This window comes from Flavobacterium filum DSM 17961 (genome assembly GCF_000425465.1).
Taxonomy (GTDB): Bacteria; Bacteroidota; Bacteroidia; order Flavobacteriales; family Flavobacteriaceae; genus Flavobacterium; species Flavobacterium filum.
Genome location: NZ_AUDM01000003.1, coordinates 173,014 through 230,684, shown reverse-complemented (window position 1 = coordinate 230,684; position 57,671 = coordinate 173,014). Strand labels below are relative to the sequence as shown.

Here is a 57,671-nt window from a genome sequence, read left to right as displayed (position 1 = left end):
ATTTGAAATTGATTTTATAACCAAATTTTGAAATCACCGTTTGTAAATTGATTAATTTATCTTCATTCGGTTCATCGTGAATTCGGTAAACAAAGGTTTTCTTTTGTTTTCCTATAAATTCTGCCACTTTTCGATTGGCCAACAGCATGAATTCTTCAATTAAATGATTGGCATCTTTGGAAATTTTAAAGAAAACACCAACCGGTTCTGCTTGTTCATTCAAATTGAATTTTACCTCTACTTTATCAAATGAAATCGCTCCGTTTGCCATTCGTTTTTGACGCAAAATTTTAGCTAATTCATCCAATTTTAAAGTAGCTTCCACCACATTTTCATCTACTTTATAATCTTTTCCGGTTAACGAAATTTCAGCCGGAATAACATCTTTTTTGGTTTCGATAATATACTGAGCTTCTTCATACGCAAATCGCTGATCCGAATAAATCACCGTTCTTCCAAACCATTGATTGATTACTTCTGCTTTAGGTGAAACTTCAAAAACAGCAGAGAAGGTAAATTTATCCTCATGTGGATTCAATGAACACGCATCGTTACTCAACACCTCCGGAAGCATCGGAACCACACGATCGACTAAATAAACCGACGTAGCTCGTTTATACGCTTCATCGTCCAAAATGGTTCCTTCTTGCAAATAATGCGAAACATCGGCAATGTGAATACCTATTTCGTAATTTCCATTGTCTAATTTTTCAAACGATAACGCATCATCAAAATCTTTAGCATCTTTTGGGTCAATCGTAAACGTTAATGTTTTTCGCATATCGCGACGTTTAGCAATCTCTTCTTCAGTAACTGAGGTATCAATTTTATTTGCGTATGCTTCTACTTCAATAGGAAAATCATACGGTAAACCATATTCAGCTAAAATGGCGTGAATTTCAGTATTGTGTTCGCCTGGTTTTCCTAACACTTTAATCACTGATCCAAACGGACTATCGGCTTTTTTTGGCCAATCTTCCATTTTTACCAAAACCACATCACCGTGTTCCGCATCGCCAATTTTATTTTTTGGAATGAAAATATCCGTGTACATTTTAGCATTGGCAGTAGTTACAAACGCAAAATTCTTTTGAATATCAATCACACCCACAAATTCGGTTTTAGCTCGTTCCAAAATTTCTAATACTTCTGCTTCGGGTCGGCGAGAGCTTCTTCGGTTGTAGATATAGGCTTTAACTTTATCGTTATCCAACGCATGATTCAAATTGATAAATGGAATAAAGACATCTTCTTCTAATTCATCACAAATAAAATAACCGGTTTTTCGAGAAGTCATATCGATGGTTCCTTCGTAATATTCGGCTTTAGAAACCATTTGATACTTACCAATTTCGGTTTCATGAATTTTATCTTGTGCTTTTAAAATTTTTAAATCTCGTATAATTTCATTTCTACTTTTAGTATCCGTTAATTCTAAAACAGCAGCTATTTGTTTGTAATTGAAAGACTTATTGGGTTCTTTGGATAAAATTTTAAAAATCTGTGCGGTAAAATCTTTGTTCTTTTTACCTAATTTTCTGGGTTTCTTACTCATAATTCTTTTCTAATAAAGTTGAAAATTACGAATAAGATGGGAGAAAATAGAATTTAGAAAGTAGATTTATTGAAAATATAACTTTTGTATCTTTATACAAATTTGCAAAATGAAAGACTTTGTTACCGTAGCCGTTTTCAATTTACCCTCTGAAATTTCAGTTTTAAAATCCGTTTTAGAAAACGAAGGTATTCCGTATTTTTTTGAAAATGAAACGATAGTTTCGATTGATCCTTTTGCGAGTATTGCGTATGGCGGAATTAAATTGAAAGTGCATCGCAATGATGAAGAACTGGTTCGAAGTATCTTAGATAATTTAGAAAGTCATCTTCGGATTGTGGAATAAAATTTTCTCCCAGAAAACACTAAAAGAACAGAATTACTCTTTTTAAAATTTAAGAACACAGATTTATAAAATTTGAGAAATCTTTTAAAATAAAAGGAACGCTGATCCCGATTACTATCGGGACAGATTAGCTTTGCTAAACGCGGATTTCTACTGATTTTCTTGACTCGATGTAAAAATATTTTAAAATTTAAGAAAGCTTAAAACCTTTTACCAATTACCCTTCACCCATTACCTTAAAATCTAAATAGTTTTCAACATTCTTTAAAAACATCAAAAAGAAATTTTAAATTAATTTTAATTTTATGATGGTTATTATAGCGTGTTAATTTGTAGAAAAACTTTTTTGAGAAATAATTTGAAATGCGGTTTCAATTAGTTTTACAAAATTATCAACACCTTTTTGAGAATTTAAAAACTTGAAAATGACCATTTTTTTAGTTTTTATTAACAGTTGTTAATATACAATTTTTAATTAAAAGTATGAATAAGTTTATTGTGAAAAACTGTTGAAAACCGAGTTGAAAAAGTTGATAATTTTAAAGTAAAAAATCAAAACTAAAGTTGATTTATTCATTTCAATTTTTGATTAGAAAAAATTTCTTTACTTCATCAAAATACTTCTAAAATTCTATCCGAATTTATTAACAACCCATGTTAATTTAATGTTATCTGAATATCAAGCGATTATGAAATGCTGTTAACAATGGAAAGATTTAACGTTTATTACAGTTGTCTGTTATAGGTTATCCGTTGTCTGTCAACCGTTTACACAACGGATAACCGACAACGGTCACACCAACTTCCTCAAAGCCCGAAAAGTAGCTTTAATAAAAACCCATTTTGGTAACGTTAACATCACTTTTAAATCAGAGAAAATAGTTCCTTCTTCGTTTAAAAATGTAAAGATATTTTGAATGGAATTTTTTTGAAAAAGTGTTCCAAAAAGTTGAGCTCCCAATTCATTATTTTGATGTAAAACTTCCAACAAAATTAAATCATACAACCAGTATCTATTTTTTTGATGAAATTGGGTTAGGTTTTGATTGGTTTTTAGAAATTCCACCAATTTTTCCGATTGTTTTTTACTGTTGAAAAACGTAAAACCGGTGCTGGCTTTTGTCCAACCACCTGCCGTTCCGATGAATAAAACCCTTTGTGAGTTTTGTTTGTGAAAAGGAAAACACGTCATCGGAATGTTTCCGGCTTCTTTTTCAACAATTTCATAATCAGTGATACCGAGATTTTCAAGATAATTTTGAATGGCTTTTTCGTATTCAACTTTTTCTAATACATCTTCAGAAAACAAAGTATATTCAAACAAAGCTTCGGTTTTTGAAGTCGGCAAAACATACATAAAACGAGTGTTTCCGTTTTGTTCAATCGTAAAATCCATGAATTTTACTTCTGAATCATCAAAAATTTCCGCTTTCGTTTTGATGAACCAACCAATGAAATGTTGTTTTAAATAAGGATAGTTGGTTTGGTTGAGAAGCGGATTGACATCGAAAAAACTATTCAATAAAAAATGACCGGAATAGGATTGATTTTTTCCTTGTATTTCAACAGAATTTCCAATCGTTTTCCAATTTAAAATTTCATCATTTATAAAAGTAAAATTGGATTTAGCCGAAATAGTATCGAACACCAATTGATAAAAATCACGACTTCGAATCATTTTATACAAATACGGTTTCATTGGAAAAGATTGTTGAAAATCCTGATTTCCTATAAATGCTTTTTCCCAAGTTTTGGATAGGATGGAATCAAATTCGCCGTTAGGTTCTTCCCAAAAACACCAGGTTCGATCGTTTTGGTTTTTGATTTCTTTATCAATAATTAATATCGATTTATCATCAAACCAGGCATCATTTGCCATCCGATATGCCGAAAGCAAACCGGATAAACCTGAACCAAGGATGATGTAATCGTATTTTTTTGACACAGATTTCACGAATTCACACAGATTTTGAATTTCACAAAGCTACTTATTAAGTTTATTTTAAAAACATCAAATTGAGCAACTATTTCACCGTCTCGTCTCCCCCTCCTTTGGAGGGGGTTGGGGGGAGGTTATTTTTTGCCACGAATTTCACTAATTCCACGAATTAAGTAAATTTATAAAATTTGTGCTAATTCGTGAAATCCGTGTCAAAGACTAAAATCTACTCTTAAAATTCTTAAAATCCTCATTCAACCCTTTAAAGTCCAAAACACCTTTTCTGTTTTTCAAATGCTCTAAAATAACAAACGATTTTTCAATTCGAAGTTGCGAGCTTTTGTATTTATTGACCACATGAATCAACGTTCGCTGTTTTCCGGGTGTGAGTTGGTGAAATAAATCGCTCCCATCTGGGTCGCTGAAAAGTACTTCTTCCATTTCTTCAGAAAGTGGCATACCGTATTTACTTTCGTCTTTCACTAATTCCACTTCAACATCATCATTCAAATGTAAATTCAGTTTTTTGCAGATGGCTTTATTCAATAAAATATAGTGAAAAGTACTTTTTGGCAACATTGCACAATGAAAAGAGAAAGTTCCGTTTAATGTGCAAACCACGCGTTTGTCTTGTGCTTCATAGCTTAATTTTTCAAAAACAGCAGGAGGAATCGGGATATGTAATTCCCAATACAAATCATTCTTATCAAACGAACAAACCTGACCGTTAAATTTCATCCTAACCTGATTGAATTTGATTATTTTTGTAAAGATAAAAATAACAACACAACAACACATGAAAATTTCAATTGGAAACGATCACGCCGGCCCGGACTATAAAAAAGCCATCGTTGATTTTTTAGAAAAACAAGGGCACGAAGTCATCAATCACGGCACCAATACTACTGATAGCGTGGATTATCCCGATTTTGGTCATCCTGTTGCCACCGATGTCGAAACCGGAAAAGCCGATTTAGGCATCGTTATTTGCGGCAGCGGAAACGGAATCGCCATGACTGTCAACAAGCACCAAGGCATAAGAGCAGCTTTGTGTTGGACCAAAGAAATTGCTGCTTTGGCCAGACAACATAACGATGCCAATATTATTAGTATTCCGGCTCGATTTACTTCGATTCCGCAAGCGGTGGAAATGGTGGATACGTTTTTGAAAACGGATTTCGAAGGCGGAAGACATCAAAATCGAGTGAATAAAATAAGTTGTTCCTAACAATTTAAACCATTAAGAAATTAAGTGTCATTAAGTTTTAGTTTCTTAATGACACTTAATTTCTTAATGGTTTTAAAAAATAAAAAACTAAATGTCCACCAACCCTAAAATCCACAAACACAACGTAACTGGAAAAAATCTGATTCTTTCCATTTTACTCAATACGGTTATTACTATTGCTCAGGTAATTGGCGGAATTGTTTCCGGTAGTTTGGCCTTAATTTCGGATGCGTTACACAATTTTTCAGATGTGCTTTCACTGATTTTTAGTTTGGTGGCACACAAATTATCCCGACGAAAAGCGTCCATCAGTCATACATTTGGTTATAAAAGAGCGGAATTAATTGCAGCGTTTATCAATGCTTCCACCTTAATTATTGTGGCGTTTATATTGATTTATCACGCGATTTTAAAGTTGATGCAGCCCGAACCAATTGAATCTAACCTAGTGATTTGGTTGGCTCTTTTAGGAATTGCTGTTAACGGATTTTCAGTATTATTACTTCGTAAAGATGCCGCTCATAACTTGAATATGAAATCGGCTTATCTGCATTTGTTAACCGATATGATGGCTTCTGTGGCGGTTTTAACCGGTGGTTTGTTGATGAAGTATTATCAAATTTATTGGGTAGATAGTGTGATGACCTTGCTAATTGCTTTGTACCTCATTGTGGTTGGTTTTGATTTGTTTATAAAATCCACCAAAATGTTGATGTTGTTTACACCGGATACCATCGACATTAAAGAAATTGTTCGCGAGGTACATCAAATCAAAGGGGTTGGGAAGTTGCACCACATTCACGTTTGGCATTTAAACGAAGAAGAACTGCATTTAGAAGCTCATCTCGATTGTGCTGCCGACATCAAAATGAGTGAATTCAACGATTTATTGCAGGAGATTGAAGAAGTGCTTTATGATAAATTCAACATCAATCACGTGAATATTCAACCGGAATTTCAGAAGGTTGATCCGAAGGATTTTATTGTGCAGGATTAGAATTATAATTCGTCTATTTCATTTATTTTTTTAAATGATTTTTCATATTTTCCATCAATAAAATAAATAAAACTTCCCTCTATTGATTGATTTGACGTTATCCCTGAAACAAATAAATTCATGTATTTTTCAGTTAGATTGGTGTTGTAGAATTCAACATCAATTCCAAATAACGGTTTTTTTAGAAGATAATCAGTATCCATTAATGCAGCATCATAATATTCCGCTACTACAAATAATTCGATATTATTTTGTAAACATCTATTTTGTACAATATTCAAAGCGTAACAAAATTCACTTTTACATTTTGGTTTCCAAATATAGATGAGCGACTTAGGGTATTGTTTCAAGCAATTTTTTATATCCTCATGATGTATAACAATTACTTTTTTTGGGTTTTCAAATCGACATGCTTTCGCCGCATCATATTTTTCAATTAACGATGGTTTCGCTTTTTTTGTTGAATGATAGTAACTGTAAAGTCCCTGAAAACTTCCGTTTATTTTACAGGAAGTGAGGGATAAAAGTAGTATTATGAAGATATTTTTTTTCAACGTTAAATCTACTTCACTATCATTTTCTTTATCATGACTTTATCATTATCAAATGTAACTTTTACCAAATAAAGCCCTTTTGAAATCCCATTTATATTGTATTCATTTGAATTATTTTTATTTTTAAAAACAAGTTTACCCAACATATCAACTATTTCTACCGTTTCTATTTTGTCAAATGATGAAATCGAAAAAGAACCATTGTTAGGGTTTGGGTATAAATTTACATCAGCAATAACGGCATCGTTCAATGACAAAGGATTAGGATCAAAACGAGCAATGAACGTATTGTCAATTGATAAGGTGGTCCAAGGACTGTTGTTATATAAAAAATTAGGTTGTAGAGCACCAGAAGTAGTAATACCGGATTGACTTTGGGTTCTACCAAGAAAAAAAAAGCTATCATTTTTAAAGAGTACATTCAAAATTTGGTCATTTAAATTGCCCCCAAAATAACTACCCCAATCTCTTTGCCCATCGGGTTTAAATTTCACTATAAAGCCATCGTAGTTACTGTTTTTATTAGGTTGAATAGAATTTAAAGTACTTATATTACTTTGAAGTTGAGTGTCACCAAACAAATAAACATTGTTGTTAAATATCATAACACTACATGGAAAAGCATTGCTACCATTTGGATCTGTAGGGTTTTCTCCAACATAAGTTCCCCATACTCGTTCCCCATTTTCAGTAAACTTTACTAAATAGTTAGTCAATGAATTTCTTGTGGGTTGAAAAGAATTAGGGGTTGCGATGTTTGTGTTACTTGATGTTTGGCCACAAAAATATACATAACCATTATCACATTTTAATCCATTATTGTTTAGATGTTCAGTAGCAGTTCCTCCATAATAAGTACTCCATATTCGTTGTCCATTAAAAGAGAATTTTGAAATAAAGGTATCACTACAACTTCCTGGAGAAGGTTGATGGCAATTAGGTGTTGCAAAATAAGTATTAGGAGTAAAATTAGGTGGACAATCTACTGATCTTCCGCTAACATAAATTCCTGATTGGCCTACATCTATTGATTTTATTAAAGAGGCGTTTGTTCCATAATATGTTGCCCAAATAGGGTTTCCAGTATCTGTAAATTTTGCTATAACAGATGGAGCATCATTTTTAACTTCTTGAAATACACCAGCTGTTGCTAAGTTTGTGTTTGTTGTATCAAAAGCTACATAAAAATGGTTAAATTGATCATTAACAATTGATTTATATATATTTCTTAAACCAATATCTGAGGTATTAAATACGACGTTATTTCCACCATAATAAGTACTCCACATAATATTCCCATCTGGATTAAATTTTGTGATAAAAGATGAAGATGCATTTTGCATTTGTGTTTGATAAGCATTGGGTGTAGAAATGTTTTGAGTGCTATTTGTAGAACCAATGCAATAAATATTATCATATTTATCAATAGATATTGCCTCAATATAATCAATGCCATTGCCACCTAAATAGGTTGCCCAAAGTAAATTTCCTTCTTGATTGAATTTAGACAAAAAACCATCAAATTGACCTCCACCATAGGTTGTTTGAAATGCATTAGGTGTAGCTAAATTAAATTGACCATTAGTATTTATAAGAACTCCACCCACAAAATAGATATTTCCTTGGCTATCCATTTCACTATCTATTATTTTCATACTCTCATCCCCGAAATAAGTTGCCCATGTTTTTAGGTAATTAGGTTGAGAGTAAAGAAAGTAAGGAAGTAAAAAAAAAATAGATTTAAGTATTGTTTTCATTTTAATAGAGTTTAAACCCCCAAATGATGTTAATCATTTGGGGAGAAATTTAAATTAATTATCATAAATAACTATTATGCCACCGCCAACTGTCATTCCATTTTCTTCATAAGAAGCTTCCCAACCAATTCCATCTAAAAATACAGGGCCATTATTACCATCAAAAGATAAATTACCACCGCCAAGCGAGCCATTAGGACCAACTTGAAACTTAATAAAATTAAATCTTTGTGGTAAAGCCAAAGCATTATTTAAGTTAGTACTTAGAAAATTAGCCCAAGTAGCACCGGCAGTAAATTGTCTTTGCCAAGCATTAATATAAGGCACACTTGTGGGAGAATAAAACGGAAAATAATTTACATTTGGGTTTTCTAATGTATAGGTAGTACCTGACGGAACATTGATAATTCCTCCTGAATAATTAGTTCTAAATCTAGGATAAGAGGAAGTAGCGGTTGATCTTGTTTGAATTTCTCCAACCTGAACGTTATAGCTGGAAAAATTAAAAATATATACTGTTTTTTGAGCAAAAGTAGTGATGCTTAAAAAGAAGGCTAAAAGTAAAATGATTTTTTTCATGTCTTTGTTTAGTTAGAGGTTACAATTTTGGTTTTTTCAGCATAAAGTTGCAATGCCATTGTAATGATAGAGGCATTATCGTCTCTTTTTTTTGACGCTTCAACAGCTGATTCTAATCCATTTGCTATTAGAAGTAGCTCTGCATTCTCTAATAAGATATCATTTTTGGTTTTTTCTTCTTTTTCAGCGTTAACATTTATTTTAAAACTGGGTGAGTTTTTAATTTTTAACCATTCAATCATTGAGTTCCTGAAATTTGTCATTTCAGGGGTTTTTGCCGCCTCTGGCATTTTACTCGTTGTTGATGTTATTTCTTCTTCTGAGGCACAAGCAACAAAAAAAACGGCAAAAATCAGTAGGAGGTAATTTTTAAAATTTTTCATAAATTTGCATTAATTAAATTAATTGCAGTCTTACTATGTCGTCGAAAACATATAAAAAAGTAAGGCTGCTTTTTTGTGTTTGTTTGGTCGTTCAAATTGTTGCTCAACAAACTTCAATAGTCAACAATTTGTTTCTAAAAAGTACTTACAAAAAACTAGAAAGGCATTTTTTGTATTGTGTCACAAGTGGGTGGTTAGTCCTTTTAAACCCTTAAAAATTTGATTATTAACTTGATAATTCCAAATATAAGGAGTTAAAAACAATAAACCTAGTCAGAATCTGACTAAAATTAACACTTAAAATTTGTAGGAATCATTTTTTTTTTTTCTACTTTTGTAAAACCCAAAACAAATTAGCCTAAAACAGTTATTCATGTTTTAATGCAATGCTATGTCTTCTAAAACCTTACAAAAAATTCGTCAACTCAGAAACGATAAAAACCTTACACAAGAATTTGTGGCAGAACAGATTGGTTGTTCCCAAAGTCATTATGCCAAACTGGAAAATGGAAAAGTGAAGTTAAATTTAGTAACCATAAACAAAATAGCTTCTGTATTAGAGGTAAACGTCAATGAATTAATGGATTAAATTCATTTTATATTGTTTGATATTTATATATTTTCGTTAATCCCGTCAATAAACTGACTCAATTTAGCTAAATTCCGTCAACAAACTGACGGAATTTACATTTTTTTACTATCTTTGTTCTTTCAATGCTAATTCAATTTTGAAAATGAATTATTATAAAAGAGCTGTGTTAGCTGATTTTCAATCCAAATTAAAACCGAATAAAGTATTAATTTTATTGGGAGCAAGACGCGTAGGCAAAACGCAACTGATAAAAAAATATTTAGAAAATGCAGATGAAAAAGTACTTCAACTAAATGGAGAAGACGTAAACGACGCTCGTTTGTTGGAAGAGAGAAGTTTGGCTAACTATTCAAAATTATTGCAAAATATTTCCCTATTAGTTATCGATGAAGCTCAGAATATTACAGATATTGGTCTGATTTTGAAATTCATAGTAGATACCATAGATGGAATAAAAGTCATTGCAACCGGTTCGTCTATGTTTGATTTAGCCAATAAATTAGGTGAACCATTGGTAGGAAGAAAAAGCACATTGTATTTATTTCCGTTGGCACAATTAGAGTTTTTACAGTTTGAAAATTATAAACAAACTACTGAAAATTTAGAAACCCGATTACTTTATGGCGGCTATCCTGAGTTGACTCATTATGAATCATGGGATGAAAAAAAAGATTATTTAAAAGAAATAGTGAATGCTTATCTGTTGAAAGATATTTTAATTTTTGAAGGTATTAAGAACGCAGATAAAATTTATGATTTACTGCGATTGATTGCATTTCAAATTGGCAAAGAAGTTTCGTTGCAAGAGTTAGGAAATCAATTGCAAATGTCTAAAAACACGGTAGAACGTTATTTAGATTTGTTGTCTAAAGTGTTTATTTTGTTCAAAGTAGAAGGTTTTTCAAGAAATCTTCGCAAAGAAATAACCAAATCAAGCCGTTGGTATTTTTATGATAATGGTATCCGAAATGCCATTATTAATAATTTTACTTCGTTGAATAACCGAACAGATGTTGGCGATTTATGGGAAAATTATCTCGCTTCTGAACGAATGAAAAAACAAGCCTATCAAAAAATGTCAAAACATAATTATTTTTGGCGAACCTATGACCAACAAGAATTAGATTGGCTAGAAACCGAAGCTGAAACGATAAATGCTTTTGAATTCAAATGGAGTGAAAATAAGAAATCTAAAATTCCAATTGCTTTTGCAAAAGCTTATCCGGAAGCAACTTTTGAAGTAATTAACAAACAAAATTATTTAGATTTTATAGTGTAAAAGTATATCAACACGCATTGTTATTTTACTTTTTTGTAAAAAAGTAAAATAAATACAGTTGCTATTTTACTTTTTTGTATATTTGTATAATAACAGATGTTTTAATTTTACTTTTTTATGCAACATTTTTCATCGGGTCAAATAATTAATCAAGGCTATTATAAAAGTTTTCAACCAAGTTTTATCAATAGAGATTGGGAAGTTAATGATATGAGTGTTTTACAATTATTAAGTAAAGCAGATAGACAACTCGGGCGGTTAGATATGTATTCTGAGTATGTAAATATTAACTTGTTTATTCAAATGCATATTGCTAAAGAAGCCATTCAATCCTCTAAAATAGAAGGAACACAAACCAAAATTGAAGAAGCATTTTTGTCTAAAGAAGAAATTAGTTCCGAAAAAAGAAACGATTGGGAAGAAGTGCAAAATTATATTGCTGCCATGAATGAAGCAGTTAAAATGTTGCACACAATACCGTTTTCTTCACGCTTAATTAAGCAAACGCATAAAATTTTGTTACAGGGAGTAAGAGGAGAGCATAAAATGCCGGGCGAATTTAGAACTAGTCAAAACTGGATTGGAGGAGCAAGTATAAGCGATGCTGTTTTTATACCACCGATTCATAATTCTATTGCAGAATTAATGTCGGATATTGAAAAATTTGCAAACGATGAATTAAATCCTTTACCAGATTTGATTAAAATTGCATTGATTCATTATCAATTTGAAACCATTCACCCATTTTTAGATGGTAATGGTAGGGTTGGAAGACTAATAATTACTTTATATTTGGTAAACAAAGGAATTTTAAAACAGCCAATTTTATATTTATCTGATTTTTTTGAACGAAATCGTCAGTTGTATTATGATAATTTGATGCGTGCCAGAACACACAATGATATTAATCAATGGCTCAAGTTTTTTTTAACAGGCGTGATAGAAACTGCTCAGAGCGGAGTACATACTTTTGATGCTATTTTACAATTGCAAAAAATTATTGACAGCAAGTTGAAAAACATAGGAAGTCGAAGCGGTGATGCATATAAAGTGATGGATTATTTATATACTAAACCCATAATTGATGCACAAAAAGTGAGCATAATTACCGGAAAATCAGCAAGACCCTCTTATAATTTAATTGCTTTATTAGAAGAATTAGAAATAATTAAAGAAGTAACCGGTGGACAAAGAGGAAAAATTTACACTTTTAAAGATTATATAGACTTATTTAAAAAATAAAAATGAACAACATCCAATATATTCAAACTGCCACACAACTTCCCACTAATGGAATTGAAAACACTATTAACTTATTAAATGAAGACTGCACTATTCCTTTCATTTCACGATACCGAAAAGATCAAACCGGCAATTTAGATGAAGTACAAATCGAACAAATTTTCAAACTCAACAAACAATTTGAAGAAATCGTTAAACGAAAAGAATCCATTTTAAAAGCGATTGATGAGCAAGGACAATTGTCGGCGGAATTAAAGTTGAAAATTGAAAATTCGTTCGATTTACAAGAAATAGAAGATTTTTATCTTCCATACAAAAAAAAGAAAAAAACCAAAGCCGATGTAGCTCGCGAAAAAGGTTTGGAACCTTTAGCCAAAATCATCATGGCTCAAAACAGCGATGCTATTGAAATTATTGCTTCAAAATATCTGAATGATCAAGTTGCCAATGAAGACGAAGCGTTGCAAGGAGCAAGAGACATTATTGCCGAATGGATAAATGAAAATACGTTTATCCGTAAAACTCTCCGACGATTATTTCAACGAAAAGCGATTGTTTCTACTAAAGTTGTGAAAAGTAAAAAAGACGAAGAAGCGGCACAAAAATTCAATCAATATTTCGAATGGGCTGAGCCACTTTCAAAAACGCCATCGCACAGATTATTGGCCATGTTGCGTGCCGAAGCCGAAGGTTTTGTAAAAATGAATATCGAAATCGATCCCGAAGGTTCGGGAGAAGAAGCTCTGGAATTCATCGAAAATAATACGATTAAAAATAACAAAGAAACGGCACATCAACTGAAATTAGCCATAAAAGATAGTTATAAACGATTGCTCGAACCGGCTATTTCCAACGAAACACTTCAGGAGTTTAAAACCAAAGCGGATGCAAAAGCCATTGATGTTTTTGCCCAAAATTTGAGTCAGCTTTTGTTAGCTCCGCCTTTGGGTGAAAAGCGAATTATGGCTATCGATCCGGGTTATCGTTCGGGTTGTAAAGTGGTTTGCTTGGATGAAAAAGGCGATTTGTTGTACAATGAAACCATTTATCCGCATCCGCCACAAAATGAAAATGCCATGGCGATGAAGAAAATTCGTTCGATGGTAAACGCATACAATATTGAAGCTATTTCCATTGGTAACGGAACAGCTAGTCGAGAAACTGAATTTTTCATTAAGAAAATTGCATTCGATAAGCCTGTTCAGGTTTTTGTGGTTTCCGAAGCCGGAGCATCGGTTTATTCTGCCTCAAAAATAGCAAGAGATGAATTTCCGAATTATGATGTCACCGTTCGCGGTTCAGTTTCCATTGGAAGACGATTGGCCGATCCGTTGGCGGAGTTGGTAAAAATTGATGCCAAATCCATCGGAGTGGGGCAATACCAGCACGATGTGGATCAAACGAAGTTGAAGGAAGAACTAGATACGGTTGTCGTTCGTTGTGTGAATTCTGTGGGTGTCAACTTGAATACCGCCAGTAAATCGCTGTTGAGTTATGTTTCCGGAATTGGTGAAAAAATGGCCGAAAACATTGTGGCTTTTCGTTCCGAAAACGGACCGTTTGAAGACCGAAAACAATTGAAAAAAGTTCCTCGATTAGGCGAAAAAGCGTTTCAACAAGCTGCGGCTTTTATTCGTATTCAAAACGGAAAAAATCCGTTGGATAATTCGGCAGTTCATCCGGAAGCGTATGCACTTGTGGAAAAAATGGCGAAAGATTTGAAAATTTCGCTATCTGATTTAATCGGAAGTAAAGAAAAAATTGGGTTGATAAAACCCGAAAATTATACCAATGAAACCATTGGAATTTTAGGAATCAAAGACATTTTAAAAGAACTCGAAAAACCCGGACTCGACCCCAGAACATCGGCCAAAGTTTTTGAATTTGACCCGAATGTGAAAAAAATGTCAGACTTAAGAACAGGTATGATTTTGCCCGGAATTGTCAACAACATCACGGCTTTTGGCTGTTTTGTAGATATTGGATTAAAAGAAAGTGGCTTGGTTCATATTTCACAACTCAAAGCCGGTTTTGTCTCGGATGTGAATGAAGTGGTAAAATTACACCAACACGTTCAAGTAAAAGTCGTTGAGGTAGATGAGGTGAGGAAACGGATTCAGTTGACGATGATTCTATAAAAAAATCCCAAATTTCAACTAGGCAAAATTTAGGATTTATGTTTTAAACAAGAAGAAGTTATTTTTTGATAAATTTCTTTGAAAATTCTCCTTCTTCTGTTTCTACTTTTACAATATATAATCCTTCAGCTAAACTACTTACATTAATTGTTTCATTTGTAGCTTCTTTAACCAGTTTTCCTTGTAAGTCATATATTTTTACAGCATTAATTGTTCTAAAATTAGTTGATTGAATATGCAACACTTCATCTACAGGGTTAGGATAAATAACAAGTGTATTTGCATTATCAAAGCTGGTAGTCCTTAAACTTTGTTCTGTATGCAAAGCGATTAAAGAAGCGGATGCATTACTCCCTTTATATGTAGTAAAATCACCTCCTAAAAGAATTTTGCCATCGGGTTGTATTACGATTGTACTAATACCACCATTAAATCCTATTCCTGTCATAAAAGAAGTGTCTATGCTACCATCATTATTCAAACGAATAATACTGTTTTCAGTTGCTCCGTCGTAACTAGTAAAATTACCTCCTAATAGAATTTTTCCATCATATTGTAATGAAATTGAGTGAACTGAACTATTAAATCCAATTCCGGTGTTAAATGAATTATCTTTGGTGCCATCAGCATTCAAACGAATGATTCTGTTTACAGTTTCTCCGTTAAAAGAATAAAAACTTCCTCCAACCAAAATTTTACCATCATTTTGTGTGGCGATTGAATTAACAGAGCCGTCTATTAATGCACCTGTGTTAAACGAAGCGTCTTTGGTACCATCTGCATTCAAACGAATGATTTTACCTATAAATTCTCCGTTGTAATATCCAAAAAACCCTCCTACTAAAATCTTACCATCAGGTTGTATTACAATTACATTAACACCATCAAAACTTGGTGAACCTTCAAATCCTGTACCTGTGTTAAAGGAAGTGTCTTTGCTACCATCCGCATTTAAACGAATAATTCCGTTTTCTGTCAACCCGTTATAATTTTTAAAATTTCCTCCTACCAGAATTTTACCATCAGGTTGGATTACCATTGTCCTAACACCAACATTACTAGAAGTACCATTAAACCCTGTTCCAGCGTTAAAGGAAGTGTCTTTACTACCATCCGCATTCAAACGAATGATTCTGTTTTCTGTTGCTCCTTTGTAAACAGTAAAATAACCTCCAACTAGAATCTTACCTTCAGGTTGGGTTACAATTTCTGAAACACTTAAAATATCATTATTGGTATTAATAGGACCAAATCCGGTTCCTGTGTTAAATGAATTATCTTTGGTGCCATCAGTATTCAAACGAATGATTTTGTTTTCTGTTTTTTCTTTGTAAGCAGTAAAACCACCACCAACCAGAATTTTCCCATCGGTTTGTGTTGCGATTGTAAAAACGCCTCCTTTAAATCCTATTTCTGTGTTGAAAGAAGCGTTTTTGGCACCATTGGTATTCAAATTAATAATTCTATTAATAATTGCTCCGTTGAAAGAGGTGAAATTACCGCCTACCAGAATTTTACCATCGGATTTTATGGATATTGACATAACAACGCTATTAAATCCTATTCCCACGTTAAAAGATGTATCTTTATTGCCATTCGCATTCAAACGAATGATTCTGTTTTCAGTTGCTCCTTTAAAAGAAGTAAAACTACCCCCTACCAGAATTGTACCATCAGGTTGGGTTGTGATTGTATTAACTGTATTATTAAATCCGGTTCCTGAGTTAAAGGAAGTGTCTTTGCTGCCATCAGCATTCAATCGAATGATTCTATTTTCAGTTTCTCCGTTGAAAGAAGTAAAATAACCTCCTACCAGAATTTTACCATCGGTTTGAATTGTGATTGTATTAACCGTATTATTAAATCCGGCTCCTGGGTTAAAGGAAGTGTCTTTAGTACCATCGGCATTCAAACGAATGATGCTGTTTTCAGTTGATCCGTTGAATGAAGTAAAATAACCTCCTACTAAAATTTTACCATCATTTTGTGTTTCGATTGAATAAACCGAGTTATTAATTAATATTCCTCCTGGTGTAAACGTGTCGTCTTTGGTTCCATCAGCATTCAAACGAATGATTCCATTGTTTCCAGTTTCACTGTTGTAACTAGTAAAAAATCCTCCTACCAAAATTTTACCATCAGATTGTAATGCAATTTTGAAAACGGAACCATTAAACCCAGTACCTGAATTAAAGGAGTCGTCTTTAGAACCATCGGAATTCAAACGAATGATATATTTTTCAATCACTCCATTATAAGTAATAAAACTGCCTCCTACTAGAATTTTACCATCAGGTAATGTTACAATTGTATGAATAACGGCGTGAGATTGTGTGCCTTCAAATCCTGTTCCGGTGTTAAATGAAGTATCTATGGTGCCATCTATATTCAAACGAATGATTCTAATTGCAGTTGCTCCGTTATACATAGTAAAATTACCACCTACCAAAATTTTACCATCGGGTTGTGTTGTTATTACGTAGATAGCACCATTAAATTGTGGTGCTGAACCAAAATTTTGTGCTACATCACCAGGGTTTTGAGCAAAACAACTATATGTAAAAGCAAATAATAAACTTAAAAAAAGCAAATTTTTTTTCATGATAAGTTGATTTTCAACCAAAAATAAAAAAACTATCTTGTTTATGTTGCTTTAACACTAAAAATTTAGCGATACTTTTTTAATTATAAAATTAATTCAATCAAGTAAAAGTCGTTGAGGTAGATGAAATAAGGAAACGGATTCAGTTGACGATGGTTCTGTAAAAATAATTATCTTTGTTACAATGAAAAAGCCAATTACTATAGACGATTTTTCGCAACATCTTTTTTGGGATGTGGATTTAGCTGATTTTGACTTTCAAAAACACAAATCTCATCTCATTCAAAAAGTACTGGAGTATGGCATAATGAACGATTGGAACTTATTGAAAGAAGTATATGGTTTAGAAACAATTAAAGAAGTTTCACTTAATTTGAGAAGTTTAGATGCGGTTACTTTATCATTTTTGGCTACAATATTTCAAATTGACAAAAAGGAATTTAGATGCTACAAACACAAACAGTTGTTCCCGACATATTGGAACTCTTAAAAAAGATAATGGCCGAACCGCTATTTAGAGATTATTTTTTAGTTGGTGGAACGGCTTTAGCATTACAAATAGGACACAGAAATTCTATTGATATTGATTTGTTTGGCGATTGTGAAATTAAACAAGATCATTTTATAGAAATATTAAAAAATTTTGGAGAAGTAATTGTTACTCAAAGTTCTAAAAATGTACTAATTACAAAGGTTAACGGAATTAAAGTTGATTTTGTAAATTATAAATATCCTTTGCTCTCCAATCCAGTTGAAATAGATTCTATTAGAATGTTAACCTCAGAAGACATTTCTGCTATGAAATTAAATGCCATTGCAGGTCGCGGTTCAAAGAAAGATTTTATAGATTTATATTTTTTAATGAATCAATATACATTGGCTGAAATGTTAACTTTCTATAATCAAAAATATATAGATGGTTCCATATTTATGGTGTTAAAAAGCTTGTCTTATTTTGAAGATGCAAATGAGCAATTATCTCCAAAAATGTATCAGGATTTCAACTGGGAAACCTGCAAACAAAAAATCATCAACGAAGTCATTAAACTTCAATAAAAAAATCCAAACACAAATTCAAAATTCGTGTTTGGATTTTTCGTGTAAAGGAAAAAAAATTATTCCTTTTTTTCTTCTTCTTTTTTAGTGGCCGGTTGGTCGTCTTTGGCTGCGTTTTTAAATTCTTTGATACCACTTCCTAAACCTTTCATTAATTCAGGAATTTTTTTACCTCCAAAAAGTAATAAAACCACCACTACAATTAACCCGATTTGCCAAGGACCAATAACGCCTAAAAATATTGCTAAAAAATTCATGATTTCTAAAATTGATTCCACAAAGGTAAAAAGAAAATATCGTATTTGTTTCGCTTATAGACAATTCTTAACGTTTTTATTCGTTTATCAGGTTAAAATTTGGTAGTTGAATGGCAAAATTGTATTTCAAGCGGGCTAAATTTCTATATTTGTAATAAATTCAAAAGAATGTCTGAAAAGCGATTTAAAAGGCAACAATTAAAAAAGAAATTATTCACCAAAAGCAGGTTAATCATTTTAAACGAGGAAACATTTGAAGAAAAATTTTCTTTGAAACTAAACCTGATGAACGTGTTTGTGGTAGCAACTATTTCTGCTATTTTGTTGATTTCTATCACTACTTATATTATTGCTTTTACTCCTTTACGGGAATTTATTCCGGGTTATGCTTCTAATAAATTAAAAAAAGACGCCACAATTCTAGCTGTTAAATCTGACTCTTTGGCTCTTGAAGTGAAGAAAAATGAATTATACCTTCAATCCATCAAAAAAATATTAACCGGTGATTTAGAATATGCAAAATTGAATAAAGATTCACTTTTGAATACTGAAAATCAAGATGTAGCAAAACATACGCTCACACCTTCTGAAGCTGAAATGACGTTGAGAGAACAAGTTGCTTTAGAAGATAAATACAATCTTTTTGAAAAAGCCCAATCAAAAGTAAGTCTAGTAATGTTTCCTCCTGTTCGAGGACACATTACAGAGAAATACAGTGCGGCCAAAAAGCATTATGCTGTAGATATTGCTTTAGCAAAAGATACGCCTATCAAATCGGTTGCTAACGGAACCGTTGTTTTTGCAGAATGGACTCCGACAACCGGTAACGTAATTATCATTAAACACCGTGATGCTATTTTATCGGTTTATAAACATGCGGCTAGTTTAACAAAAGCTCAAGGCGATGTGGTACGAACCGGTGAAGTAATTGGTTTAGCTGGTTCTACCGGAAAAGAATCTACCGGAATTCATTTGCATTTTGAACTTTGGAAAGATGGTTTTGCGATTGATCCAACTCAATTTATAGATTTTGAATAACGATGCGAATTAAAGTATTAGCCGCTAAATTATTTGCTAAAAAAGTAGCAAAAGAAACCGAAAAATGGTCGTCAAAACCAGTTGAAACACAGCAAAAAGTTTTTAAAAATCTGATTAAAGAAGCTTCCAAAACAAAATTTGGAAAAGACCATCATTTTGACCAAATCAACACGTTTCAAGATTTTGCAGAGAAAGTTCCGGTTCGCGATTATGAAGCGTTACGCCCTTATGTTGATTTGGTTGTAGAAGGCAAATCCGATATTTTGTGGAAAGGAAAACCTATTTATTTTGCTAAAACGTCGGGAACAACTTCTGGAGCAAAATATATTCCACTTACTAAAGAATCGATTCCGTTTCATATTCAAGCCGCTCGAAATGCATTGTTGAGCTATATTCATGAAACCGGAAATGCTGATTTTGTGAAAGGAAAAATGATTTTTTTGCAAGGAAGTCCCATTTTAGAAGAAAAAAATGGAATAAAACTGGGGCGACTTTCCGGAATTGTAGCACATTATGTACCGAAATACTTACTCAAAAACCGAATGCCGTCTTGGGAAACCAATTGCATTGACGATTGGGAAACCAAAGTAAACGCCATTGTAGATGAAACAATTAAGGAAGACATGACGGTGATTTCGGGAATTCCGGCCTGGGTGCAAATGTATTTTGAAAAATTACAGGAAAAGTCAGGTAAAAAAGTAGGCGAGTTGTTCAAAAATTTTAGTTTGTATGTATATGGTGGAGTAAATTTTGAACCGTACCGAGCCAAATTTGAAAATTTAATCGGTCGAAAAGTTGATTCGGTTGAATTATTTCCGGCTTCGGAAGGATTTTTTGCCTATCAAGACAAGCAAAACGAAAAAGGAATGTTGCTTTTGTTGAATGCCGGAATGTTTTATGAATTTATAAAGACAGAAGATTTCTTTACAGAAAATCCTAAACGATATACGATTGGCGAAGTGGAATTGGGAGTGAATTATGCTTTAATCATTTCAACCAATGCCGGACTTTGGGCGTATAATATTGGCGATACAGTTCAGTTTACTTCTTTAAAACCACATCGCGTGATTGTTTCCGGTCGAATCAAACATTTTATTTCCGCTTTTGGGGAACACGTGATTGGCAAAGAAGTAGAACACGCCTTGAAAGAAGCGATGGAGGGAACATCAATCCGAGTAAATGAGTTTACCGTTGCACCTCAAATCACTCCAGAATCCGGTTTACCTTATCACGAATGGTTGATTGAATTTGATCCCGAAGCCTCGGGAGAGCCCGAGAATTTGGAGGTTTTTGCTCTAAAAATTGACAACGCTATGCGAAAACAAAACACGTATTATGACGATTTAATAGAAGGAAAAGTATTGAGAACATTAGTGATTACAAAAGTGGCACAAAATGGTTTTCAGGAATATATGAAATCCATTGGAAAATTGGGCGGACAAAATAAAATGCCACGGTTGAGTAACGATAGAAAAATTGCTGATTTTCTCAACCAATTTAAAAAAGCGTAACTTTGCGGGTTAGAAATTAAAAATAAATGAAAGAAATTAAAAACATATCCCGTTCAAGAGCTCAAGAATCATCGGCAGCTATTGAACGATTATATATCACGATGCGTCATTTGTTCAACCGGGGTTTTTATAAACCAATGGGTGTTTCGGGTGAAACTTTGCGTGAAGCTTTATTGCAATTGCGACCTGAAATTTATGGTTCAATTGCTGAAGAAAAAGTTGAATTAAATGGATTATTGTATGTGATTGAACGTCTTCCGGTTGGAATTGAAGAATGTCGTTACATCAATTTAACATCAGACGAAGGGTATTCTAAATCACATTTTCAAGCGATTGTTCCACCGAAAAGAAGACGTAATTGCTACCGCATCGATGAAGAGCAAATGAATGTTGAAATTACACGCGGACGCTCGGATATTTATGATATTTTGACGCATTTGACGTTTATTTTCATCGAGTCACATAAAATTAAAGACAGAGTTTTATTAGACGAAAATCAACTTGAAGTCACTCGCGATTGGAAAAAAGTAGAACACTATGTTTTACAAAGTAAAAAGTTATCACAAATTGATAAAGAAAAAGCTATTTCTCACGCATCAAATGTTTTAGGGAGAAGTTTTTCAGAGATTTTAGATATTTATGACGCTTTTGGCTCAACTGAAAAACCGGATCGTTTTTTACACATTGTTTATTGGTTAGGGAAATTAGCCATTGAAGAAGTAATTGACAATAACAAGCGTACCATAACGTTTAGTCCGATTTTGAGAGAACGATTAGGTCATCATATTCACGGTGAAATTTGGGCTACTCGAATAAAAGACGTGTTGAAGGAAAATGATTTATTGGATAGACCAATTCATATTATCAGTGCCAACATGCACAGTGTTATGAATTCTATTTTTGCAACACAAGTCTTAAAAACTAAGTTTAAAGACAAACCGGATTTCTTTATTTATGAAGAATTAAGTAAATCAGGAGCAAATGATTTACGCAATAAAGTGGAAGAATTTGCTCTTAAAAATGGTATGATTTCGTTGCTAGATACTTCAGGAACAAACATTGACGTTCAAGTTTTTGATACGGCAAAAATTGATTTTGCGAAAACCAATTTTTCTAAAGCAACTTTCAAGGGTCAAAAACCGGTGTTGATTGTCATGGATTATGCTTTTGGCGAACAGGCGTATGAAACCATCGATGAATTATTAAAACCGTATAAAGAAGGTAAAGCGAAACAAACATTTTTAAATGTAGAATCGGTTTCCATTATGGGAAAAGCGGGAATTTTGCAAGGCGGAAAAGGCGATATCATGATTCCGTCGGCACACATTAACGAAGGCACGGGTGATAATTATCCGTTTGAAAATGAGTTAACCGCAGCCATGTTAATGGGTAATGATATTCCGGTGTATGCCGGTCCGATGGTGACAGTTTTGGGAACTTCGTTGCAAAACAAAGATTTATTGAAGTTTTTCCATGAATCAACGTGGGGAGTGATTGGACTTGAAATGGAAGGAGCATATTATCAAAAAGCCATTCAATCCGCTTCTAAAATTAGAAAAAGCATACCAGAAAACGTAAAAGTGCGTTATGCCTATTATGCTTCTGATAATCCTCTAGAAACCGGTAGCACGTTAGCTTCAGGTGGTTTAGGGACAACAGGTGTAAAGCCGACGTATTTAATCACGATTAAAATAATAGAACAAATTTTTAATACTAACTAATTTTTATGAGTTCAAGTACACAACAAAATTCAGATAATCAAGAAATTGACTTAGGGCAATTGGCTCATAAAATAAATGGATTTTATGAAGGTTTTTTGACTAGAATTTTCAAGTTTTTATTGTTTTTAAAAAGAAATAGCCTGATACTATTGGCTTTTTTTATCATTGGAGCTGGTATTGGATTTTATTTGGACAAAAAAGTGAAAACGTATAATCATCAAATGATTATTATGCCCAATTTTGGGAGTACAGATTATGTTTATGCTCAAATTGATTTACTTCAATCAAAAATTAATGAAAACGACACCTTATTTTTAAAAGAAATAGGTATTAAAGAGCCAAAAAAATTAGGAAAAATTAAAATTGAACCGATTATTGATGTGTATAAATTCGTAGATAATAAAACAGAGAATTTTGATTTGTTAAAATTAATGGCTGAAGATGGAAATATTGATAAAATTATTGAAGAAAAAACGACAAGTAAAAATTATCCCTTTCATACACTATCATATTCTACATCAAAATTATCTTCAAATGAAAATACTGTAGAACCAATTCTGAACTTTTTAAATAGTTCTGTCTATTTTAAAGAAATTCAAAAAGAATATGTGCAAAATATTCAAGTAAAAATGAAAGAAAACGATTCTATTATCACTCAAATAAATGGTGTTTTGAATCAGTTTAAAAACAAAATGAATAATAATCAAGGGGACAAATTGGTCTATTTTAATGAGAATACTCAATTAAATGAAATTATTAAAACAAAAGATTTATTGATTAGAGAACAAGGCTCATTACGTTTAGATTTGGTTAATTTGAATAAAGTTGTTCGTGATATTAGTGTAATTATTAACCAAAAAGAAACTAAAGGAACAAGTGGAAAAATGAAATTTGTATTACCTCTCTTCTTCTTCTTTATGTTTTTGATTGGTAAAGGTTTAATACGATTTTATAAAACACAATCCTTAAAAAACAATTAGTTTTTTATGAAAGGAATAATTTTAGCCGGAGGATCAGGAACGCGTTTACATCCGTTAACATTGGCAGTGAGTAAGCAGTTGATGCCGATTTATGATAAGCCAATGATATATTATCCTTTGTCCACATTAATGTGGGCCGGAATATATGAAATTCTAATTATTTCAACTCCACATGATTTACCTTTATTTCGTCAACTTTTAGGAGATGGAAGTAAATTAGGCTGTCGATTTGAGTATGCCGTTCAAGAACATCCTAACGGATTAGCAGAAGCGTTTTTAATCGGTAAAGAATTTGTGAGTAACGATAAAGTAGCCTTGATTTTAGGCGATAATATTTTCTACGGAACCGGTTTAGCCGAATTACTTCAGGCTAATAACAATCCAAATGGAGGTATCATTTATGCTTATCATGTGCAGGATCCAGAACGTTATGGAGTTGTCGATTTTGATGCGGATGGGAAAGTGATTTCAATTGAAGAAAAACCTAATCAACCCAAATCAAATTATGCCGTTCCAGGAATTTATTTTTATGACAATAGTGTTTTAGAAATCGCGGCTAATATAAAACCAAGTCATAGAGGTGAGCTAGAAATCACCGATGTCAATAAAGAATATTTGAATCGAGGAAAGTTAAAAGTCAGTATTTTAGATAGAGGAACAGCTTGGTTGGACACTGGAACATTTCAATCGCTTATTCAAGCTGGCCAATTTGTTCAAGTTATTGAAGAACGACAAGGTTTGAAAATTGGTGCCATTGAAGAAGCGGCTTATAAAATGGGGTTTATAGATGCTAATCAACTTAAACGCATAGCAGAACCATTACTAAAAAGTGGTTATGGAACGCATTTGATGGGATTAATTTAAATTGACACATTGACGAATTGTCCAATTGACATATTATCACTATGAAATTCTCTGAAACCAAATTAAAAGGTTGTTTCGTTATAGAGCCAAAAATTATCCATGATGAGCGAGGCTTTTTCATGGAAAGTTTCAATGAACGAACTTTTCAAGATGTAATCGGTCAAAATCTACGTTTTGTTCAAGATAATCAATCTTTTTCTACGAAAGGAGTTTTGCGTGGATTACATTATCAAACCGGGGAACATGCTCAAGCAAAATTAGTTCGGGTTTTACAAGGAGAAGTGTTAGATGTGGCGGTTGATATTCGTCCAGGTTCAGAAACGTATGGCCAATATGAAGCTGTGATTTTATCCGCTGAAAATCAAATTCAATTTTTTATTCCAAGAGGATTTGCACACGGGTTTTTGGTGTTGAGTGAAACAGCAACAATTTTTTATAAGTGTGATAATTTTTACAATATAGCATCAGAAGGCGGAATCATTTATAATGATTTAACCATTGGGATTGATTGGAATTTTGAGATAAAAAAACTAATTATTTCCGAAAAAGATACTTTTCTTCCCACACTAAAAAACGCCAAAAAAGTATGGTAGTTTTAGTTACGGGATCGGGCGGACAGTTGGGTCAAGCTTTGCAATTTATTGCACCGAATTATCCGGATATACATTTTGTTTTTTGTGATTCAACAATTTTGGACATAACCAACTTAAACAATATTAAACAACTATTTCAACAATTTAAACCCTCTTTTTGTATTAATGCCGCTGCTTACACAGCCGTTGATAAAGCAGAAAGCGAACCCGAAAGAGCTCATTTAATCAATGTGGTTGGTCCAAAAAATCTGGCTGAGGTTTGTAAAGAATTTGACATTATTTTACTTCACATTTCAACTGATTTTGTGTTTGACGGAACCAAAGATTCTCCTTATACTGAAGATGATTTTCCTAACCCAACCTGTGTTTATGGACAAACCAAATTAGACGGAGAAAAAGCGATTCAGGAAACTTGGCAAAAGCATTTCATCATTCGAACGTCTTGGGTATATTCTCAATTTGGGAATAATTTTATGAAAACGATGCTACGTTTAGCTTCTGAAAGGGATAAACTATCAGTTGTAAATGACCAAATTGGAACACCAACATATGCTGTTGATTTAGCAGAAGTGTTGATTAGAATAATCCAATCACCCTTTACCCATCACCCATCACCAAACACCTTCGGTATCTACAACTTCTCCAACGAAGGCCAAAGTAGTTGGTATGATTTTGCTAAAAAGATATTTGAATATAATAATATTAAGATTAATTTGGAGCCCATTCCATCAATAAGTTTCCCAACGCAAGCTAAAAGACCAACTTATAGTGTTTTGGATAAAAGAAACATTAAAAAAGTGTTTGGTGTTGAGGTTAAATATTGGGAAGAAAGTTTAAAAAAAATCTAAAAACGACTTTAAATATTTTTTAGTTTTTCAGCTTTTAAGTTTTCAAAATATTTAAAATAACTCAAAAGGATTAACATAAAGAAGTATATTCCGTTTTGTCTGTAAAAATAATCTTCAATACAACACATAAGAAAAGTATTCACAATAAATACATAAAAAATAAATGAATTTAATTTTAGAGCAAAGTGTGTTACTTTGAAACAGAAATATAGAAACCCAATAAATCCAATAAATCCTGAACCTAAAAGAATGTATAGAAAATAGTTGTGAGATAAGTATTTGTGATTTTCATAAAAAGAAGAATGGTATTTTGATTCAAAACAATTCAAAAGTTGATTTTGAATATCATAAAAACCAACACCTTTCCAAAAATTATTTTTTATAATTTCCCAATCACAAGTATAAATAGCAACACGAATATTTGTAGAATCGTGTGCTACACCGGTTGGATTTATCCCAAAACTTGTAAAAATTTCAACAAAACGAATGTATAGTCCAGGAACATAAATCAAAGAAAGTATGAAGAAGAGGACAAGTATTACTATAAAAACTAACTTATTTATACGTGAAATCGAAGTATGAAATAAAAAGAATAAGCCCAACACCACGTTCATTAAAACAATATTCAATTTGGTAAGTAACAAAAAGGTGATAATGTATAAAAACACTAATATGATTAAATCGATTTTTTTTGGACAAAAAGTATACTTTTTCAATTTGAAAACCATACAAAAAATAACAACCGAAGTATAATAGGCAGGATGTATACTAAATATTTTCGTTTCACTATAAACGAAATCTCGGAACAAAGAGCTATTGTATTTGGTTTCTATTAAACTTGAAAGGGGATTGTTTAATATAAATAATAAGATATAGGAAATCCCCAATACCACACATATCCATGTGAGAAAATTAAAACAACGGTCTAAATTTTCTTTAGTAAATAAGCTAACAGGCGACAAGTAAAAAACTAAAGGGAAAAGTAAAAAAAGTAAAGCATGATTAATAGCATTACTACTTTCTTTTAATCTTCCATATAAAATAGCGTCTAATAGAATTATCCAAAACGGGATAGTAAAATAAAATATGCTTTTGTTTTTTTTTTCTTTAACTGGAAAACTAAACGAAGTTATTATAGTTAAAACAGCGAAAATTAAAAAAGTAAAAGAGGATAAATTTTCTTTTAATAAAGGAAAACTGAATAAAAGTAAAATAAAATAGGGATACCTTTTTACAATTAAACTGTTCATCTCTATAATTTTAGACATTGTAAAATGATATCCCTATGTAAGAATTAAAAAACAGATTCGTGTTTTTTAACTTGGCTATTAATCCAATCAAAAGTAAGCTTCATACCATCCAGCAAAGTCATAGATGGTTCCCAATTCAATTTTTCTTTAAGAAGTTTGTTGTCTGAATTTCTTCCTCTAACTCCTGTTGGTCCAGGAATATTTTTGATAGACAAATTTTTTCCTGAGATAGAAATCGCCATATTAGCAAAATCATTAATTGAAATCATTTCTTCTGAACCAATATTTACTGGACCTGTAAAGTTGGAGTCCATTAATCGTTTTATTGCTTCGATACACTCATCAATATATAAAAAAGAGCGGGTTTGTTTACCATCACCCCAAACTTCGATAGAATCACCATCTTTTGCTTCGGCTACTTTTCTACACATTGCTGCAGGTGCCTTCTCTTTACCACCTGACCATGTACCTTGTGGGCCAAAAATATTATGGAAACGAGCGATTCGAACATCTATTCCATAATTTCTATGGTATGAAAGATAAAGACGCTCACTAAATAATTTTTCCCATCCATATTCGCTGTCTGGATTCGCCGGATAAGCTGAGTCTTCTGAACATTTTGGATTATTTGGATCCATTTGATTATATTCGGGATACATACAAGCAGAAGAAGAGTAAAAAATTTTTTTAACCCCAGCCTTTTGAGCAGCACCTAAAATATTTAGGTTACATAATGCAGAATTATTCATTACATCAGCATCGTGTTCACCGGTAAAAATATAACCTGCACCACCCATATCTGCTGCTAATTGATAGATTTCATCTATTCCTTCAACAACCTTTTTTGCAACTACAGGATCTCTTAAATCACCTAAAATAAATTCGTCCGAGTTATTATTACCGTATTCGTTTTCCTTTAAATCAACACCTCTAACCCAAAAACCAGATGATTTTAATTTGTTTACTAAATGACCACCAATAAATCCACCAGCACCACAAACTAATATTTTTTTCATAAGAAATTAAATTTTAAGGCAAAAGTAATTTATTTGTATTGAATTAGAAAATTTCAAATTCAAATAAATTGATTAAGATTCATATGGTTTAGATTTGTATTTTAATATTAGACATAACAACTTAAAACCCTTCAAATATCTTGGTATAAATACTTTAGGTTTAGAAATACATCTTGCTAGCCACCCTAAATATAAATAATCAATCCATAGTGGCATTTTAACTTGTCTGCCTGTTTTAAAAGATATAGCTGCACCAGTACACATTATCGCTGGAGAAAAAGAAAGATTTTCTTTAAGGTATAGCCCCAATTTTTCTTGCGTTCCGCCGCCAATATTAATCATAATCCATTTAGGTTGAACTTCCTCACACATTTTCAGTAAATTATAATCCGTAACATTATTATTGTAAAATGGAGCAGTGTAATTGTAAATCGTATTGTTATTAAATCCGTTTATTTCTAGGTAATTTTTGTTAATACTACCATCTTCATCACTCGGATTTATAAGCATCAATCTGTGCTGATTTATTAAATTAGATTGTTTGGTAAAATACTCAATAAATTCCAAACCGGAAATTTTGTGAAGTTTTTTCTTTGAAATTATATTCCAAATCAAAATCATATATCCACTGTCAGGAATTATTAAATCTGATTTTAGTAATGATTCATAATAAGCTTTATCTTCTTTAATTGTAACTAAAGCCGGTGCGGCAGGTACCGTCATTAATCCTCCATTATGCTTTAAAAGGTTAAATGCATCTGATACTTTACCTTTAATGAATGAAATTCCTAATATTTGAACGGTAGGATTATTGCTTTTTTTTATATCCATCTAAAGGATTATTAATTTTTTTCTGTAAATTTTAACTAATTAAAATATCACTCATTTTTGGTCAAATAAAGTCTTTAAAACGAGTAACGTCAAAGAATTTCCAAAAATAATTTTTTTTTTAATTTTGAATAGAAAATATGTATAAATTTGTCCCGCTAATTTAATTTAAACATGAAAAAATTAATTTTTGTTTTTGCACTTGTAATCGTTTCTTGTGGAAGAGAAAAAAAAGAAGTGTCAGCACCCGTAAATGATAAGTTTAGCATCGTATTAGAAGCGGTTTATCAACTTGACGATAGTTTGTCTGTTGTAATAAAAAAAGATGGTTATTGGGATTATGAAAATCCAATATCTTTATCTGTTAAAGGTCAAGATTTAGCTCAAAAAATTACTGTTGATTTACCTGAACAAGTCTATTTAGAAAATTTTCAAGTTACATTAAGCACAAATAAAGAACAAAAACATTTGGATTTAAAAGGTGTAACTGTTTTTAATAATGAAAAAGTAATGCTAGAAGGTAGTGCACTAAAATATGTTCCTTATTTCAATGCTAATTCTGGAATGAAGTGGGATGAAAAAATGATGCGTAACGATTTAAATTTTAACGGTGAGTATCCTCCTGGATTTGTTGGAAATGAACAATTAGAATCGGTTTTGATGAATTAAAATAAAAGAGTTGGAAACAACTCTTTTATTTTTTTAAATCGTTATATAGTTCATTCCAAAGCCAGCCTTTTTTTTCCCAAGAGTATTCGTTATATGTAAATTCGGAAAGTTGATTTCCTCGGTTAATTCGTTCTTTAGTGCTCCAATGTGATGCCTCATTTAAAGCATGGGTTAAATCTTCTATTATGGGGTCAATTAATACCCCTCCGCTTTTATTCCAATCTTTTTTTAATCCGGTATTCCAAGTAGTTATTACAGGTGTTTTAAGAGAAGCAGCTTCCAAATTCACCATTCCAATAACTTCAGAATAAGAAGGATTCACAAAGGCTCTTGCTTGGCCAAATAGTTTCACTTTCTCATCTCCAATACATTCTCCAATACATTCAATTCGGGAATTTAAATTTTTAGATTCTATGAGTTTTTTGATGGTTTGTGAATATTCATTAGGAAATCCGGCTAGTTTGAGTTTAATTTTTTTATTTTCTATTTTTTCAAATGCTTGAATGAGCAATTCAATTCCTTTAACTTTATGAAACCTACCTAAAAATAAAAAATAGTCCTCTTCGGGAATAAATAAATCATTTTTATAATTTTCATCAATTGAAATTAAATTAGGGATTTCAACAATGTTTTTATGACCACTTAAACGGTATAGATTTTCTTTTTCATTACTCGTGATAGCATGTAAAACAGTTGTATTTTGAAGTAGTTTTTTTAAAATCAAATGGTAATACACTTGTTTTTTAAAACCTTTATCTTGAAACAAATACGGCTCTAACATTCCGTGAGCAGTTAATATAGATGGAGCTTTTTTGGTTTTTGCTATTTTTGAGGCAATGTATTGTGGATACATCCACACTCCATGCAGATGAATTATTGAATTGGACTGAATTGTCTTTTGTAAGTAGTTTTCCAAATCAGAATTGTAGTGCCATGAATTTCTTTTACTTTGAATTTCGTGAAAAGAGTCTGAAGCTTCTCTGTGAAGGGTAATAACTTTGGATTTAAAATCATCAGATGAATTTAAATAATGGTCAAGTTTTGAAATCATGGTTCTAAGACCACCGCTTTCATAAGTTAAGTCTTCAGCTATATGAAAAATTTCTTTAGGCTTCACGAGTTTTTGAGTTGGTGAAAATTTGTTTTTGTTCTTTTACACTAAAATAGAAAAGCCAAATAAATAAAAATAATTCTGGAGGGAAATAATGCCCATCTCGAAATAATTTTAGTAAAAAATAAATAAATACTCCTTGAGCAAAAAACAAATCAGGTCTTTTAAAAACGGTAGAACTGTAATACAAAAACAAAAATACTCCGATAATTCCAAAAAGGCCAAACTCAGAAAATAACCGAGTTGCTAATGAGTTGGCATCAAAAGAATTATCGGTATGTCTTCTTTGAATTCTAAGATACTCTGGAGGCCTCATTTCTTTCAAATATTTTTCAGTATGCATGTAATGATGGCTACCTATTCCACTTCCTAGAGGGTGATCTGAAATATTTTTTCTGGCAATATATAAATTCCCAATCATTACATAGGAACTCAAATTTGTTTTTTCGTCAAATTTTCCGGTTTGAATCACTTTCAATGAGTTGTAGGTATCATCAACTCTCATTTTGAAGAAGGTATGTTCACTGTAAATATAGTAAAAAACAGCTCCTACAATCGGTAGAAGTGCTACTAGATAACCCATTCTGCGTAAAGTTAAATTTGGCAGAATAAACATAAGTCCACAACCGATATAGCCTAAAGATGAATTTGATAAAATTAGTGTGCCAAAAATTATACTAAATTCCAGATATTTCTTTGATTTTAAATAATAATAGCAAGCCGGAATAACAACTACAACATAATGAGCAGGTTCTTTAAATATACTCATCAAGCGGTAGCGGGGTTCGTTGTAATTTATAACATAAAGTATGTATCCTATTACGGCTACATATAAACTCATCTTTATATAAACTTTTATGATTTCTGAGGTTTTAAAAAGAGATACCACATTGTAAAAGTAAGATCCCACTATCGCGATACCAATGATTTGCGAAAGCATAAAATTATAGGGAATACCTATGGCTGTGTAACAAACTAAGCCATGAATAAAGAATCCTAAAAGAATAAAAACAAAGTTGCGATTGAATTTGATGTGATTGATTTTAAGTAAGAGTAAAAAATTTGAAAGAACAATCAAATACAATAATTTCCAATCAATAATATAATTAAAGAAAAAGGCTTCTGTAAAAATGGCAAAAACCGAAGAGTAAAGAATATATTTTTTAATATTTATTTTCAAAAGCCAATTTTTTCAAATTTAAACCAATCCGGATTTGGTATTCAGAATTAGGGTTTGTAAAATATACCATCAACTTCGAGCTGTTTTCCAGTTTTTTTATCATAGAAACCGTTTTCAATAGCCATCAACTTAAAACCAAAGTTTTCTAATTTTTTTTTAATGGTTTCGTAGGTTAATGCACCCTCATAACTTGGAATAAAAGCCATTTCTATTTGAATTCCATTGATTTTACTTAGGCTATTTAAAGCACCTTCTAAAACTTTTTCTTCATAACCTTGGGTATCTATTTTGAGATAGATTTTTTTACCGTTTAATTGCAAAGAATCAAAAAGCGTATCAAGCTTCGCTATTTTTATTTCTTCTTGTGTGATAAAGGAGGCTTCGGGAGCACTTTCGGTTAGTTGTGGAAGGTTGTTTAGTAAAGAGCTACTAACAGAGTTTTTAGAAATATTAATAACCGCTACGCCATCGCGTTCGCCTAATGAAGAGTGGTAAACATCCCAAAGCGGGTCGTTTTTTGCATTTTTAGCCAATTTAGTAAAAGCCTCTTGCATCGGTTCAAAAGAAATGATTTGACCTTTGAATCCTAAATTTCTCATCTCACCTCCATACTGACCAATATTGGCACCCACATCTAAAATGACATCTATTTGATTGGATTGAATCAATTTTATACGTCTATCTAGTTCCGGACTCGGATATTTTGAAATTTCAATGCGGGTTACCGAATTAAATAAGCGTTTTAGTTTGAGTAGGAAGCTTTTATTTTGAAGTAGGAATGAATTCATTTTTATGGTTTATCTCTAGTCTTGGGCTTTCAACTTATTTATAGCTCCAAATGTACAAATTATTAAAGTTTTGATTGTAATATTTTATTTTTTAAAATATCTATAATATTCCTATTTTGCTTTAAAACCATCTTGAAAACTATCTCCTCTTAACTCAAAATCATCTTGATAAAACCAAGTACAAGGAAATTGGTCAAAACACTGGGAACGCTCTATAGCAGGGTAATATATAGTATGATATTCCATTTTCTTATTTGGAATTAATACAGAATTAAAAATTATTCTTTTTTTAAATTTCACATTGTAAACGTCATTTTGTAAATAGATGAATTTGTTTGTATTTGATAGAGAACGGTATTCTGTTTTAAATTTTTGATAACTTTCTTGTATTAAGATAAAAAACCCGAGAAACACTAAAATTTGAAATACATTCTTAAAAATTAAAACATATTTTTTAAATAAAGGTTCAAGTAGTAATAATGGTAGAACGCTTAAAAGCAAAATGAATGAAAAAGAAAAACGAAAATCAGGAGCAGTAAAAAACCAAAAAACGAAACCAAAAATAGAGATAAAGAAGACTAATAAAAGAGATTTACTTTTGAAAAAAAACAACTTTAAATTGGTTAAAATGAAAATAACTAAAGGAGATAAACATGCCGAAATTAAAAGAAATTTATTGGTTGTTGTTTGTAATTTCCACCATTTTGGAATCCATTCAGTATAACTTAAATTAAGCACTTCAGTTTTAGATTCAAAAGGTATTCTAGCCCAAGATGTAATCCACTCCCTTATACTAATTACTTTTTCGACTTTTATTTTCCAATCAAATTCAAAAATATCTAAATGTTCCATTGGGAATATTAAATATCCAGTTAAAATAACATTTCTAATTAACCAAGGAGAAACTAATATAAAGCTAATTATTAAAAAAGATTTAACTTTTTGAAAAATAGATATGTCTCTGTTAATTAAAGCAATAAAACTTAACAACAATAATGGAGCAGTTGATATTTTTAAAGTAAAACAAAAAAGAGAAACAACTACAAAGAGAATTTGTTTTTCGCTAATCGATTTAACATCTACAATAATCTGAAGCATTAAAAAGGCTACAAATATATTTGGTAATAAATCGGTTCCCGGAGACGAAATATCTGATAAATACTGTTTTGTAAAATAAAAGAAGAAAACAAATAAAAGTAAACCTTTGGACTTAGAAATATTAAAAATGCTTTTAAAAATCCATATACCAAAAACAAAATAAACACAAGAGTTTACCGGAAAAATGTATTGATTATATAGTTCGTAAAAAGAAAAACAGGCACTTAAAGTAAAAACACTTGAGTTTAATCCAAAGCGATCATGTAAATTTGCTAAGCCTGGAACAACCTTGTAGTTTTCTATCCATTGAATTGCGTTGATATGATACAGATAAGAGTCATAATTTTGTGGAACTAAAACCGATACTAGTAATGTAAGAATTAGTAAACCAACAATTAATCCTACGGTTTTTTTATTTCTTTTAAACCATTTAAAATTGTAAATCTGAAATTTCCCAATAAAAAAAGATTTGTGTTTGTAGAAGAAAATTACTGATGGAACAGAAATAAAAATTAAAGTATAAAATGTGATTGGACTAAAAACAGAAATGAAATTTAAAATAGTTCCAATAAAGCAAATCCCTATAAAGAAATGATCTATTAAACTATATTTAGTTCTTTGTTTGGTATCAAATAGTTTGAGAGCCATTCCTCCAAAAGATATCGAGAGAAAGATTATAACACTAAAACAAAAGAGTAAAATAAGCATTGTTTAAACTTTTTTGGATACACATATAACAGATAACCCTATTTTGTTTAGTATAATTTTATCTGCCCATCTAAAAACAGGAACCAATAAATTAAATAATCCCATTTGATTTTCTGGTATGGTTTTTTTCTTCAATATTGATCCAGATATATACCAACCTATAATCCCAATAAAATTAAAATAAAAAGAGTTGACAATTTCTAGATTATTTTCAGCAATTACAGTTTCAATTTTTTTTCTTGTATAACGTCTGAAATGTTCAAGTTCTTTGTCGAAGTTATTGAATAAAAATTGATAAGCAGGTACTAAAATAATGAGACTACCTCCTTTTTTTAATAACTTTTTACAATTAGCTATTGCTTGCCTATCGTCTTCAATATGTTCAATTACATTCAAAGCGAAAACGGTATCAAATGTTCCAATTATTTCATCATATTTCGTGTCAAATTCAGGATCAATTAGATTTATTTTAATAGTTGGATTTGTAAATTTTTTTGAAACAATTTCAAGGTAATTTTCTCTTAAATCGCTTAGAACAATATCTTGAGAGTCTTGTATAAAAAATTCAGAAATATTACCTATTCCACAACCAATCTCTAAGATTCTACCCTTACAAAACGGTTTTATTGTTTCATACATCCATCTGTTGAATTTATTCGCTTTTTCTATAACATGAAGGGTTTCCATTCCTTCAAGATCAATTTCTTTTAAACTCATAATCTTAATTTATCTTGAATAAACCATATTTTAAAATGCAATAAATAGCTCTAAAGCCATCTTTCCAACCAATTTTTTTTCCTTCTTCATAGGTTCTTCCGTAATAAGAGATACCCACTTCATAAATTCTAATTTTTGGTATTCGCGAAATTTTAGCGGTTATCTCTGGTTCAAAGCCAAAACGTTTTTCACGAAGCGGAATTTGTTGAATGATATTGGTATTGAAAAGCTTGTAACACGTTTCCATATCTGTAAGATTAAGATTGGTAAACATGTTAGATAAAAAAGTTAAAAATTTATTACCTATAGTGTGCCAAAAGAAAGAAATTCTATGTGGATTTCCGCCCATAAAACGGCTACCATACACTACATCGGCAAAACCATCTAAAACCGGTTGAATCAACAAATTAAATTCATTGGGGTCGTATTCTAAATCTGCATCCTGAATAATTAAATATTCACCTGTAGCTTTACTAATTCCGGTGTGTAGTGCAGCTCCTTTGCCTTTGTTTACCTCATGTTTAAAGTATTGAATCGACATATCAGGATGAGTTTCAATGTATTTTAAAATAGCTTCCTCAGTATTGTCTTTAGAACAATCGTTTACAATAATGATTTCTTTTTCAATGCCATTAGGTAATGTAACATTTTGAAGTTTATCTAATATAAAATGAATAGTTGGACCTTCGTTGTAAGCAGGTATTATTATAGAAAGTTTGTTCATTTAAGTTTGGTTTGTTTATTTAATTTTTGACTATGGTGCGGAAAGATATAGAAATTTTTTCAAATGATTTTGTGTGTGAGATTCTTTTTTACAATTCTGTATGATTCCCAGGGTTGTAAAAAGCACCAAATGAATACCAAAACTGCAGAAGCTATAGCTACTGAAGAAACTCCAAAATGAAATTGAATAAGAAAATAGGTGATGGGAATTTTTAACAAGACACTTACTACCAAGGTTAGGATGTACCTCTTTAATTCTCCGATACCACTTAGAAAAAAACCATAAAAAAGCGAATACAATCGAAATAAGGTTAAGAATCCAATTGAAATGAATAACGTTTGAGAATAGTTAAAATCAGGTGAAATCCAAAGAGGAAATATCCATGGAGCTAACAAAGCAAAAAATACAAATAATAAAGAAATAACTAAAAACCCTAAGTTGAATTTGCGAAAACCGTCAAGCAACCAATGGTATTCTTTTTCATAATATTTTTTAGCAAAAATAGACCATAAGGGAGACATAGCCGCCATTAAAACCATTAGTGGAAATTGAAAATATTTGGTCAAAATCTCATAAGAAACTACCTCGGTTGAACCAAAAAAATAACTGATTAAATAGGTGTCAGAATTAAAAATAAAAATAAAGCACACTTGTATAATCATAAACTTTATACCCATCAGGTAAAGTTCTTTCAAGAAATTTTTAGGTGATTTTGTTCTTTTTTGAAACGAAATTTTTTCACTTTTAAACAAGTGCATCGTATACCCTAAATGCACACCAATCCCTACAATACCATTACAAATAGAAACCATAAGTAATTTAGTATCTGCATCAAAATCGTTTCCCCATAAGTAAAGGGAAACCAAGGATATCAACAAAAAAATTTGATTAACGGCAATTGATTTTTCGGCATATTTTCCTTTTAAAAAACCTACGTAAAGAGACTTGTGAGTATTGAGAATAAATTGAACACAAAAAAAACCTATGTTTAAAACAAAAAGAAACTGAATAAATCCAAGTGAAAAACCGGTAATGTTTAAAATGTTCGTTATATCAAAAAAATAAATTAATACTGAAAAAATTAAGAAAGAAAAGAAGGCAATACCAGTTGTAATTTTATACGTTGATTTAATGTAAGCGTTTAATTGCGAGGGATTATTCTCTAATTTTAGAACCGGAATTTTGGTTTTGAGTACACTTGAAATACCCAAGTCCATTAATAGAATCCACTGAAACAAAGCAAATATTAGAACCCAAATACTAAAACTGTTTTCTCCCAAAAACTGTATTAAAAGCGGAATGGATATAAAAAGGGATAGACCTGATATACCTTTATAGACACCGCTTAAAAATAAATTGTTTTGAAATAAAATTCGAAATTTTTGCATCAAATGGAAAGGGGTTAAAATTCACTTATGCTAACACAATAAATTGATTCTATGTCAAATTTTAAATCAATTGGCAATATACGAGATTGAATGCAAATATAATCTAAAGTGTTATTTAATTACATTTTTGAGTAGTCAATAGTAAAAATTACCAGTATTATGAAAAAAATAGTACCTTGCAAAGGGTTTGAATTATTTTATTTCAAATGTAGAACATGTATAAAGCTCAACATTCAATAAATACTTTTTTTAAGGATATACTTTTTGAATCTAAAAATCACCATTCCTTTTTACCCATGGTATTGCTTTTGGTTACCTTGCCACTGCACAATGGATTGAACAATGTGATGCTAGTTTTGTATGCTCTATCTGTCATTTTCTCTTTTAAAAGAGAAAATGTGCATTGGGTTAAAAATTTATTTCCGCTCATAGTTTTATTTTTTATGACAATTCTTTCTCTGAGTTGGAGTATAGATTTAGAGAGGTCTTTAAGAGCATTACCCCGATTTACGGCTTTTCTTTTAGTGCCTGTTTTATTTATGCTTTCAAAGCCTTTCAGTAGGAAACAGTTGAGTCTAATTTTGAGAATTTACAGTTATTCTATTGTGATTTATTGTTTGTTTTTTACACTAAAAGCTTTCAGTCTTTTTATTATTTCACAAGATGTCTCCGTTTTTTTCTTTCACGGATTGGTTCCTAAAGAACTGAATGCGGTTCATGTCTCGGTATACGTTGGTATGGCTTTTTTCATTTTAATTCAGCAAAACCAAAGAAGTTATTTAACAACTCTTTCGCTTTTATTGTTATTTGTTTTTATGATATTATTATCTGCCTATGCTATTTTAATTACTTTTTTACTGCTTTTTATTGTTTATTTGTTTTATTTCACCAAAACAGGAAAACAATTGAGGCTTCGAAACCTAATAGTCTTTATTTTGTTTATTGGAAGTGTTTTTTTTACGGGTAAAATTCAAGATTCTGTAGAAAGTGAATTAAAAGCAAAGTCAGAAAAAAGTATTAATCATACCGTAATAGCAAAAGAGGAAGTGGGTTTAAGAATAGTAAGTATCAATGAAGCCTGGACAAACAAAGAGTTTTCACCCAATGATTTTTTTCCAGGAACCGCTTTTCGGGTTTATCAAGCTCGCTTATTTTATGAGTTGTTTCAAGAAGATAAAGTGTTTTGGACAGGTTTCGGCTTGAATGCATCCTATAAAAAACTACAAGAAAAAGCTAAATCATATAATGTTTTTCAAGGAAATGAAACACAAGAAGGCTACCAAAATAAAAATTTTCACAACCAATACATTCAAAATTTTGCCGAGTTAGGTTTTTTTGGTTTTTTGATTTTATTGCTTTTGGTTGCAATTGTATTTAAAAATGCCCTACAACAAAAAGATTTTATTCAAATTGCTTTTGCAGTTCTAATGATAAGTTTATTTTTGACAGAAAGTTTCTTATGGCGACAAAGAGGCGTTGTTTTTTTTACAGCATTTTATTGTTTGTTTACCGCCACGCAACTTTTGCCAACAAAAAAAGATTAATATGAAGAGAATTCTTATAACAGGAGCGGCCGGATTTTTAGGCTCGCATCTATGTGACCGGTTTATTGCAGAGGGCTATTATGTTATTGGAATGGATAATTTGATAACCGGAGATTTAAAAAACATCCAACATTTATTTAAAGAACCTCATTTTGAATTTTACCATCACGATGTAACGAAGTTTGTATTTGTTCCCGGAAATCTGGATTATATCTTACATTTTGCCTCACCGGCTAGTCCAATTGATTATTTAAAAATACCCATTCAAACTCTAAAAGTGGGTTCTTTGGGAACACATAATTTATTGGGATTGGCAAGAGTTAAAAAAGCCAGAATATTAATAGCTTCAACATCTGAAGTATATGGAGATCCTTTGGTACACCCTCAAACTGAAGAATACTATGGTAACGTAAATACCATAGGACCACGAGGAGTATACGATGAAGCCAAACGTTTTCAGGAATCCATCACCATGGCTTATCATACTTTCCATGGTTTAGAAACTAGAATTGTTCGTATTTTTAACACCTATGGCCCACGTATGCGATTAAATGACGGGCGTGTTATTCCCGCTTTTATTGGTCAAGCGTTACGCGGTGAGGACTTAACCATTTTTGGAGATGGCATGCAAACCCGATCTTTTTGTTATGTAGACGATCAAGTAGAAGGGATTTACCGTCTTTTGTTATCCGATTATCACATGCCGGTAAATATTGGAAATCCCGATGAAATCACCATAAAAGATTTTGCAGAAGAAATCATAAAACTAACCGGAACGCAACAAAAAGTAGTCTACCATCCTTTACCCATAAACGACCCCTTGCAACGCCAACCCGATATTACAAAAGCAAAAGCAATTTTAGGCTGGGAACCCAAAGTTTCCAGAGCTGAGGGTATGAAGATTACTTATGAGTATTTCAAAACATTATCTACCGAGGAACTTTTAAAAGAGGAACATAAAGATTTCTCAGGATTCATTCATTAAAAAATGGTAGCAGCTCAAAGAGGAAGATATTCTAAATATATTCGACCAATAAGTGTTTTTTTAGACTTGTTGGTTATCGTATTTTTAACTTTATTCTTTTTTGAAAATCTATCACTTGATTTTTTTTATTTTGAAACATATCTTGTTATTTCTTGGTCTTTAATTGCTTTTATTGTTGGTTTTTATGAAGTTTACCGCTTTACAACACCAGTTGAAATTTTATCTAAAATCCTCAAACAATTTGTAGTTTTTTGTTTGGTTATAATTGCGTATTTTCCGTTTGCTAAGGAATCTGTTTTTAGTGGAAAGGCTATTGCTTTCTATATGATTGGTGCGTTTATATTGATTGTTTTACTTAAATATTTATTGTTTTATTATTTAAAAAAGTATAGAATTATTACCGGTAGTAATTACAGAAACGCAATAATAATTGGTTATACAGAAGAGGCTAAAAATCTAAAAGAACTTTTTGAAAATAGAAATGACTATGGTTATCGTTTTTATGGCTATTTTTCTGACAAAAAAACAAATGAAAACATAAAAGGTAAAGTAAGTGATGTCAAGACATTTGTTGTAGAAAACAAAATAGACGAGATTTATTGTTCCTTAAATGAAATTACAAACGAACAACTCAAAGAGTTAGTAGAATTTGCTGATGAAAATAATAAAACCATTAAGTTTATTCCAGATACAAAACAAATTTTTTCCAAAAACTTGAAGATTGATTATTATGAAATGTTTCCGGTACTTTCATTGCAAAGAACATTATTGCATGTGCCAATAGTTAAAGGGTTTAAAAGATTTTTTGACATTGTTTTTTCGTTGTTGGTCATTGTTTTTTTATTGTCATGGTTAATGCCAATTTTGGCAATACTTATTAAATTAGAATCAAAAGGTCCTGTTTTTTTCAAACAAGGAAGACCCGGTTTGGATGAAGAAGAATTTTTTTGCTATAAATTTCGTTCCATGCAAATTAATTATACAACCGAAAAAGAAGCATCAAAAAATGACCCAAGAGTTACCAGAATTGGTCGTTTCTTGCGAAAAACCAGTTTGGATGAAATGCCGCAATTTTTCAATGTGCTAGTTGGTGATATGTCGGTAGTAGGTCCTCGACCTCATCTTTGGTCTCAAAATAAAGCCTATGGGAATCGAATCAAAAAATATATGGTTCGTCATTATGTAAAACCCGGTATCACAGGTTTAGCTCAGGTAAAAGGTTTTAGAGGCGAAATTGAAACAGATGAAGACATGATAAACCGTATTAAATATGATGTCTTTTATATAGAAAATTGGTCGTTTGTAATGGATTTAAAAATCATTTTTCAAACCGTTATAAACATCTTCAAAGGAGAAGAAAAGGCATACTAATGAATGCTTTAGTTTCTATAATTACTCCAACTTTTAATTCTGCAAAATATATTGCTGAAACGATTCAATCCGTTCAAAATCAAACGTATTCCAATTGGGAAATGATAATTGTAGATGACGCTTCGTCTGATGAAACAGTACAAATTATTGAAAGCTATTCCCAAAAAGATGTAAGAATAAAAAATATAATTTTTGAAGATAATAAAGGGGCTGGAATTGCTCGCGATACAGCAGTAAAAATCTCAAAAGGTAAATACATAGCTTTTCTTGATGCGGATGACTTATGGAAGGCTAATAAATTGGAAAAGCAATTGAATTTTATGAAAAAAAATGAATTATATTTCACTTTTTCATTTTATGAATGTATTGATGAAGATGGAGTTTTATTAAATAAACTTATTCAATGTCCTCAAAACTTAAGTTATCGGCAGCTTTATTTTTGTAACTATGTAGGAAACTTAACTGGAATTTATGATGTTGATTTTTTTGGCAAAATTTCAATATCACATGTAAGAAAAAGACAAGATTGGATAATGTGGTTAACTATTCTAAAAAAAATTAAAATAGCTTATCCTGTTCAAGAAAGCTTGGCCTTATATAGGATAAGAAAAAATTCAATTTCTTCTTCAAAATTAGATTTAATTAAATACAACTACAAAGTATATCGAGAGCATCATAATTGTAATGTATTTGTTGCAATTATAAGTATAATTATTTTTTTATTTATTCAATTGTTTGTAAAGCCTTCATACATCAAAAAAGAAAAGTGAAAGTTAAAAAGGGTTGCTTATAATTTTGGTTTAATTTCTAATACTTTTTTATTTAATATCAGTTTGAAATTGTTTTAACTTACCACTTTTTGTTCGTTCTAAAATTGTTTTTCTGTTATAAGTAAACGTTAAACCTGGTTCTAAATATTCGGCAATTGATTTTTCAATTTCTTTAATTTGGATTTCATTTAATTCTGTAGAACTTACATAATCTATTTCAAAGTGATCAATCTTTTTTTGTCTGATTATGAATTCTTTTACGTTGCCATCGTCTTTTATTATGCTTTTTGTCACATAATAAAAGGTTAAACCGGGTGATTTTTTACCACTTGGTAAGACAGCAAAATCATTAGTTCTCCCAATTAATTTTTTTAAATAAACATTTTTAAGTGTACTTTTTTCATCAATTATTCCAATATCGCCAATTTCATATCGAATAAAAGGATGTGCGAAATTATATAATGAAGTAATTACAATTTTACCTTCTTTCCCGTGTGGAACTGGCAAATTGTTCTCATCTAAGATTTCAACAAAAATAGTTTCAGTATTTACTTGCCATTCACCTTTTGGGTTTTCAAACGCAATTAAGTCTAGTTCTGATGCACCATATTCATTTATGATAGGAATGCCTAAATATTTTTCCAACATTTTTCTATCATCTTCAAAAAGCATTTCTGAAGTTACCATGCAAATCTTAAGAGTTGGACAAACATCAGTTAGAATGATGTTTTTTTCTTGTAAATATTTACCAAATAATACTATTGAACTAGTGTAGCCATTGATATAATTAAATTTTTTATTTTTAAATTGTATCAATATTGTATCCAAAACTTTCTCTGATAAATCGAATATAGGAAAACGATATCGATGACTTAAAAAATCCTTTAAACGTTCTTTATAATAACCATAAAAATCGAGAGGAATTCCATAAAATCGAGCTTGAAAGGAACTGTTAAAGTCAATTCCATACCATCCAAAACGATGAAGTATTGAAGCCCATGTAATTGCATGAGCTTTTTTATCTTTAGCAAAAATAAAAGGATCACCACTTGAACCGGATGTTTTATTTACAAAAACATTTTTTTCTAAATAACCATTGGAAAGTCTCTCCTTAAGAGGTTTTTGTAAGTCTTTTTTAGTTAGTACTGGTAATTCATTCCAAGAATTAAATGATTTTCCTTTGTTTAAAGTACAATAAAACGAATTGTTTTGTAAGTGGAATTCTACAATTTCCTTCTTTTTGTTTACAATATATTTTTCATAATCCTTTTCAGGTATTTTTACTATTTCCTCAAATTCTTTCATAGCTTTCTTTATAGGAAAACCACTCATTTTTAATGAAAGAAGAAATATATTAAACATTCAAAAGAAATTTCTTCAAAAATATAAAATCCAAAACCGATAAACTATTCAACCGTCTTTTTTTTTATCTCAAAACAAAGTATTTTTGTCCAACAACAAATTGAACAAGTAAGAAGTTCAACAAAAGCAACACAACATGACAATTTTACTCCTTGGTTCTGGCGGACGCGAACATGCGTTGGCATGGAAACTACTTCAAAGCTCAAAATGTTCCAAACTTTTTGTAGCTCCCGGAAATGCCGGAACTGCTTCCATAGCAACAAATATTTCAATCCAACCAACCGATTTTGAATCCATTAAAAAGTTGGTTGTGGAAGAAAATATTGAAATGATTGTCGTTGGTCCAGAAGACCCATTAGTAGACGGAATTTTTGATTTCTTTAAAAATGACGCTGAATTAAAATCAATTCCCGTGATTGGCCCTTCAAAAGAAGGTGCAAAACTGGAAGGGAGTAAAGAATACGCCAAAGAATTTCTAATCAAACATAAAATTCCAACTGCGGCTTATGATAGTTTTACGACAGAAACAGTTGAAAAAGGATGTCAATTTTTAGAAACATTATCGCCCCCTTATGTTTTAAAAGCAGATGGTTTGGCAGCCGGAAAAGGTGTTGTAATTCTTAATGTTTTGGAAGAAGCCAAAACGGAATTGCGAAACATGTTGGTACATCAAAAATTTGGTAATGCGAGTTCAAAAGTGGTGATTGAAGAATTTTTAGACGGAATCGAATTAAGTTGTTTCGTGTTAACCGATGGAAAAAACTACAAAATTCTTCCCACAGCCAAAGATTATAAACGAATTGGCGAAGGCGATACCGGTTTAAATACCGGCGGAATGGGTGCTGTTTCTCCAGTTCCGTTTGCAGATGCTGTTTTGATGGAAAAAATAGAAACCCGAATTGTAAAACCTACTATTGAAGGGCTTCATAAAGACGGAATTGAGTACAAAGGTTTTGTCTTCATAGGTTTAATCAATGTAAAAGGAGAACCGATGGTGATTGAATACAATGTACGAATGGGCGATCCTGAAACCGAAGTGGTAATGCCAAGAATTAAATCAGACTTGGTTGAATTATTTCAAGCGGTTGCTAATCAAACGTTAAATGAAATTTCACTTGAAATCGATTCCAGAAGTGCTACTACTATCATGTTGGTTTCGGGGGGTTATCCGGAAGAGTACGAAAAAGGAAAAATCATTTCAGGAATTGAAAATGTGAACGGCTCTATTGTTTTTCATGCGGGAACCAAACTTGAAAACGAAAACATTGTTTCAAATGGAGGAAGAGTTTTGGCTATCACTTCGTATGGTTCAGATTATAAAGAGGCCATAAAAAAATCTTATCAAAATATAGAAAAGCTACATTTTGATAAGATGTATTATAGAAAAGATATCGGATTTGATCTTTAAATTTAAAATAAGTAGAAGTTGGATTGATAAAAATCTGACTTCTGTTTTTTTACTTAAAAAAAGAATGAGCCGTAGTATCTTGGTTTTCTTCGTTGTTGGCTTTGTGTAATTTTAATTGTTTAATCCAATAAACAATTGCAGCCGAACAGATAATCATAAACAACCAGTTGATGGTGTTGGCTCCCCACCAATTTGATAATTCCAAATTTCTGAAAAAATCGTATGGAAGAAAAAGAAAATCTACAAATAATGATTGAATTCCCTCGAAAAATGCTTTCATGGTATAAAGTATTATATTTACAACCACAAAAGTATAAAATATCCTTATGATTGCAAGTATTTTTAGTAAATCAAGACCATTTAATTACATTTTAGTTGTTGTTACTTTGGTTTTGTCTTTCTTTATCTACCAAATTCAACAACAAAACAGCAATTCAACATCAAACGAAATTATGGGTTGGATGGCTAAATTAGGTATTTTATTGACGTTAATTGCCTCATTGTTTATTACCAATTTCATCACTAAACGTAACGGATTAAGTAAAGACAATAGCTATTCCTCTCTTTTTTTTATTGCTTTTTTACTATTTATTCCTAAGGCTTTTACAGATAGTTCAATTGTTATTTCTTCCTTTTTTATATTGCTGGCCATGAGAAGATTAATTTCAATGAAATCGATGGTCACGCCAAAAGAAAAAATATTTGATGCTTCCTTATGGATTTTTATAGCCGCTTTGTTTCATTTTTGGAGCATACTTTTTATTGTAATTGTTTTTGTATCGATAGTATTTCACGTTTCCGGAGATTACAGAAATTGGGTACTCCCTTTTATTGCTTTTTTTGCGGTGGGAATTGTTTTTCTGTTTTTCTCACTCCTTTTTGATAAAACATGGATTTATTTAATATGGAATCAAATAGAAGCTGATTTTACCTTTTTCTACTTAGAAAGATCAGCAGCAAACGCAGCTTTGATTTTGTATGGATTGTTTTCATTCGTATTTTTAATTGCAATGCTCCTTACACTTTCTAAACGTCCCATCATCATGTTGGCGTCTTATAAAAAGGTAATTTATATCTTTTTAATTAGTCTCTTGATATATGTAATTTCTCCTGAAAAAAACAATGCATTATTATTGTATAGTACCATGCCACTATCCATCCTAGCTACAGCTTATCTGGAAATTAGTAAAGATACTGTGCTAAAAGAAATTATTGCCGGTTCGGTTTTGGCGTGTGGAATACTATTGTTTATTTTTCAATTATAATTTGACCCCATAAGCCAAATCTCCGGCATCGCCCAAACCGGGAATGATGTAGTTTTTTTCGTTTAATTTTTCATCCAAAGCCGCAACCCATAAATGACAATTGGCAGGAAGATTTTCTTCTAAATACGCAATTCCTTCGGGAGCTGCAATAACTACAGCAATGTGAATTTCTTTCGGTTTCTGCTCTAAATGCAATTTGTTCAAAACAGCCACAATCGATTGTCCGGTGGCTAGCATCGGATCGATTAAAATTAAAGTCTTATTTTCAAAAGAAGGAGCTGCTTGGTATTCTACCAAAATATCAAAATAATCGTCATTATTCGGATGATGACGATAAGCCGACACAAATCCATTTTCGGCATTATCAAAAATATTCATAAAACCGGTATGCAACGCTAAGCCGGCTCTCAGAATGGAACACAAAACCACATGGTCTTCCAACGCAGTAGTTTTTTTGATGCCAAGCGGTGTTTGCACTTCAATAGGAATATAAGGAAGCGTTTTACTCAATTCATACGCCATAATTTCGCCAATTCGCTCAATGTTTTTTCGGAAACGCATGCTGTCGTTTTGAACAGAAACATCACGAATTTGTGCCAAAAAATGATTGAGAATACTGTTTTGTTCCGAAATATAATGAAGATGCATAAACGTTTTAGTTTTGAATTAGTTTGATAAAGGTATAAAAAGTATATTTGTATTTTAAAATTTAATCCTATGTTTTCACAATTTGCGTTTTCTGTTTTTGAACAAAGTATAGCCGATTATCATGTTCATGATAATGTATATCAACCGGTTAACAACCCTTATCCAAAGGATAAAATCGAACATTTATTGTATGCCAAAAATTGGGTTGACACCGTGCAATGGCATTATGAAGACATCATCCGTGATCCGCAAATTGATCCGGTAGCAGCCTTAGATTTAAAACGAAAAATTGATGCGTCCAATCAAGTTCGCACCGATATGGTGGAATATATTGACAGTTATTTTCTTCAAAAATATAGTTCTGTTTCGGTTAAACCGGAAGCAAAAATCAACACCGAAAGTCCGGCTTGGGCAATTGACCGTCTTTCTATTTTGGCTTTAAAAATTTATCACATGAGTGAAGAAGCCAATCGTGCAGAAGCTACTCCGGAACATAGAGCCAAATGTCAGGAAAAATTAAACGTGTTGTTAGAACAAAAAAGCGATATGTTTTCGTCTATCGACCAATTGTTGAAAGATATTGAAAGCGGGGACAAATTCATGAAAGTCTATAAACAAATGAAAATGTACAACGATGAGGAGTTGAATCCTGTTTTGTATCAGAATAAGAAGTAAATTGTTTTAAACCATTAAGAAATTAAGAAAAGTTAAGCATCAAAATTTAATGAATCTTAATTCCTTAATGGTTTTTAATTTTTAATAAACCATTAATTGTCTCAAAAACCCCAACATATCCTCGTCATCCGACTCTCAGCTATGGGCGATGTGGCAATGACCGTTCCGGTTTTGCGAGCGTTAATTCAACAACATCCAGAACTTAAACTTACCGTTGTTTCCCGACCTTTTTTTAAACCTTTTTTCGACGGAATTCCGAATGTGAATTTCTTTGCGGTTGATTTACAAAAACGCCACAAAGGATTTTTCGGTTTGCTTCGATTGTTTTTAGATTTAAAAAAGTTGGATATTGATGCGGTTGCTGATTTACATAATGTTCTTAGATCAAAAGTTGTTAGAAGTTTATTCGCTTTAAGCGGAAAAAAAGTAGCGTTCACAGATAAAGGAAGAGCAGAAAAAAAAGCGTTGACTAGTTTGACAAACAAAGTTTTCAAACCCTTAAAACCTATGGTAGAACGCCATGTGGAAACATTTAAAAAACTCGGATTTTCTTTTGATTTAAATCACCCGAACTTTCCTCCCAAAGCAGTTTTATCAGATGAAATTCTGAAAATCACCGAAAATAAAAATCAAAATTGGGTGGGAATTGCTCCGTTTGCTCAATATGAAGGTAAAGTTTATCCACTCGATTTAATGCAAAAAGTGATTGATGAATTGGCTAAAAATAATTCAAACAAAATTTTTCTTTTTGGTGGTGGAAATGAGGAAATAAAGCAATTAAATCAACTTCAAAATAATCATTCAAACGTAATCGTCTTAGCCGGAAAATTGAAATTAAAACAAGAATTAGATGTAATTTCCAGTTTAGATGTTATGCTTTCCATGGATTCCGGAAACGCTCATTTAGCAGCGATGCTTGGTGTAAAAGTTATCACACTTTGGGGAGACACACATCCGTTTGCCGGATTTTCACCGTTTAATCAACCGTTGGAAAATTGTATTACAGCAGATAGAGAGAAATACCCGCTTTTGCCTACTTCCATTTATGGTAACAAGAAAGTAGAAGGTTATGAAGAGGCAATGCGAACAATATTAGTAGAAAGTATTGTAAAAAAAATTAATTTTATTTTGAACCATTAAGTTATTAAGGTTCATTAAGACAACTTTATACCTTAATGAACCTTAATAACTTAATGGTTTTTTCTATAAATAGATCTTATTGTCTTTACACATTCCCAAAATAAACGATTTTAAATTGGAAACGGCTTCGGCATAATTTGGAGCATCATAGCCAAACCGTTCGTGTTCCATTTGCTCTTTTTCCATGGCATTGCATCCTTTGATGACTTCCCGAATCATATCGAGCATTATTAATTCTTTGTTGTTGGTTTTTTCAAATTTAAAATCTACCAATTCATCTTCCAATCGGTCACAATATTCCAAAAGCTCTTGTACTTCCGGTTCATCCAAAAGGTCTTGAGCTTTTTTAAATATGTCTAGTTTATTCTTCACCAATCACTAATTACTATTCACTAATCACTTTCCTAAACATCATCATAATCCACAAAAATTTCACTCGAAGTTGGATGAGCTTGGCACGTTAAAATCAACCCTTCTGCAATTTCACCATCGGTTAAAATCGTATTCTTTTTCATTTCGGCAGTTCCTTTAGAAATTCTCGCTATACAACTACTGCATATTCCTCCTTGGCAAGAATAGGGAGCGTCCAAACCTTGTTTTAAAGCGGCTTCTAACAACGATTGTTTTTGCGACATTTCAAATGAAGTTTCGTCACCATCTACTAAAACAGTAATTTTTGTGTGACCTTCTAATGATTTCTGAATTTCATTTTCAGATGATGAAGCCGAAAATAATTCAAATTTTATGTCTTTTTCTTTAACATTGTTTTCTTTTAAAACATCACTAACACGATTAATCATTTCTTCCGGGCCACATAAGTAGAATTTGTCAAACTCTTTCTCTTTATGTTTGTTTTTCAACACAAAATTCACAGTAGATTTTTCAATTCGTCCAAACAATTGATCGTCGGCTTTTTGTTGACTAAAAACATAATGCACAAAAAAGCGTCCAACGTATTTCAATTGTAAATCGTGCAATTGGTTGTAAAAAATGGTTTCGTTACTCGATTTATTTCCATAAACCAACACAAAAGTGCTGTTGGGTTCTTTTTCTAAAACGGTTTGCAAAATCGACATAACCGGAGTAATTCCGCTTCCGGCCACAAAAGCAGCATAATTTTTTAATCGTGCAGCATCGGGTTCAAACGTAAATTTGCCTTCGGGAGTTCCAACTTCCAAAACTTTTCCGGCGGTTAATTGCTCATTGGCAAACTTTGAAAAATAACCGTTTTTGATAGCTTTAATGGCAATTTTCAACTCACCACTTTCCGGTGTAGAACAAATGGAATAAGCACGACGGATTTCATTCCCGTCTAAAGTAAGCTTTATGTTGATGTATTGACCGGCGGTAAATTGATAGTTTTCCTTTAATTCTGAAGGAACATTAAATAAAACTGAAACTGCTTCAGGTGTTTCCCGAGTAATTTCTTTGACTGCTAATTTATAGAAAGTTGACATGTATTTAATTTTTTACAAAGTTACGAATCTGAAAAATATTTTTTGGAATGGAAACGTAACAAAAATTCATTTTTACTACTAATAATCCATCTGCTAAACCATACCTTTTATATGATTAAACGTTTTCTCTCGCTCGAATGGAAATCTTTTTTTAGAGCCGCCTCTTTTCAAGCCGATTTGGCTATTAAGATTTTAATGGTTTTTGGTGCATTATCAATGATAATAACTTTTTTAAGTTTAGGAGCATTTACTTATTTTATCATAAAAAAATCTACTAATTCTGAACCTTTCGAATTAATTAATCGTTTCATTCTGTATTATTTTGTCTTTGATTTGGTTTTCCGTTTCTTCATGCAAAAAACACCGGTCATGAACATTCGACCGTTGTTGTATATTAACATCAAAAAAGATACAATAGTAAATTATACCTTAGGAAAATCGGCATTGTCATTTTTTAATATCATGCATTTGTTCTTTTTTATTCCACTTGCGGTGGTATTATGTGTTGAAGGATTTTCAGTTTTTGGTGTGATGACTTGGTTGGTTGGCATGTTGGCAACTGTATTAACCATTAATTTTATAAACATTTTAATCGATAAAAAAGATGTCGTATTTTATTCGATTGCAGTTGTTTTTATTACGTTAGGAGCGTTGCAGTATTTTGGATGGTTTGATGCGACCAACTATACCGTTTATTATTTCAAAGGATTGTATGATTATCCTTGGATGGTTATTATTGCTATTGTGGTTTTAATTTTGGTATATAAAATTGTGCACAATTTCTTCAAAAGCAATTTATATCTCGATGCCGGATTATCAACGCAACATGATATTGCTAAATCCCAACATTTTGATTGGTTGGATCAATTCGGAACCTTAGGAGCTTTTCTCAAAAATGATATTCGATTAATTACCCGCAACAAAAGAGCAAAATCAGTTATTATCATGAGCTTTCTCTTTTTGTTTTACGGACTTTTATTCATTACCGGAGCAATTGAAGCCTATGAAAATCCGGTTTGGAAGATTTTTGGAGGTATTTTCGTCACCGGTGGTTTCATGTTTAGTTTTGGACAATTTGTACCAAGTTGGGACAGTTCGTATTACAATTTGATGATGAGCCAGAATATTCCGTATCGTGATTATTTAAGTTCAAAATGGTGGTTGATGGTCATTGTAACCTTAATTTCAGCCGTTTTAGCTTCTTTTTACCTAATTTTCGGATGGAAAGTGTATTTGTTGGTGTTGGCTGCTGCCGTTTACAATATCGGAATCAATGCTCATATCGTTTTGTTGGCAGGTGCTTTTACGCGAACACCAATTGATTTGATGAGCAACAAAAATGCGTTTGGCGATAAAAAAGCGTTCAATTTTAAAACCTTGTTGTTGATTATTCCACAGATTTTAATTCCGTTAGCCTTATATTACTTAGGAATAGCTTTTTTTAACGACTTAATTGGATTACTGTTTGTCGCATTGGCCGGAGTGGCCGGTTTTGCTTTCAAAGGATATGTGTTTGATAAAATTGAGCACATTTACAAAACGCAGAAATACGAAACCATTTCAGCTTATAAACAAAAAAACTAACCCATTACCTTTTACCCATCACCTATAACCTTAAAACCATGATTCAAGTAAAAAACCTTAGCAAAACATACAACGGCACAACCGTTTTAAATATAAACGAATTAGAAATTCCAAAAGGACAAAGTTTTGGATTAGTAGGAAATAACGGTGCCGGAAAAACCACTTTTTTCAGTTTGTTGTTGGATTTGATTCAGCCCTCAACGGGGATGATTACGAGTAATTCGATTCAAATAAATACGAGTGAAAAGTGGAAACCATTTACTTCTGCTTTTATCGACGAAAGCTTTTTAATTGGGTATTTAACTCCGGAGGAATATTTCTATTTTATTGGCGAACTACGAGGTTGGAACAAAGCCGACGTGGATAGTTTTTTGGTGAAATATGAAGATTTTTTCAACGGTGAAATTTTGAATAACAAAAAATATTTACGTGATCTTTCTAAAGGAAATTCCAAAAAGGTGGGAATAGTTGCTGCGTTAATTGGTGAACCGGAAGTCGTGATTTTAGACGAACCGTTTGCTAATTTAGACCCAACTACACAAATTCGATTAAAAAAAATCATCAAAGAATTGGCAGACGACCCTACGGTTACTATTTTGGTATCCAGTCATGATTTGCAACACACTGTCGAAGTTTCTAATCGAATTGTAGCGTTACAAAAAGGAGAAATTGTGCTTGATTTGGTTCCTTCTTCCGAAACCTTAAAAGAATTAGAAGCCTTTTTTGCGGCATAAATTGAAACGTTTTTTGTCTTGATTTTATCGGCAAAAAGCGTTTCTATGCAAAAAACAGCCAATATTTTTCTCTATTTCAAAAAGAAACGTATTTTTACCCTTGCGATATACTAAAAGCATTCATTTTTAGTTATGCCATTAAACGTTTTTTAATTTTGAAAAATTTTACCTTAAAATATTTCATAGCAGCAATTTGTGTTGTTTTTCTAGCAGCTTGTTCTACCCGAAAAGATAAATTTATTAACCGTAATTTTCATGCGGTTAATACAGAGTTCAATGTGCTTTATAATGGTAATATTGCATTGGACGCTGGAATTACCGATTTAAAATTAAATTATCAAGACAATTTCTGGGAAATTTTACCAATCGAACGCTTACAAATTATTGATAAAGATGTAGCGTCAGACAAAAGTAATCCAAATTTTAAACGAGCAGAAGAAAAGGCAACTAAAGCAATTCAAAAACGCTCAATGTTGATTGGTGGTAGCGAAAAAAATCCACAAATGGATGAAGCTCACTTGTTGTTGGGAAAATCACGTTACTACGAACAACGATTTATTCCGGCATTAGAAGCGTTTAATTATATTTTATATAAAAGTCCGGCCAGTGATAAAATTTATGAAGCAAAAATTTGGAGAGAAAAAACCAATATACGTCTAGAAAATGATGCTTTAGCGATTAAAAATCTCAGAAAATTATTAAGCGAAATTAAATTTAAAGACCAAATTTTTTCTGATGCCAATGCTATTTTAGCTCAAGCATTCCTGAATGTTGAAGAGAAAGATAGTGCTGTTTCCCGATTAAAATTGGCCAAAGCATTTACAAAAAGAGATGAAGAAAAAGCTCGCTATTCTTTTATCTTAGGCCAACTTTACGAATCATTAAATCAAAAAGACAGTGCTTTTATGGCTTTTCAATCGGTTATCGATATGAAAAGAAAATCACCTCGTTTGTATGTTATTCAAGCACACGCCAAACAAGCACAACAGTTTGATTTTCAAAAAGGAGATACACTTCAATTTTTAGAAAAATTTGACAAGTTAATCGCCGATCGAGAAAACAGACCTTTTTTGGATATTCTTTACCATCAAAAAGGATTGTTTTATGACAAATTAAAAAAACCCAATCAAGCGATTGTCAATTACAACAAATCCTTAAAAGCACAATCGTTAGACAAGTATCTTTTGGCTTCGGACTATCGAAATTTAGGCGAAATTTATTTTTATAAAGCTAAATACCAAACAGCTGGAGTATATTATGACAGTACTTTGGTTTTGCTTGACAATCGTTCACGAGAATTTAAATCCATCAAGAAAAAAAGAGATAATTTAGTAGATGTGATTAAATATGAAGGAATTGCTCAACGAAATGACAGTATTCTAAATGTGGTTGGATTATCTGAAAGTGATCGAGTAGCATTTTACAATGATTATATTGAAAATTTAAAAAAGAAAGAAACGCTTGCTCGTCAAAAAGAAGAAAGAGCAGCCGATATTCAAGGGGCTAAAACAGCTAACCCAATGGCTACAAATCAACTTTCTATTAAAAACAACGCAAGTATTGGCGATCCAGGGTCGTTTTATTCGCCGGGTGGTTCAAAGTTTTACTTTTACAATCAATCAACAGTTGATGTAGGTAAACGCGAATTTATCAAACGATGGGGAAATCGTCAACCGAATGGAAACTGGCGTTTGAATAGTAAATCGTCAAAATCAAAAGAAGACGATGATGTTGAAGAATCGTCTAAAGATAAACAAGAAGAAGACAAAAACAACCCGATGTATTCACCGGAATTTTATATCGGGCAACTTCCAACTTCCAAAACAGAAATTGACAGTATCGGGAAAGAACGAAATTTTGCGTACTACCAATTAGGAGTTATTTATAAAGAGAAATTTAAAGAATATCAATTATCAGCCGATCGATTTGAAATTTTGTTAAAAAGCAAACCGGAAGAACGTTTGGTATTACCGGCTTTATATAACTTATTTAAAGTGTATGAAATCATAAATCCGGCAAAAGCGGTAGCCATAAAAGACAAAATTATAGCTCAATATCCCGAATCGAGATATGCTCAGATTTTATCAAAATCAGGCTCGTCATCAGATAATTTATCTAATGACCCTGACGTAGCCTATAATAATTTATTTAAAGCGTTTGAAAGAGGAGAGTTTAGAACATTAAAAGGCAATATCGATTTAGCCACAGATAAATTTACCGGAGAAGAGGTAATGCCAAAATTAGAATTGTTGAAAGCTAATGTTATTGCGAAACTTTCCGGAATTGAAGAGTTTAAAAAAGCAGTAAATTATGTTGCGTTAACTTATCCAAATGCTGACGAAGGCAAACAAGCAGAAGAAATGTTGGGCGATAATATTCCGTATTTAGAAAGCTTGTATTTTGATCAAGAGGAACCGACTACCTATAAAATTTTGTATCATGCTGATAATTTGGAAGATAAAGCCACCAAAACATTGATGGATAAAGTTACTAAATTTATCAAAGAAAGAAATCAACCACAACTCACGACTTCTGTTGATTTATATACGATGGAACAGAACTTTTTTGTGATTCATGGTCTGAAAGATGAAGAGTATGCCAAAGGTGTGGTTTCAATTTTAAAAGAGTTTAAAGACTATAAAATTGCTGAGAAAGCAATCATTATTTCTTCAGAGAATTATAAAATTGTTCAAATGCGAAAAAATTTGAATGAATATTTGAATCCTGAATTACGAATCACTCCTCCTGCTTATACACCAAAACAAAAGAGAGCAGTTGCAGAACAAAGCAAAGGTGAAATCATCATTCCGCATCAAAAACAACAGGCTGCTCCGGCAGAACAACCAAAATCAGTTTTGATGCCACCTTCCGGGAATGACCCTGGGAATCCGGTAAATTCCGGTCAAAAAGGAAGCCCGAAAGATAAAGTTAGAGAAGAACCAAGATCAGCCATCATGCCACCTTCTGAAGGCGGGTCTAAAAAAGGGTAACGACATGAGTATGTTTAAAAAAGATTCTAAATCGTACACCGATTTATTAGGTAAAACCAACAGAATTGTGGAAGGAACCATCATTAAAGGTGATATTTCATCATCAGCCGATTTTCGACTAGATGGTCATTTGATTGGAAATTTCACCTCAAAAGGGAAAATAGTAATTGGTCCAAGTGGCAGTATTAAAGGCGATATTGTCTGTAAAAATGCCGATATCGAAGGTAAATTTGATGGTAAAATTCAAGTTTTAGAAATTCTGAGTTTAAAATCTAAGGCTGTTATTCGAGGAGAAGTAATTTGCGGAAAATTAGCCGTTGAACCCGGTGCAGAATTTAGTGCCACCTGTGTTATGAAACCAAACGTAAAGACATTACCAACCCAAAATGAACCAGGAGCAGAAGAAAAAACCGCTTAATAAATGGTTGCAACTCATCAATATTCCAATTCAAATGGGAGTTGTGATTTTTCTTTTTGCCTATTTAGGAGAATGGTTAGACCAACATTATCAAAACAATAATCATCCCAATACCAAGCTTTTCACAATGATTGGTGTTTTTTTGGCTTTATATAATGTGATACGTCAAGTAAATCAACTTAATAAAGAGGAGTAAATGAAAGCGTATTGGCAATATGTAAGGTTTTTGTTGTTGGTTATTCCAATTTTTATTCTTCATTATTTCCTTTTTCAACTTCCTGATTTAAAAAACGAGGAGCAAAAGTTTCTAATTAGTATTCCGGTTTTGTATTTGGTTTACTTTATACTATCTACAATCATTATAAGTATAGTAGTAAAAGTTTCAAAAAAGAATTTTGATCAAGTAGGCATGACCTTTATGATTTTAACTTCTGTAAAAATGGGTGTTTCTTTTTTTATCGTTCGGCCAATTCTTTCCGCATCTGCCGAAAACAATATAGAAAAAATCAACTTTTTTGGTATTTTCATTCTTTTTTTGGCAATTGAAACCCTTATTACGATTCGATTATTAAACAAAAAACAGTAAATTACACATTATAGTGGTTTTTAGTCAAAAAAAATAAGTTTAATAAATTTGATTAATAAAGAAAAAATGTACCTTTGCACCAAATTTTAGAAACCTAAAAGTTTAGAACAAATACATCATGGTGATTTCAAAAAAACCACTTTATTTAATAGTTGCATTTTTCTTTGCGTTACTGCCTTTGATTTCAAATGCTACCATTTCTGATTCTACAGCTGTTCATACAGAAAATGCTCATTCAGAAGAACCAAAAGATTTAAAAACTGAAATAAAAGAGTATATCGCTCACCACTTGTTGGATTCTTATGATTTCCATTTGTTTTCATGGAAAGATGACGCGGGTCATGATCATCATATTGGTTTTCCATTGCCGGTTATTTTAATTGATAATGGAGTTCAAATATTTTCTTCGTCAAAATTTCATCATGGCGAAACTGTTGCGGAGAGCAATGGTAACTTTTATAAACTTTACCATGGTAAAATTTACAAAACAGATGCTGAAGGAACAGTTAGTTATGATGATAAACACCATGTTTCAAATGCAAAACCAACTATAGATTTATCAATAACCAAAAACGTCTTCATGATGTTGGTGGTTTCTGTTTTAATGTTCTTCTTGTTTTCCGGTTTAGCCAAATCGTATGCTAAAAACGGAGGAATTGCAAAAGGAGCTGGTCGATTCTTTGAGCCAATTATTCTTTATATCAGAGATGATATTGCTATTCCAAATATTGGACACAAAAATTATAAAAAATATATGAGCTATTTATTAACCATCTTTTTCTTTGTGTGGTTTTTAAATATGTTCGGATTAACACCGCTGGGAGTTAACGTTACCGGTAATATAGCTATTACTGCTGGTCTAGCTCTTTTAACGTACTTAATAACTACGTTTACAGCGAATAAAAATTATTGGGGACACATTTTCTGGATGCCGGGCGTGCCTAGTTTAATGAAAATAGTTTTAGCTCCAATCGAATTATTAGGAACAATCATTAAACCTTTTTCATTGATGATACGTTTGTATGCAAATATTGTTGCAGGTCACGTAGTATTAATGAGTATCATTGGTTTAATGTTTATTTTCAAAAACTGGTTAGGGAGTAGTTTGTCTTTCTTCTTAGCTTTTGCATTGTCATTATTGGAAATTTTGGTTGCTGCGTTGCAAGCGTATATTTTCACTATGTTATCGGCTCTTTAT

56 protein-coding genes (2 of these 56 only partly in view) are annotated in these 57,671 nt (G+C 31.8%); 32 read left to right on the top strand and 24 right to left on the bottom strand.

All coding sequences use genetic code 11. The features are described from left to right. Positions 1-1,555, bottom strand: partial view of a ribonuclease R gene (rnr, locus tag H601_RS0101125; protein WP_026709806.1) — the 5' portion only. 623 nt of this gene lie to the left of the window's left edge; the window shows 1,555 of its 2,178 coding nt (coding positions 1-1,555); it begins with the start codon at positions 1,553-1,555; its stop codon lies beyond the left edge, outside the window. Positions 1,556-1,664: 109 nt separating this feature from the next. Here rnr and H601_RS0101120 point away from each other — a divergent pair, with 109 nt between their 5' ends. Beyond that, complete coding sequence (locus H601_RS0101120) at positions 1,665-1,901, top strand: putative signal transducing protein (protein ID WP_026709805.1); 237 nt, start codon at positions 1,665-1,667, stop codon at positions 1,899-1,901. A gap of 793 nt (positions 1,902-2,694) precedes the next feature. Here the strand turns inward: H601_RS0101120 and H601_RS0101110 are convergent. Together H601_RS0101110 and H601_RS14960 are read right to left on the bottom strand one after the other, a co-directional pair. Beyond that, a complete protein-coding gene (locus tag H601_RS0101110) occupies positions 2,695-3,846 on the bottom strand; it encodes a lycopene cyclase family protein (RefSeq protein ID WP_245571590.1) in 1,152 nt (383 codons plus the stop codon). A 213-nt stretch (positions 3,847-4,059) separates the two neighbouring features. Then, entirely contained in the window at positions 4,060-4,578 is a 519-nt protein-coding gene (locus H601_RS14960) for a DUF1905 domain-containing protein (RefSeq protein WP_051220616.1), read from the bottom strand. 58 nt (positions 4,579-4,636) lie between these two features. Here H601_RS14960 and rpiB point away from each other — a divergent pair, with 58 nt between their 5' ends. Both rpiB and H601_RS0101095 read left to right on the top strand, forming a co-directional pair. Next, a complete protein-coding gene (gene rpiB / locus H601_RS0101100; RefSeq protein ID WP_026709803.1) occupies positions 4,637-5,068 on the top strand; it encodes a ribose 5-phosphate isomerase B in 432 nt (143 codons plus the stop codon). 91 nt (positions 5,069-5,159) lie between these two features. Then, a complete protein-coding gene (locus tag H601_RS0101095; protein WP_026709802.1) occupies positions 5,160-6,065 on the top strand; it encodes a cation diffusion facilitator family transporter in 906 nt (301 codons plus the stop codon). A 2-nt stretch (positions 6,066-6,067) separates the two neighbouring features. Here the strand turns inward: H601_RS0101095 and H601_RS0101090 are convergent, their stop codons facing one another. Genes H601_RS0101090 through H601_RS0101075 form a run of 4 tightly spaced genes read right to left on the bottom strand, consistent with a single transcriptional unit; the run spans position 6,068 to position 9,338 of the window. Next, positions 6,068-6,619 carry a hypothetical protein gene (locus H601_RS0101090; RefSeq protein ID WP_026709801.1) on the bottom strand — a complete coding sequence of 184 codons (552 nt, stop codon included), beginning with the start codon at positions 6,617-6,619 and terminating at the stop codon, positions 6,068-6,070. An 8-nt stretch (positions 6,620-6,627) separates the two neighbouring features. Next, positions 6,628-8,376 carry a T9SS type A sorting domain-containing protein gene (locus H601_RS0101085; RefSeq protein ID WP_026709800.1) on the bottom strand — a complete coding sequence of 583 codons (1,749 nt, stop codon included), beginning with the start codon at positions 8,374-8,376 and terminating at the stop codon, positions 6,628-6,630. Positions 8,377-8,430: 54 nt separating this feature from the next. Further along, complete coding sequence (locus tag H601_RS0101080) at positions 8,431-8,955, bottom strand: hypothetical protein (protein WP_026709799.1); 525 nt, start codon at positions 8,953-8,955, stop codon at positions 8,431-8,433. A gap of 8 nt (positions 8,956-8,963) precedes the next feature. Next, positions 8,964-9,338, bottom strand: coding sequence for a hypothetical protein (locus tag H601_RS0101075; protein ID WP_026709798.1), 375 nt, complete (start codon positions 9,336-9,338; stop codon positions 8,964-8,966). Positions 9,339-9,729: 391 nt separating this feature from the next. On the opposite strand from H601_RS0101075, the gene H601_RS14955 reads away from it, so the two are divergent. The 4 genes from H601_RS14955 to H601_RS0101055 all read left to right on the top strand — a co-directional run bounded on the left by H601_RS14955 (position 9,730) and on the right by H601_RS0101055 (position 14,589). Continuing rightward, positions 9,730-9,927 (top strand): helix-turn-helix domain-containing protein, encoded by a 198-nt coding sequence (locus H601_RS14955; RefSeq protein WP_051220615.1) that lies wholly within the window; start codon positions 9,730-9,732, stop codon positions 9,925-9,927. 145 nt (positions 9,928-10,072) lie between these two features. Continuing rightward, the gene (locus tag H601_RS0101065) at positions 10,073-11,209 is read left to right on the top strand and encodes an ATP-binding protein (protein ID WP_051220614.1); all 1,137 of its coding nucleotides are present in this window, start codon (positions 10,073-10,075) and stop codon (positions 11,207-11,209) included. A 117-nt stretch (positions 11,210-11,326) separates the two neighbouring features. Then, positions 11,327-12,451, top strand: coding sequence for a Fic family protein (locus H601_RS0101060; RefSeq protein ID WP_026709796.1), 1,125 nt, complete (start codon positions 11,327-11,329; stop codon positions 12,449-12,451). A gap of 2 nt (positions 12,452-12,453) precedes the next feature. Continuing rightward, the gene (locus H601_RS0101055; protein WP_026709795.1) at positions 12,454-14,589 is read left to right on the top strand and encodes a Tex family protein; all 2,136 of its coding nucleotides are present in this window, start codon (positions 12,454-12,456) and stop codon (positions 14,587-14,589) included. A 58-nt stretch (positions 14,590-14,647) separates the two neighbouring features. Here H601_RS0101055 and H601_RS14950 read toward each other — a convergent pair whose 3' ends face one another. Then, positions 14,648-17,191 carry a T9SS type A sorting domain-containing protein gene (locus tag H601_RS14950; protein WP_051220613.1) on the bottom strand — a complete coding sequence of 848 codons (2,544 nt, stop codon included), beginning with the start codon at positions 17,189-17,191 and terminating at the stop codon, positions 14,648-14,650. A 184-nt stretch (positions 17,192-17,375) separates the two neighbouring features. Here H601_RS14950 and H601_RS0101045 point away from each other — a divergent pair, with 184 nt between their 5' ends. Both H601_RS0101045 and H601_RS0101040 read left to right on the top strand, forming a co-directional pair. Then, positions 17,376-17,681: a DUF6922 domain-containing protein gene (locus H601_RS0101045; RefSeq protein ID WP_026709794.1), complete on the top strand. Its 306-nt coding sequence runs from the start codon at positions 17,376-17,378 to the stop codon at positions 17,679-17,681. Beyond that, a complete protein-coding gene (locus tag H601_RS0101040) occupies positions 17,636-18,247 on the top strand; it encodes a nucleotidyl transferase AbiEii/AbiGii toxin family protein (protein WP_026709793.1) in 612 nt (203 codons plus the stop codon). Before H601_RS0101045 ends, H601_RS0101040 begins: the two co-directional genes overlap by 46 nt. A gap of 59 nt (positions 18,248-18,306) precedes the next feature. On the opposite strand, the gene tatA is transcribed toward H601_RS0101040, so the two are convergent. Next, entirely contained in the window at positions 18,307-18,504 is a 198-nt protein-coding gene (tatA, locus tag H601_RS0101035; RefSeq protein WP_026709792.1) for a twin-arginine translocase TatA/TatE family subunit, read from the bottom strand. A 168-nt stretch (positions 18,505-18,672) separates the two neighbouring features. Here tatA and H601_RS0101030 point away from each other — a divergent pair, with 168 nt between their 5' ends. From H601_RS0101030 to rfbD, 7 genes are read left to right on the top strand one after another with little or no spacing between them, the layout of a single operon-like run. Beyond that, positions 18,673-19,542 carry a M23 family metallopeptidase gene (locus H601_RS0101030; RefSeq protein WP_026709791.1) on the top strand — a complete coding sequence of 290 codons (870 nt, stop codon included), beginning with the start codon at positions 18,673-18,675 and terminating at the stop codon, positions 19,540-19,542. 2 nt (positions 19,543-19,544) lie between these two features. After that, positions 19,545-21,053 (top strand): GH3 auxin-responsive promoter family protein, encoded by a 1,509-nt coding sequence (locus H601_RS0101025; protein WP_026709790.1) that lies wholly within the window; start codon positions 19,545-19,547, stop codon positions 21,051-21,053. A gap of 26 nt (positions 21,054-21,079) precedes the next feature. Further along, positions 21,080-22,774 (top strand): DUF6909 family protein, encoded by a 1,695-nt coding sequence (locus H601_RS0101020; protein ID WP_026709789.1) that lies wholly within the window; start codon positions 21,080-21,082, stop codon positions 22,772-22,774. A 5-nt stretch (positions 22,775-22,779) separates the two neighbouring features. Then, the gene (locus H601_RS0101015) at positions 22,780-23,754 is read left to right on the top strand and encodes a hypothetical protein (protein WP_026709788.1); all 975 of its coding nucleotides are present in this window, start codon (positions 22,780-22,782) and stop codon (positions 23,752-23,754) included. Between the two features lie 6 nt (positions 23,755-23,760). After that, positions 23,761-24,618, top strand: a complete 858-nt coding sequence (gene rfbA / locus H601_RS0101010; RefSeq protein WP_026709787.1) for a glucose-1-phosphate thymidylyltransferase RfbA — start codon at positions 23,761-23,763, stop codon at positions 24,616-24,618. 41 nt (positions 24,619-24,659) lie between these two features. Beyond that, positions 24,660-25,211 (top strand): dTDP-4-dehydrorhamnose 3,5-epimerase, encoded by a 552-nt coding sequence (rfbC, locus tag H601_RS0101005; RefSeq protein ID WP_026709786.1) that lies wholly within the window; start codon positions 24,660-24,662, stop codon positions 25,209-25,211. After that, positions 25,205-26,059, top strand: coding sequence for a dTDP-4-dehydrorhamnose reductase (rfbD, locus tag H601_RS0101000; RefSeq protein WP_026709785.1), 855 nt, complete (start codon positions 25,205-25,207; stop codon positions 26,057-26,059). Before rfbC ends, rfbD begins: the two co-directional genes overlap by 7 nt. 8 nt (positions 26,060-26,067) lie before the next feature. Here rfbD and H601_RS16575 read toward each other — a convergent pair whose 3' ends face one another. From H601_RS16575 to H601_RS0100985, 3 genes are all read right to left on the bottom strand, one after another. After that, complete coding sequence (locus H601_RS16575) at positions 26,068-26,775, bottom strand: O-antigen ligase family protein (protein WP_169628240.1); 708 nt, start codon at positions 26,773-26,775, stop codon at positions 26,068-26,070. A gap of 578 nt (positions 26,776-27,353) precedes the next feature. Further along, a complete protein-coding gene (locus tag H601_RS0100990; protein WP_026709783.1) occupies positions 27,354-28,325 on the bottom strand; it encodes an NAD-dependent epimerase/dehydratase family protein in 972 nt (323 codons plus the stop codon). Positions 28,326-28,397: 72 nt separating this feature from the next. After that, a complete protein-coding gene (locus H601_RS0100985) occupies positions 28,398-29,156 on the bottom strand; it encodes a WecB/TagA/CpsF family glycosyltransferase (RefSeq protein WP_035655304.1) in 759 nt (252 codons plus the stop codon). Between the two features lie 171 nt (positions 29,157-29,327). Between H601_RS0100985 and H601_RS0100980 the strand changes: the two genes are divergently transcribed. Next, entirely contained in the window at positions 29,328-29,822 is a 495-nt protein-coding gene (locus tag H601_RS0100980) for a hypothetical protein (RefSeq protein ID WP_026709781.1), read from the top strand. Positions 29,823-29,847: 25 nt separating this feature from the next. Here H601_RS0100980 and H601_RS0100975 read toward each other — a convergent pair whose 3' ends face one another. The 7 genes from H601_RS0100975 to H601_RS0100940 form a co-directional block, all read right to left on the bottom strand. Further along, positions 29,848-30,939: a glycosyltransferase gene (locus H601_RS0100975; RefSeq protein ID WP_026709780.1), complete on the bottom strand. Its 1,092-nt coding sequence runs from the start codon at positions 30,937-30,939 to the stop codon at positions 29,848-29,850. After that, complete coding sequence (locus tag H601_RS0100970) at positions 30,929-32,113, bottom strand: hypothetical protein (protein WP_026709779.1); 1,185 nt, start codon at positions 32,111-32,113, stop codon at positions 30,929-30,931. The genes H601_RS0100975 and H601_RS0100970 overlap by 11 nt, the downstream gene beginning before the upstream one ends. A gap of 47 nt (positions 32,114-32,160) precedes the next feature. Beyond that, complete coding sequence (locus H601_RS0100960) at positions 32,161-32,901, bottom strand: FkbM family methyltransferase (protein ID WP_026709778.1); 741 nt, start codon at positions 32,899-32,901, stop codon at positions 32,161-32,163. A 111-nt stretch (positions 32,902-33,012) separates the two neighbouring features. Next, the gene (locus tag H601_RS0100955; RefSeq protein WP_156900311.1) at positions 33,013-34,707 is read right to left on the bottom strand and encodes an LIC_10190 family membrane protein; all 1,695 of its coding nucleotides are present in this window, start codon (positions 34,705-34,707) and stop codon (positions 33,013-33,015) included. Positions 34,708-34,710: 3 nt separating this feature from the next. Then, positions 34,711-35,424: a class I SAM-dependent methyltransferase gene (locus H601_RS0100950; RefSeq protein WP_035655301.1), complete on the bottom strand. Its 714-nt coding sequence runs from the start codon at positions 35,422-35,424 to the stop codon at positions 34,711-34,713. Positions 35,425-35,428: 4 nt separating this feature from the next. After that, positions 35,429-36,148 carry a glycosyltransferase family 2 protein gene (locus H601_RS0100945; protein WP_026709775.1) on the bottom strand — a complete coding sequence of 240 codons (720 nt, stop codon included), beginning with the start codon at positions 36,146-36,148 and terminating at the stop codon, positions 35,429-35,431. Positions 36,149-36,207: 59 nt separating this feature from the next. Next, complete coding sequence (locus H601_RS0100940; RefSeq protein WP_026709774.1) at positions 36,208-37,536, bottom strand: lipopolysaccharide biosynthesis protein; 1,329 nt, start codon at positions 37,534-37,536, stop codon at positions 36,208-36,210. A gap of 215 nt (positions 37,537-37,751) precedes the next feature. On the opposite strand from H601_RS0100940, the gene H601_RS0100935 reads away from it, so the two are divergent. Genes H601_RS0100935 through H601_RS0100920 form a run of 4 tightly spaced genes read left to right on the top strand, consistent with a single transcriptional unit; the run spans position 37,752 to position 42,206 of the window. Beyond that, on the top strand, positions 37,752-39,080 hold the full coding sequence (locus H601_RS0100935; RefSeq protein WP_026709773.1) for an O-antigen ligase family protein: 1,329 nt from the start codon (positions 37,752-37,754) through the stop codon (positions 39,078-39,080). A 1-nt stretch (position 39,081) separates the two neighbouring features. Next, a complete protein-coding gene (locus tag H601_RS0100930) occupies positions 39,082-40,065 on the top strand; it encodes a UDP-glucuronic acid decarboxylase family protein (RefSeq protein ID WP_026709772.1) in 984 nt (327 codons plus the stop codon). 3 nt (positions 40,066-40,068) lie between these two features. Beyond that, positions 40,069-41,436: an undecaprenyl-phosphate glucose phosphotransferase gene (locus H601_RS0100925; protein ID WP_035655299.1), complete on the top strand. Its 1,368-nt coding sequence runs from the start codon at positions 40,069-40,071 to the stop codon at positions 41,434-41,436. Further along, positions 41,436-42,206 carry a glycosyltransferase family 2 protein gene (locus H601_RS0100920; RefSeq protein WP_026709770.1) on the top strand — a complete coding sequence of 257 codons (771 nt, stop codon included), beginning with the start codon at positions 41,436-41,438 and terminating at the stop codon, positions 42,204-42,206. Before H601_RS0100925 ends, H601_RS0100920 begins: the two co-directional genes overlap by 1 nt. Positions 42,207-42,254: 48 nt before the next feature. Here H601_RS0100920 and H601_RS0100915 read toward each other — a convergent pair whose 3' ends face one another. Beyond that, the gene (locus H601_RS0100915; RefSeq protein ID WP_026709769.1) at positions 42,255-43,568 is read right to left on the bottom strand and encodes a phenylacetate--CoA ligase family protein; all 1,314 of its coding nucleotides are present in this window, start codon (positions 43,566-43,568) and stop codon (positions 42,255-42,257) included. A gap of 136 nt (positions 43,569-43,704) precedes the next feature. Between H601_RS0100915 and purD the strand changes: the two genes are divergently transcribed. Next, a complete protein-coding gene (purD, locus tag H601_RS0100910; protein ID WP_026709768.1) occupies positions 43,705-44,976 on the top strand; it encodes a phosphoribosylamine--glycine ligase in 1,272 nt (423 codons plus the stop codon). 49 nt (positions 44,977-45,025) lie between these two features. Here purD and H601_RS0100905 read toward each other — a convergent pair whose 3' ends face one another. Next, complete coding sequence (locus tag H601_RS0100905) at positions 45,026-45,256, bottom strand: DUF6341 family protein (protein WP_026709767.1); 231 nt, start codon at positions 45,254-45,256, stop codon at positions 45,026-45,028. A gap of 46 nt (positions 45,257-45,302) precedes the next feature. On the opposite strand from H601_RS0100905, the gene H601_RS0100900 reads away from it, so the two are divergent. Next, positions 45,303-46,241 carry a DUF6427 family protein gene (locus H601_RS0100900; protein WP_026709766.1) on the top strand — a complete coding sequence of 313 codons (939 nt, stop codon included), beginning with the start codon at positions 45,303-45,305 and terminating at the stop codon, positions 46,239-46,241. Here the strand turns inward: H601_RS0100900 and upp are convergent. Further along, positions 46,236-46,889, bottom strand: a complete 654-nt coding sequence (gene upp / locus H601_RS0100895; RefSeq protein WP_026709765.1) for a uracil phosphoribosyltransferase — start codon at positions 46,887-46,889, stop codon at positions 46,236-46,238. The two genes, H601_RS0100900 and upp, sit on opposite strands and share 6 nt — an antisense overlap. Positions 46,890-46,958: 69 nt before the next feature. Here upp and H601_RS0100890 point away from each other — a divergent pair, with 69 nt between their 5' ends. Both H601_RS0100890 and H601_RS0100885 read left to right on the top strand, forming a co-directional pair. After that, positions 46,959-47,564 carry a DUF4254 domain-containing protein gene (locus H601_RS0100890; protein WP_026709764.1) on the top strand — a complete coding sequence of 202 codons (606 nt, stop codon included), beginning with the start codon at positions 46,959-46,961 and terminating at the stop codon, positions 47,562-47,564. Positions 47,565-47,705: 141 nt separating this feature from the next. Next, positions 47,706-48,704 carry a glycosyltransferase family 9 protein gene (locus H601_RS0100885; RefSeq protein ID WP_035655298.1) on the top strand — a complete coding sequence of 333 codons (999 nt, stop codon included), beginning with the start codon at positions 47,706-47,708 and terminating at the stop codon, positions 48,702-48,704. A gap of 63 nt (positions 48,705-48,767) precedes the next feature. On the opposite strand, the gene H601_RS0100880 is transcribed toward H601_RS0100885, so the two are convergent. After that, the gene (locus H601_RS0100880) at positions 48,768-49,076 is read right to left on the bottom strand and encodes a hypothetical protein (RefSeq protein ID WP_026709762.1); all 309 of its coding nucleotides are present in this window, start codon (positions 49,074-49,076) and stop codon (positions 48,768-48,770) included. Between the two features lie 32 nt (positions 49,077-49,108). Continuing rightward, positions 49,109-50,161 (bottom strand): ferredoxin--NADP reductase, encoded by a 1,053-nt coding sequence (locus tag H601_RS0100875; RefSeq protein ID WP_026709761.1) that lies wholly within the window; start codon positions 50,159-50,161, stop codon positions 49,109-49,111. 111 nt (positions 50,162-50,272) lie between these two features. Here H601_RS0100875 and H601_RS0100870 point away from each other — a divergent pair, with 111 nt between their 5' ends. The 7 genes from H601_RS0100870 to atpB form a co-directional block, all read left to right on the top strand. Beyond that, positions 50,273-51,745, top strand: coding sequence for a DUF5687 family protein (locus tag H601_RS0100870; protein WP_026709760.1), 1,473 nt, complete (start codon positions 50,273-50,275; stop codon positions 51,743-51,745). Between the two features lie 38 nt (positions 51,746-51,783). Then, the gene (locus tag H601_RS0100865; RefSeq protein ID WP_026709759.1) at positions 51,784-52,479 is read left to right on the top strand and encodes an ABC transporter ATP-binding protein; all 696 of its coding nucleotides are present in this window, start codon (positions 51,784-51,786) and stop codon (positions 52,477-52,479) included. 155 nt (positions 52,480-52,634) lie between these two features. After that, positions 52,635-55,469 carry a type IX secretion system periplasmic lipoprotein PorW/SprE gene (porW, locus tag H601_RS14945; protein WP_245571585.1) on the top strand — a complete coding sequence of 945 codons (2,835 nt, stop codon included), beginning with the start codon at positions 52,635-52,637 and terminating at the stop codon, positions 55,467-55,469. A 10-nt stretch (positions 55,470-55,479) separates the two neighbouring features. Then, positions 55,480-55,887: a bactofilin family protein gene (locus H601_RS0100855; RefSeq protein WP_026709758.1), complete on the top strand. Its 408-nt coding sequence runs from the start codon at positions 55,480-55,482 to the stop codon at positions 55,885-55,887. Continuing rightward, positions 55,856-56,083, top strand: a complete 228-nt coding sequence (locus tag H601_RS0100850; RefSeq protein WP_026709757.1) for an AtpZ/AtpI family protein — start codon at positions 55,856-55,858, stop codon at positions 56,081-56,083. Before H601_RS0100855 ends, H601_RS0100850 begins: the two co-directional genes overlap by 32 nt. Then, a complete protein-coding gene (locus H601_RS14940) occupies positions 56,084-56,473 on the top strand; it encodes a hypothetical protein (protein ID WP_051220612.1) in 390 nt (129 codons plus the stop codon). A 118-nt stretch (positions 56,474-56,591) separates the two neighbouring features. Next, on the top strand, positions 56,592-57,671 hold the 5' portion of the coding sequence (gene atpB, locus H601_RS0100840; protein WP_026709756.1) for a F0F1 ATP synthase subunit A. 48 nt of this gene lie beyond the right edge of the window; only the first 1,080 of its 1,128 coding nucleotides appear in the window; it begins with the start codon at positions 56,592-56,594; its stop codon lies beyond the right edge, outside the window.

Coding starts and splice junctions, on each gene's coding strand:
- H601_RS0101025 (WP_026709790.1), top strand. CDS start 19,545: ATGCGAATTAAAGTATTAGCCGCTAAATTATTTGCTAAAAAAGTAGCA.
- H601_RS0100850 (WP_026709757.1), top strand. CDS start 55,856: ATGAACCAGGAGCAGAAGAAAAAACCGCTTAATAAATGGTTGCAACTC.
- H601_RS0101045 (WP_026709794.1), top strand. CDS start 17,376: ATGAAAAAGCCAATTACTATAGACGATTTTTCGCAACATCTTTTTTGG.
- H601_RS0101095 (WP_026709802.1), top strand. CDS start 5,160: ATGTCCACCAACCCTAAAATCCACAAACACAACGTAACTGGAAAAAAT.
- rfbC (WP_026709786.1), top strand. CDS start 24,660: ATGAAATTCTCTGAAACCAAATTAAAAGGTTGTTTCGTTATAGAGCCA.
- H601_RS0101065 (WP_051220614.1), top strand. CDS start 10,073: ATGAATTATTATAAAAGAGCTGTGTTAGCTGATTTTCAATCCAAATTA.
- tatA (WP_026709792.1), bottom strand. CDS start 18,504: ATGAATTTTTTAGCAATATTTTTAGGCGTTATTGGTCCTTGGCAAATC.
- purD (WP_026709768.1), top strand. CDS start 43,705: ATGACAATTTTACTCCTTGGTTCTGGCGGACGCGAACATGCGTTGGCA.
- H601_RS0101030 (WP_026709791.1), top strand. CDS start 18,673: ATGTCTGAAAAGCGATTTAAAAGGCAACAATTAAAAAAGAAATTATTC.
- H601_RS14955 (WP_051220615.1), top strand. CDS start 9,730: ATGTCTTCTAAAACCTTACAAAAAATTCGTCAACTCAGAAACGATAAA.
- H601_RS0101075 (WP_026709798.1), bottom strand. CDS start 9,338: ATGAAAAATTTTAAAAATTACCTCCTACTGATTTTTGCCGTTTTTTTT.
- H601_RS0100940 (WP_026709774.1), bottom strand. CDS start 37,536: ATGCAAAAATTTCGAATTTTATTTCAAAACAATTTATTTTTAAGCGGT.
- H601_RS0100920 (WP_026709770.1), top strand. CDS start 41,436: ATGAATGCTTTAGTTTCTATAATTACTCCAACTTTTAATTCTGCAAAA.
- H601_RS14950 (WP_051220613.1), bottom strand. CDS start 17,191: ATGAAAAAAAATTTGCTTTTTTTAAGTTTATTATTTGCTTTTACATAT.
- H601_RS0101085 (WP_026709800.1), bottom strand. CDS start 8,376: ATGAAAACAATACTTAAATCTATTTTTTTTTTACTTCCTTACTTTCTT.
- H601_RS0100990 (WP_026709783.1), bottom strand. CDS start 28,325: ATGAAAAAAATATTAGTTTGTGGTGCTGGTGGATTTATTGGTGGTCAT.
- H601_RS0101020 (WP_026709789.1), top strand. CDS start 21,080: ATGAAAGAAATTAAAAACATATCCCGTTCAAGAGCTCAAGAATCATCG.
- rfbA (WP_026709787.1), top strand. CDS start 23,761: ATGAAAGGAATAATTTTAGCCGGAGGATCAGGAACGCGTTTACATCCG.
- H601_RS0100925 (WP_035655299.1), top strand. CDS start 40,069: ATGGTAGCAGCTCAAAGAGGAAGATATTCTAAATATATTCGACCAATA.
- H601_RS0100945 (WP_026709775.1), bottom strand. CDS start 36,148: ATGAACAAACTTTCTATAATAATACCTGCTTACAACGAAGGTCCAACT.
- H601_RS0100985 (WP_035655304.1), bottom strand. CDS start 29,156: ATGGATATAAAAAAAAGCAATAATCCTACCGTTCAAATATTAGGAATT.
- H601_RS0101015 (WP_026709788.1), top strand. CDS start 22,780: ATGAGTTCAAGTACACAACAAAATTCAGATAATCAAGAAATTGACTTA.
- H601_RS0100890 (WP_026709764.1), top strand. CDS start 46,959: ATGTTTTCACAATTTGCGTTTTCTGTTTTTGAACAAAGTATAGCCGAT.
- H601_RS0100905 (WP_026709767.1), bottom strand. CDS start 45,256: ATGAAAGCATTTTTCGAGGGAATTCAATCATTATTTGTAGATTTTCTT.
- H601_RS0100930 (WP_026709772.1), top strand. CDS start 39,082: ATGAAGAGAATTCTTATAACAGGAGCGGCCGGATTTTTAGGCTCGCAT.
- H601_RS0100915 (WP_026709769.1), bottom strand. CDS start 43,568: ATGTTTAATATATTTCTTCTTTCATTAAAAATGAGTGGTTTTCCTATA.
- H601_RS0100955 (WP_156900311.1), bottom strand. CDS start 34,707: ATGCTTATTTTACTCTTTTGTTTTAGTGTTATAATCTTTCTCTCGATA.
- H601_RS14960 (WP_051220616.1), bottom strand. CDS start 4,578: ATGAAATTTAACGGTCAGGTTTGTTCGTTTGATAAGAATGATTTGTAT.
- rfbD (WP_026709785.1), top strand. CDS start 25,205: ATGGTAGTTTTAGTTACGGGATCGGGCGGACAGTTGGGTCAAGCTTTG.
- H601_RS0100885 (WP_035655298.1), top strand. CDS start 47,706: ATGGGCGATGTGGCAATGACCGTTCCGGTTTTGCGAGCGTTAATTCAA.
- H601_RS0100875 (WP_026709761.1), bottom strand. CDS start 50,161: ATGTCAACTTTCTATAAATTAGCAGTCAAAGAAATTACTCGGGAAACA.
- H601_RS0101040 (WP_026709793.1), top strand. CDS start 17,636: ATGCTACAAACACAAACAGTTGTTCCCGACATATTGGAACTCTTAAAA.
- H601_RS0100935 (WP_026709773.1), top strand. CDS start 37,752: ATGTATAAAGCTCAACATTCAATAAATACTTTTTTTAAGGATATACTT.
- H601_RS0100865 (WP_026709759.1), top strand. CDS start 51,784: ATGATTCAAGTAAAAAACCTTAGCAAAACATACAACGGCACAACCGTT.
- H601_RS0100900 (WP_026709766.1), top strand. CDS start 45,303: ATGATTGCAAGTATTTTTAGTAAATCAAGACCATTTAATTACATTTTA.
- H601_RS0100870 (WP_026709760.1), top strand. CDS start 50,273: ATGATTAAACGTTTTCTCTCGCTCGAATGGAAATCTTTTTTTAGAGCC.
- H601_RS0101055 (WP_026709795.1), top strand. CDS start 12,454: ATGAACAACATCCAATATATTCAAACTGCCACACAACTTCCCACTAAT.
- H601_RS0100980 (WP_026709781.1), top strand. CDS start 29,328: ATGAAAAAATTAATTTTTGTTTTTGCACTTGTAATCGTTTCTTGTGGA.
- H601_RS0101060 (WP_026709796.1), top strand. CDS start 11,327: ATGCAACATTTTTCATCGGGTCAAATAATTAATCAAGGCTATTATAAA.
- upp (WP_026709765.1), bottom strand. CDS start 46,889: ATGCATCTTCATTATATTTCGGAACAAAACAGTATTCTCAATCATTTT.
- rpiB (WP_026709803.1), top strand. CDS start 4,637: ATGAAAATTTCAATTGGAAACGATCACGCCGGCCCGGACTATAAAAAA.
- H601_RS0100855 (WP_026709758.1), top strand. CDS start 55,480: ATGTTTAAAAAAGATTCTAAATCGTACACCGATTTATTAGGTAAAACC.
- H601_RS0100960 (WP_026709778.1), bottom strand. CDS start 32,901: ATGAATTCATTCCTACTTCAAAATAAAAGCTTCCTACTCAAACTAAAA.
- H601_RS14940 (WP_051220612.1), top strand. CDS start 56,084: ATGAAAGCGTATTGGCAATATGTAAGGTTTTTGTTGTTGGTTATTCCA.
- H601_RS0101120 (WP_026709805.1), top strand. CDS start 1,665: ATGAAAGACTTTGTTACCGTAGCCGTTTTCAATTTACCCTCTGAAATT.
- H601_RS0101080 (WP_026709799.1), bottom strand. CDS start 8,955: ATGAAAAAAATCATTTTACTTTTAGCCTTCTTTTTAAGCATCACTACT.
- H601_RS0100950 (WP_035655301.1), bottom strand. CDS start 35,424: ATGAGTTTAAAAGAAATTGATCTTGAAGGAATGGAAACCCTTCATGTT.